This is a genomic window from Meiothermus sp., from assembly GCF_025060375.1.
GTDB lineage: Bacteria > Deinococcota > Deinococci > Deinococcales > Thermaceae > Meiothermus.
Window position 1 is genome coordinate 1 of record NZ_JANXCG010000042.1, and the last position, 54,575, is coordinate 54,575.

55 protein-coding genes and 2 tRNA genes (1 of these 57 running past the window's edge) are annotated in these 54,575 nt (G+C 65.8%); 18 read left to right on the forward strand and 39 right to left on the reverse strand.

Features of this window, described 5'->3' with window-relative positions; genetic code table 11:
• Positions 1-373: 373 nt before the first annotated feature.
• Genes NZ849_RS05375 through NZ849_RS05385 form a run of 3 tightly spaced genes read left to right on the forward strand, consistent with a single transcriptional unit; the run spans position 374 to position 3,829 of the window.
• A complete protein-coding gene (locus NZ849_RS05375; protein WP_295405073.1) occupies positions 374-1,474 on the forward strand; it encodes a citrate/2-methylcitrate synthase in 1,101 nt (366 codons plus the stop codon).
• A gap of 10 nt (positions 1,475-1,484) precedes the next feature.
• Positions 1,485-2,924: a bifunctional 2-methylcitrate dehydratase/aconitate hydratase gene (locus NZ849_RS05380; protein WP_295405076.1), complete on the forward strand. Its 1,440-nt coding sequence runs from the start codon at positions 1,485-1,487 to the stop codon at positions 2,922-2,924.
• On the forward strand, positions 2,924-3,829 hold the full coding sequence (locus NZ849_RS05385) for an isocitrate lyase/phosphoenolpyruvate mutase family protein (protein WP_295405079.1): 906 nt from the start codon (positions 2,924-2,926) through the stop codon (positions 3,827-3,829). The genes NZ849_RS05380 and NZ849_RS05385 overlap by 1 nt, the downstream gene beginning before the upstream one ends.
• Positions 3,830-3,903: 74 nt before the next feature.
• Here the strand turns inward: NZ849_RS05385 and NZ849_RS05390 are convergent, their stop codons facing one another.
• Positions 3,904-4,029: a hypothetical protein gene (locus tag NZ849_RS05390; RefSeq protein WP_295405084.1), complete on the reverse strand. Its 126-nt coding sequence runs from the start codon at positions 4,027-4,029 to the stop codon at positions 3,904-3,906.
• Between the two features lie 21 nt (positions 4,030-4,050).
• Here NZ849_RS05390 and NZ849_RS05395 point away from each other — a divergent pair, with 21 nt between their 5' ends.
• The 4 genes from NZ849_RS05395 to hemC all read left to right on the forward strand — a co-directional run bounded on the left by NZ849_RS05395 (position 4,051) and on the right by hemC (position 8,515).
• Positions 4,051-4,767, forward strand: coding sequence for a helix-turn-helix transcriptional regulator (locus NZ849_RS05395; protein WP_295405087.1), 717 nt, complete (start codon positions 4,051-4,053; stop codon positions 4,765-4,767).
• 37 nt (positions 4,768-4,804) lie between these two features.
• The gene (locus NZ849_RS05400; RefSeq protein ID WP_295405090.1) at positions 4,805-5,188 is read left to right on the forward strand and encodes a hypothetical protein; all 384 of its coding nucleotides are present in this window, start codon (positions 4,805-4,807) and stop codon (positions 5,186-5,188) included.
• Positions 5,189-5,230: 42 nt separating this feature from the next.
• On the forward strand, positions 5,231-7,501 hold the full coding sequence (locus NZ849_RS05405; RefSeq protein WP_295405093.1) for a xanthine dehydrogenase family protein molybdopterin-binding subunit: 2,271 nt from the start codon (positions 5,231-5,233) through the stop codon (positions 7,499-7,501).
• Between the two features lie 120 nt (positions 7,502-7,621).
• Positions 7,622-8,515 carry a hydroxymethylbilane synthase gene (gene hemC, locus NZ849_RS05410; protein WP_295405095.1) on the forward strand — a complete coding sequence of 298 codons (894 nt, stop codon included), beginning with the start codon at positions 7,622-7,624 and terminating at the stop codon, positions 8,513-8,515.
• Between the two features lie 2 nt (positions 8,516-8,517).
• Here hemC and NZ849_RS05415 read toward each other — a convergent pair whose 3' ends face one another.
• From NZ849_RS05415 to NZ849_RS05455, 9 genes are all read right to left on the reverse strand, one after another.
• A complete protein-coding gene (locus NZ849_RS05415) occupies positions 8,518-10,206 on the reverse strand; it encodes a DUF294 nucleotidyltransferase-like domain-containing protein (RefSeq protein ID WP_295405285.1) in 1,689 nt (562 codons plus the stop codon).
• Between the two features lie 68 nt (positions 10,207-10,274).
• Positions 10,275-10,970 carry a gamma-glutamyl-gamma-aminobutyrate hydrolase gene (locus tag NZ849_RS05420; protein ID WP_295405097.1) on the reverse strand — a complete coding sequence of 232 codons (696 nt, stop codon included), beginning with the start codon at positions 10,968-10,970 and terminating at the stop codon, positions 10,275-10,277.
• 9 nt (positions 10,971-10,979) lie between these two features.
• Positions 10,980-12,368, reverse strand: coding sequence for an aldehyde dehydrogenase family protein (locus NZ849_RS05425; RefSeq protein ID WP_295405099.1), 1,389 nt, complete (start codon positions 12,366-12,368; stop codon positions 10,980-10,982).
• Positions 12,369-12,373: 5 nt separating this feature from the next.
• The gene (locus tag NZ849_RS05430; protein ID WP_295405101.1) at positions 12,374-13,144 is read right to left on the reverse strand and encodes a glucose 1-dehydrogenase; all 771 of its coding nucleotides are present in this window, start codon (positions 13,142-13,144) and stop codon (positions 12,374-12,376) included.
• Between the two features lie 68 nt (positions 13,145-13,212).
• The gene (locus NZ849_RS05435) at positions 13,213-14,589 is read right to left on the reverse strand and encodes a glutamine synthetase family protein (RefSeq protein ID WP_295405102.1); all 1,377 of its coding nucleotides are present in this window, start codon (positions 14,587-14,589) and stop codon (positions 13,213-13,215) included.
• A gap of 75 nt (positions 14,590-14,664) precedes the next feature.
• Positions 14,665-16,122 carry an ethanolamine permease gene (eat, locus tag NZ849_RS05440; protein WP_295405105.1) on the reverse strand — a complete coding sequence of 486 codons (1,458 nt, stop codon included), beginning with the start codon at positions 16,120-16,122 and terminating at the stop codon, positions 14,665-14,667.
• A 26-nt stretch (positions 16,123-16,148) separates the two neighbouring features.
• Positions 16,149-17,561 (reverse strand): PLP-dependent aminotransferase family protein, encoded by a 1,413-nt coding sequence (locus NZ849_RS05445; protein WP_295405109.1) that lies wholly within the window; start codon positions 17,559-17,561, stop codon positions 16,149-16,151.
• A gap of 192 nt (positions 17,562-17,753) precedes the next feature.
• Positions 17,754-19,640, reverse strand: coding sequence for a ribosomal protection-like ABC-F family protein (abc-f, locus tag NZ849_RS05450; protein WP_295405112.1), 1,887 nt, complete (start codon positions 19,638-19,640; stop codon positions 17,754-17,756).
• Between the two features lie 25 nt (positions 19,641-19,665).
• A complete protein-coding gene (locus tag NZ849_RS05455; protein WP_295405115.1) occupies positions 19,666-20,232 on the reverse strand; it encodes a glycerol-3-phosphate acyltransferase in 567 nt (188 codons plus the stop codon).
• Positions 20,233-20,299: 67 nt separating this feature from the next.
• On the opposite strand from NZ849_RS05455, the gene NZ849_RS05460 reads away from it, so the two are divergent.
• Positions 20,300-22,153 carry a S9 family peptidase gene (locus tag NZ849_RS05460; RefSeq protein ID WP_295405116.1) on the forward strand — a complete coding sequence of 618 codons (1,854 nt, stop codon included), beginning with the start codon at positions 20,300-20,302 and terminating at the stop codon, positions 22,151-22,153.
• On the opposite strand, the gene galE is transcribed toward NZ849_RS05460, so the two are convergent.
• Positions 22,150-23,154, reverse strand: a complete 1,005-nt coding sequence (gene galE / locus NZ849_RS05465) for a UDP-glucose 4-epimerase GalE (RefSeq protein WP_295405118.1) — start codon at positions 23,152-23,154, stop codon at positions 22,150-22,152. The two genes, NZ849_RS05460 and galE, sit on opposite strands and share 4 nt — an antisense overlap.
• 29 nt (positions 23,155-23,183) lie before the next feature.
• On the opposite strand from galE, the gene NZ849_RS05470 reads away from it, so the two are divergent.
• Positions 23,184-24,419: a CoA transferase gene (locus NZ849_RS05470; protein ID WP_295405121.1), complete on the forward strand. Its 1,236-nt coding sequence runs from the start codon at positions 23,184-23,186 to the stop codon at positions 24,417-24,419.
• Between the two features lie 8 nt (positions 24,420-24,427).
• The gene (locus tag NZ849_RS05475; RefSeq protein ID WP_295405124.1) at positions 24,428-25,261 is read left to right on the forward strand and encodes an amidohydrolase; all 834 of its coding nucleotides are present in this window, start codon (positions 24,428-24,430) and stop codon (positions 25,259-25,261) included.
• A 1-nt stretch (position 25,262) separates the two neighbouring features.
• On the opposite strand, the gene NZ849_RS05480 is transcribed toward NZ849_RS05475, so the two are convergent.
• From NZ849_RS05480 to NZ849_RS05510, 7 genes are all read right to left on the reverse strand, one after another.
• Positions 25,263-26,027, reverse strand: coding sequence for a sulfite exporter TauE/SafE family protein (locus tag NZ849_RS05480; RefSeq protein ID WP_295405127.1), 765 nt, complete (start codon positions 26,025-26,027; stop codon positions 25,263-25,265).
• Positions 26,018-26,344 carry a rhodanese-like domain-containing protein gene (locus tag NZ849_RS05485; protein WP_295405130.1) on the reverse strand — a complete coding sequence of 109 codons (327 nt, stop codon included), beginning with the start codon at positions 26,342-26,344 and terminating at the stop codon, positions 26,018-26,020. The genes NZ849_RS05480 and NZ849_RS05485 overlap by 10 nt, the downstream gene beginning before the upstream one ends.
• Positions 26,341-26,679, reverse strand: coding sequence for a rhodanese-like domain-containing protein (locus NZ849_RS05490; RefSeq protein WP_295405133.1), 339 nt, complete (start codon positions 26,677-26,679; stop codon positions 26,341-26,343). Before NZ849_RS05490 ends, NZ849_RS05485 begins: the two co-directional genes overlap by 4 nt.
• Positions 26,676-27,338 carry a rhodanese-like domain-containing protein gene (locus NZ849_RS05495; RefSeq protein WP_295405135.1) on the reverse strand — a complete coding sequence of 221 codons (663 nt, stop codon included), beginning with the start codon at positions 27,336-27,338 and terminating at the stop codon, positions 26,676-26,678. Before NZ849_RS05495 ends, NZ849_RS05490 begins: the two co-directional genes overlap by 4 nt.
• A gap of 11 nt (positions 27,339-27,349) precedes the next feature.
• Positions 27,350-27,658, reverse strand: coding sequence for a rhodanese-like domain-containing protein (locus NZ849_RS05500; RefSeq protein WP_295405138.1), 309 nt, complete (start codon positions 27,656-27,658; stop codon positions 27,350-27,352).
• A 102-nt stretch (positions 27,659-27,760) separates the two neighbouring features.
• Positions 27,761-29,203: an MBL fold metallo-hydrolase gene (locus NZ849_RS05505; RefSeq protein ID WP_295405141.1), complete on the reverse strand. Its 1,443-nt coding sequence runs from the start codon at positions 29,201-29,203 to the stop codon at positions 27,761-27,763.
• A 66-nt stretch (positions 29,204-29,269) separates the two neighbouring features.
• Entirely contained in the window at positions 29,270-30,586 is a 1,317-nt protein-coding gene (locus NZ849_RS05510; protein WP_295405144.1) for an FAD/NAD(P)-binding oxidoreductase, read from the reverse strand.
• Positions 30,587-30,659: 73 nt separating this feature from the next.
• Here NZ849_RS05510 and NZ849_RS05515 point away from each other — a divergent pair, with 73 nt between their 5' ends.
• Positions 30,660-31,586, forward strand: a complete 927-nt coding sequence (locus NZ849_RS05515) for a LysR family transcriptional regulator (RefSeq protein ID WP_295405147.1) — start codon at positions 30,660-30,662, stop codon at positions 31,584-31,586.
• On the opposite strand, the gene NZ849_RS05520 is transcribed toward NZ849_RS05515, so the two are convergent.
• Genes NZ849_RS05520 through crcB form a run of 3 tightly spaced genes read right to left on the reverse strand, consistent with a single transcriptional unit; the run spans position 31,544 to position 32,738 of the window.
• Positions 31,544-32,026, reverse strand: coding sequence for a tRNA (cytidine(34)-2'-O)-methyltransferase (locus NZ849_RS05520; protein WP_295405150.1), 483 nt, complete (start codon positions 32,024-32,026; stop codon positions 31,544-31,546). The two genes, NZ849_RS05515 and NZ849_RS05520, sit on opposite strands and share 43 nt — an antisense overlap.
• A gap of 5 nt (positions 32,027-32,031) precedes the next feature.
• The gene (locus tag NZ849_RS05525; protein WP_295405152.1) at positions 32,032-32,367 is read right to left on the reverse strand and encodes a DUF190 domain-containing protein; all 336 of its coding nucleotides are present in this window, start codon (positions 32,365-32,367) and stop codon (positions 32,032-32,034) included.
• The gene (gene crcB / locus NZ849_RS05530) at positions 32,364-32,738 is read right to left on the reverse strand and encodes a fluoride efflux transporter CrcB (RefSeq protein ID WP_295405155.1); all 375 of its coding nucleotides are present in this window, start codon (positions 32,736-32,738) and stop codon (positions 32,364-32,366) included. The genes NZ849_RS05525 and crcB overlap by 4 nt, the downstream gene beginning before the upstream one ends.
• A 75-nt stretch (positions 32,739-32,813) precedes the next feature.
• Here crcB and NZ849_RS05535 point away from each other — a divergent pair, with 75 nt between their 5' ends.
• Genes NZ849_RS05535 through tgt form a run of 3 tightly spaced genes read left to right on the forward strand, consistent with a single transcriptional unit; the run spans position 32,814 to position 35,679 of the window.
• Positions 32,814-33,314 carry a DUF4384 domain-containing protein gene (locus NZ849_RS05535; protein ID WP_295405157.1) on the forward strand — a complete coding sequence of 167 codons (501 nt, stop codon included), beginning with the start codon at positions 32,814-32,816 and terminating at the stop codon, positions 33,312-33,314.
• Entirely contained in the window at positions 33,314-34,477 is a 1,164-nt protein-coding gene (locus NZ849_RS05540) for a hypothetical protein (protein ID WP_295405160.1), read from the forward strand. The genes NZ849_RS05535 and NZ849_RS05540 overlap by 1 nt, the downstream gene beginning before the upstream one ends.
• A 47-nt stretch (positions 34,478-34,524) precedes the next feature.
• Positions 34,525-35,679, forward strand: a complete 1,155-nt coding sequence (gene tgt / locus NZ849_RS05545) for a tRNA guanosine(34) transglycosylase Tgt (protein WP_295405162.1) — start codon at positions 34,525-34,527, stop codon at positions 35,677-35,679.
• 123 nt (positions 35,680-35,802) lie between these two features.
• On the opposite strand, the gene NZ849_RS05550 is transcribed toward tgt, so the two are convergent.
• The 3 genes from NZ849_RS05550 to NZ849_RS05560 all read right to left on the reverse strand — a co-directional run bounded on the left by NZ849_RS05550 (position 35,803) and on the right by NZ849_RS05560 (position 36,513).
• Complete coding sequence (locus NZ849_RS05550) at positions 35,803-36,174, reverse strand: hypothetical protein (RefSeq protein WP_295405165.1); 372 nt, start codon at positions 36,172-36,174, stop codon at positions 35,803-35,805.
• A gap of 184 nt (positions 36,175-36,358) precedes the next feature.
• Positions 36,359-36,434 (reverse strand) — tRNA-Val (locus tag NZ849_RS05555).
• 3 nt (positions 36,435-36,437) lie between these two features.
• Positions 36,438-36,513: transfer RNA gene (locus tag NZ849_RS05560), tRNA-Glu, on the reverse strand.
• A 255-nt stretch (positions 36,514-36,768) separates the two neighbouring features.
• Between NZ849_RS05560 and NZ849_RS05565 the strand changes: the two genes are divergently transcribed.
• Together NZ849_RS05565 and pth are read left to right on the forward strand one after the other, a co-directional pair.
• Positions 36,769-37,389, forward strand: coding sequence for a 50S ribosomal protein L25 (locus NZ849_RS05565; protein WP_295405168.1), 621 nt, complete (start codon positions 36,769-36,771; stop codon positions 37,387-37,389).
• Between the two features lie 62 nt (positions 37,390-37,451).
• On the forward strand, positions 37,452-38,024 hold the full coding sequence (gene pth / locus NZ849_RS05570) for an aminoacyl-tRNA hydrolase (protein ID WP_295405171.1): 573 nt from the start codon (positions 37,452-37,454) through the stop codon (positions 38,022-38,024).
• Here pth and NZ849_RS05575 read toward each other — a convergent pair.
• Together NZ849_RS05575 and NZ849_RS05580 are read right to left on the reverse strand one after the other, a co-directional pair.
• On the reverse strand, positions 38,021-40,354 hold the full coding sequence (locus NZ849_RS05575; protein ID WP_295405174.1) for a penicillin acylase family protein: 2,334 nt from the start codon (positions 40,352-40,354) through the stop codon (positions 38,021-38,023). The two genes, pth and NZ849_RS05575, sit on opposite strands and share 4 nt — an antisense overlap.
• Before the next feature lie 14 nt (positions 40,355-40,368).
• The gene (locus NZ849_RS05580; protein WP_295405177.1) at positions 40,369-40,773 is read right to left on the reverse strand and encodes a VOC family protein; all 405 of its coding nucleotides are present in this window, start codon (positions 40,771-40,773) and stop codon (positions 40,369-40,371) included.
• 69 nt (positions 40,774-40,842) lie between these two features.
• Here NZ849_RS05580 and NZ849_RS05585 point away from each other — a divergent pair, with 69 nt between their 5' ends.
• Together NZ849_RS05585 and NZ849_RS05590 are read left to right on the forward strand one after the other, a co-directional pair.
• A complete protein-coding gene (locus NZ849_RS05585) occupies positions 40,843-41,055 on the forward strand; it encodes a CDGSH iron-sulfur domain-containing protein (RefSeq protein WP_295405180.1) in 213 nt (70 codons plus the stop codon).
• Between the two features lie 64 nt (positions 41,056-41,119).
• Positions 41,120-42,079, forward strand: coding sequence for an aldo/keto reductase family protein (locus NZ849_RS05590; RefSeq protein WP_295405183.1), 960 nt, complete (start codon positions 41,120-41,122; stop codon positions 42,077-42,079).
• Here the strand turns inward: NZ849_RS05590 and NZ849_RS05595 are convergent.
• The 13 genes from NZ849_RS05595 to NZ849_RS05655 all read right to left on the reverse strand — a co-directional run.
• Complete coding sequence (locus tag NZ849_RS05595; protein WP_295405186.1) at positions 42,069-43,166, reverse strand: glycosyltransferase; 1,098 nt, start codon at positions 43,164-43,166, stop codon at positions 42,069-42,071. The genes NZ849_RS05590 and NZ849_RS05595 overlap by 11 nt on opposite strands.
• Before the next feature lie 102 nt (positions 43,167-43,268).
• The gene (locus tag NZ849_RS05600; RefSeq protein ID WP_295405188.1) at positions 43,269-43,670 is read right to left on the reverse strand and encodes a hypothetical protein; all 402 of its coding nucleotides are present in this window, start codon (positions 43,668-43,670) and stop codon (positions 43,269-43,271) included.
• Positions 43,671-43,771: 101 nt separating this feature from the next.
• Entirely contained in the window at positions 43,772-44,575 is an 804-nt protein-coding gene (locus NZ849_RS05605) for a DUF72 domain-containing protein (RefSeq protein WP_295405192.1), read from the reverse strand.
• Positions 44,576-45,514, reverse strand: coding sequence for a glycosyltransferase family 4 protein (locus NZ849_RS05610; RefSeq protein ID WP_295405195.1), 939 nt, complete (start codon positions 45,512-45,514; stop codon positions 44,576-44,578).
• An 11-nt stretch (positions 45,515-45,525) separates the two neighbouring features.
• Positions 45,526-46,677 carry a glycosyltransferase family 4 protein gene (locus NZ849_RS05615; protein WP_295405197.1) on the reverse strand — a complete coding sequence of 384 codons (1,152 nt, stop codon included), beginning with the start codon at positions 46,675-46,677 and terminating at the stop codon, positions 45,526-45,528.
• On the reverse strand, positions 46,677-47,816 hold the full coding sequence (locus NZ849_RS05620) for a glycosyltransferase (protein ID WP_295405199.1): 1,140 nt from the start codon (positions 47,814-47,816) through the stop codon (positions 46,677-46,679). The genes NZ849_RS05615 and NZ849_RS05620 overlap by 1 nt, the downstream gene beginning before the upstream one ends.
• Positions 47,813-48,988: an O-antigen ligase family protein gene (locus tag NZ849_RS05625; protein ID WP_295405203.1), complete on the reverse strand. Its 1,176-nt coding sequence runs from the start codon at positions 48,986-48,988 to the stop codon at positions 47,813-47,815. The genes NZ849_RS05620 and NZ849_RS05625 overlap by 4 nt, the downstream gene beginning before the upstream one ends.
• Position 48,989: 1 nt before the next feature.
• Entirely contained in the window at positions 48,990-50,087 is a 1,098-nt protein-coding gene (locus NZ849_RS05630; protein WP_295405206.1) for a glycosyltransferase, read from the reverse strand.
• 8 nt (positions 50,088-50,095) lie between these two features.
• Positions 50,096-51,244 (reverse strand): glycosyltransferase, encoded by a 1,149-nt coding sequence (locus NZ849_RS05635; protein WP_295405210.1) that lies wholly within the window; start codon positions 51,242-51,244, stop codon positions 50,096-50,098.
• Entirely contained in the window at positions 51,241-52,494 is a 1,254-nt protein-coding gene (locus NZ849_RS05640; protein WP_295405213.1) for an oligosaccharide flippase family protein, read from the reverse strand. Before NZ849_RS05640 ends, NZ849_RS05635 begins: the two co-directional genes overlap by 4 nt.
• Before the next feature lie 121 nt (positions 52,495-52,615).
• Complete coding sequence (locus NZ849_RS05645) at positions 52,616-53,722, reverse strand: type IV pilus twitching motility protein PilT (RefSeq protein WP_295405216.1); 1,107 nt, start codon at positions 53,720-53,722, stop codon at positions 52,616-52,618.
• Positions 53,723-53,790: 68 nt separating this feature from the next.
• A complete protein-coding gene (locus NZ849_RS05650) occupies positions 53,791-54,330 on the reverse strand; it encodes a hypothetical protein (protein ID WP_295405219.1) in 540 nt (179 codons plus the stop codon).
• Between the two features lie 6 nt (positions 54,331-54,336).
• On the reverse strand, positions 54,337-54,575 hold the final stretch of the coding sequence (locus tag NZ849_RS05655) for an NTP transferase domain-containing protein (protein WP_295405222.1). Its footprint extends 475 nt past the window's final position; the window shows 239 of its 714 coding nt (coding positions 476-714); its start codon lies beyond the right edge, outside the window; it ends in the stop codon at positions 54,337-54,339.

The window sequence follows — 54,575 nt, forward strand, 5'->3', positions numbered from 1 at the left end:
CGGGTAGGGCCTCGAGGCCAAAAAGACTGTTAGGTGCGAATCTGGGCGAGCACAGGGCCTAACTTACCCTCCAGACGGTATCCTGAGAAAGGATGGACGGGCCCGGCCCCAACCCACCCCGGCGGGTCGGCAAGGTGGACCGCCTGCTCCTCCTTTCCGCCCCGCGGGTGGCGGCCGAGGGGATGAGGGCCCGGCTTCGGCGCGGATCCCATCAGAGATTTTCTGGGCCTGCTCGAGAGCTACCTGGGCGCCTGTACCGTACCAAGGTAGCTGTATCGCCATCCGCCCGGCCTGGGGCGGCGAGGCCGGGCTCCTGGGGGCCACCCCCGGCGCACCTTGACGGGCCTAGGGAGGCGCAGGTAGGCTTCGGGGGATGAAAAGCGTAGAATACCAGCCCGGCCTCGAGGGCGTCGTGGCGGCGGAGACGGAGATCTCCTATCTGGACGTGGAAGCGGAGGAGATCGTCGTCCGAGGCTACGACCTCCTGGACCTAGCCCAGAAGCGCACCTATCCCGAGGTGGCCTTCCTCCTCCTTCACGGCCGCCTGCCTGGCCCTGAGGAAGCGGAGGCCTTTGCCCAGGGCCTCCTCCAGGCGCCGGTGCCCGAGGCGGTCTTCGCCATCCTGGGCCTCCTTCCCCCAGAGATGCACCCCATGGACCGGCTCCGCACCCTCCTTTCGGCCCTGGGTGGCTTTGAGGAGGCCGGCCAGAAGGCCGACGCCGAGGCGGACCTCCGGGCCGGCCCCAGGCTCATCGGTCAGGCCGCCATCCTGGTGGCCAACCTCCTCAGAACCCAGCCCCGCCGGCCTAAGCCAGAGCTGGGCTTCGCGGGGGCCTTCCTGGAGATGATCACGGAAAAGGTGCCAGGGGAAGCCGAGGCGCGGGCCTTTGACCAGCTCCTCATCGCCTACAGCGAACACGAGCTGCCCAACTCCACCTTCGCCGCCCGGGTAATCGCCTCCACCCTGGCTGACCTGTACGGGGCGGTGACGGGGGCGGTGGCCTCGCTCAAGGGTCCCCTCCACGGGGGGGCCAACGAGGCAGTGATGGAGATGTTTCTGGAAGCGGAGACCCCGGAGGGCTTGGAGCGCCTAGTGCGCGAGCGCCTGGCGCGGAAGGAGCGGATCATGGGCTTCGGCCACCGGGTCTACATGCGCCGGATGGACCCCCGGGCCGCCCTGATGAAGGAGGTGCTGCGGGAGATGGCCCCAGGGAACCCCAGGGCCGCCCGCTACCTGGAGGTGGCCGAGCGGGGGGAGCGGGTGATGCGGGAGGAGAAGGGGCTTTACCCCAACCTGGACTACTACGCCGCCCCGGTGCTCTATGCCCTGGGGGTGCCCGTGCCCCTCTACACCCCCATCTTCCTTGCCGCCCGCACCGCTGGTCTGGTGGCCCATGTGGTCGAGCAGCACGCCCACAACCGCCTCTTCCGCCCTCGGGTCCTCTACAAGGGGCCGCGGGGCCTAAAGGCCTAGGGGGTGCCCTATGGAGCGGGATAGGGTATTGCAAGAGCTCACGCGGTACCTGGTGGCGGGGGAGGTGGGCGGGGAGAAGGCCCTCTTCACCGCCCGGCTGGCCCTGGCGGACGCCCTGGGCTGCCTCTATGAGGCCCTTACCTACCCGGAGGCGGTCAAGCTCGTCGGGCCCCTGGTCCCCGGGACCCACACCCCCTTTGGCGCCCGGGTTCCCGGGACCCCCCACGCCCTGGACCCCATGCGGGCCGCCTTCAGCCTCACTGCCCTCATCCGCTGGCTGGACTACAACGACACCTGGCTGGCCAAGGAGTGGGGCCACCCTTCGGACAACCTGGGGGCCATCCTGGCCCTGGGGGACCACCTGAGCCGCCTGCGCCGGGCCCGGGGGGAGGCCCCTTACCGGGTGGGGGACCTCTTGGCCTTGGCCATCAAGGCCTACGAGATCCAGGGCGTGCTGGCCCTGGAGAACGCCCTGAACCGGGTAGGCCTGGACCACGTGCACTGGGTCAAGGTGGCCTCGGCGGGGGTAGCTGCCCTCCTCTACGGGGGAGGGGAGGAGGCGGTGTTCAGTGCCCTCTCCCACGCCTTCCTGGACGGGGCGGCCCTCCGGACCTACCGCCACTACCCCAACACCGGTCCCCGCAAGTCCTGGGCCGCGGCGGACGCCACTGCTCGAGGGGTGTTCCTGGCCTGGGCGGCCATGAAGGGGGAGCCGGGCTACGCCACGGCCCTCAGCGCCCCCACCTGGGGGTTCGAGGCGGTGGTCCTCAAGGCCCCCGTGGTGCTGGCCCGTCCCCTGGGCAGCTACGTGATGGAGAACGTCCTCTTCAAGGTGGCCTACCCTGCGGAGTTCCACGGCCAGACCGCGGTGGAGGCAGCCTTGGCCCTGCATGGGGAGGCCAGGGCCCTCTTGGGAAGCCCCGAGCGGCTCTTGGAGGAGGCCGAGGAAATTCTCATTGAGACCCAGGAGGCGGGCAAGCGCATCATCGACAAGCCCGGGCCCTTCCAGAACCCGGCTGACCGCGACCACTCCCTGCAGTACATGACCGCGGTGGCCCTGCTCCTGGGAGAGCTGCGCTACGAGCACTACCTCGAGCCCACCGCCTCCGACCCCCGGATTCCCGCCCTCATCGCCAAGATGCGGGTGGTGGAGAACCCCGAGTTCAGCCGGGCTTATCTGGACCCTGAACGCCGGGCCATCCCCAACCGGGTGCGGGTGCGGCTTCGGGATGGGCGGGTGCTGGAGCGGCTGGTGGAGTACCCCCTGGGCCACCCCAGGCGGCGGGAGGAGAGCCTGCCCTTCCTCCGGGCCAAGCTGGAGCGGGCCCTCCACCTGGCCCTGCCCAGGGCGCGCGCCCAGGAGCTGCTCTACCTCCTGCTGGACGACCCCGCCCTGCCGGAGATGCCCGTGGACCGCTTCCTGGCCGCCCTGGCCCCGGAGGCCCCCTGATGGCCTGGTTGCGCACGCCCCCGAGGTCCTCCCAGGAGCTGGCCGCGCTCCTCAGGGAGCGGCTCAGGGAGCCCCTGGTCCTCCCCGGGGTGTACGACCCCCTTTCGGCCCTCCTGGCCAAAGGGGCGGGGTTCACTGCCCTCTACCTTTCCGGAGCCGCCCTCACGGCGAGCCGGGGCCTGCCCGACTTGGGCCTCCTCGAGGCAGGGGAGGTGGCGGAGCGCGCCCGGGAGATCGTCTGGGCTACCGGCCTGCCCCTCATCGTGGACGCGGACACGGGCTACGGCGGCCCCCTGAACGCGGCCCAGGCGGCGCGGCGCTTCCTGGCGGCGGGGGTGGCGGGGGTGCAGCTCGAGGACCAGCTCCACCCCAAGAAGTGCGGCCACCTGAGCCGCAAGCTCTTAGCACCCCCGGAGGACCTGGAGGCCAAGCTCCGCGCGGTGAAGGAGGCCGCCCCGGAACTTTTCCTCATCGCCCGCACGGACGCCTACGAGGCCGAGGGGCTGGAGGGCGTGGTGGCCCGGGCTAGGCGCTACCTGGAGGCTGGGGCCGAGGCCATCTTCCCCGAGGCCCTGCCCTCGCGGGAAGCCTTCCAGGCGGTGGCCGAGGCCCTGGAAGGGGCGGTTCTCCTGGCCAACCTGACGGAGTTCGGCCGCAGCCCCTCCCTGAGCGCAGCCGAGGTCTTCGCCCTGGGCTACCGCATCGCCCTCTTCCCGGTTTCCGCCCTCCGCGTGGCCGCCAAGGCTATGGAGGGCCTGTACCAGACCCTCATGGCCCAGGGCACCTCCAGGGGCTTCCTCCCCCAGATGCAGACCCGGGCTGAGCTCTACAGGCTGTTGGACTACTTCGCCTACGAGGAGTTTGATGCCCGGCTCATGCCCTCCGAGCTGCCGGGGGAGGCCTGATCTGCTGTCCGCGGCCTTCTCCTGAGCTGGTGGGTCCTGGGTGCGTTGGGGGCGCCGAGCGGTCCTGGCCCCATCTACATCACCTCCAGCCCCTGCGGGAGGTCGGCCAGTATGTGGCTGCCCGGGTCATCCGCCAGGCCCTCCAGGAGGCCGGCTTTTCCCAAAATCGGCTGCAGGTTTTCGTATACTCTTAGTATCAAGGGCGTTTAGCCCCTGGGTGTATGGACAAGGACCGCCCTGTCTACATCATCTCGGTGGCCGCCGAACTGGTGGACATGCATCCCCAGACCCTGAGGCTCTACGAGCGCAAGGGCCTCATCAAGCCCAAGCGCTCCGGCGGCAAGACCCGGCTCTACTCTGAACGGGACGTGGAGAAGCTGCGGGAGATCCGCCGGCTTACGCAGGAGCTGGGGGTCAACCTGGCCGGGGTGGAGGAGATCATGCGGCTGCGGGATGAGCTTTGGGCCTTGGAGAAGCGCTTTCACGAGGAGGTGGAGCGGCTCAAGGCCGAGCTGGGGGAGAGGCTCGCTGCCCTCAAGACTCCCCCGGCCCTGCCTGCCCCGGGTGAGCGCCCCCGCCGGAACGAGACCGATAAGGACCGCCCCGTCTACATCATCTCGGTGGCCGCCGAGTTGGTGGGGATGCACCCCCAAACCCTAAGGCTCTACGAGCGCGAGGGTCTGGTGACCCCCCGCCGCACCGCTGGCAAGACCCGGCTCTACTCTGAACGGGACGTGGAGAAGCTGCGGGAGATCCGCCGGCTTACGCAGGAGCTGGGGGTCAACCTGGCCGGGGTGGAGGAGATCATGCGGCTGCGGGATGAGCTTGACGCCCAGCAAAGCCGGCTCGAGGCGGAGATTGCCCGGCTGCGCTTGGCCCTGCTGCAAAGGCTGGGGTCTAAAAAGGACCAGGAGCAGATGGAGCCCCAGGCCGGTTGAGCCTGTTGGGTCCTGGGGTGAGGGGTATACTGGAAAGGTGCGCACCCTTATCGTGCTGGCCCTGGTTGCGGCGGGGGTCTACCTCTATGCAGAGCGGTTTGGCCTGGCGGTGGGCTACGCGCCCTTCACGCCGGTTTTCTACTGGAACTACAGCGGAGAGGCGGTCTACCCTTTGCGGGCCACGGGGATTCGCCCGTTTATCAAGGTGATGGTGGCCGGAGAACTGCGCAAAGGGAGCCTGGAGGTGGAGATCCGCCGCAGCGGCCAGGCTACCGCTGGGCTGGTCAAGCGCTACCAGGGGCGCTTTTCCGATGAGGTTCGCTACCCGGTGGAATCGAGCCTGTACGAGGTGGTCTTCCGCCTGAAGGGGGCTCGAGGCCAGGTGCGGATGGACTGGGTGGCGGCCCGAAACGAGTTCTGAGAGGGATGTCGGGCGCCTCGTTTGCGGTAGGATGGGCGCCGTATGGGCAACCGCTACATTGGCCAACCCCTCAAGCGTCGGGAAGATGGGAAGCTTGTGCGGGGTCGGGGGCAGTACCTGGCTGACCTCCCTTCTGGGGCTGCGCTTCACCTGGTCTTGGTGCGCAGCCCTTACGCCCATGCCCGCCTGGTTTCCATAAGCCTGGAGGAGGCGCTGCAGACCCCCGGGGTGGTGGCGGTCTACACCGCGGCCGACCTCCCAGAGCTGTACGCTCCGGCCTCTGGACCCCGGGAGGGCCGCCTGGCCCTGCACCCCTTGCTGGCCCGTGAACAGGTGCGCTACGTGGGAGAACCGGTGGTGGCGGTGCTGGCGGAATCGAGGGCCGCCGCGGAGGATGCGGCTGGGCGGGTGCAGGTGGTCTATGATCCGCTGCCGGTCTGCGCCGACCCCCTGGAGGCCCTCACTGCTCCGCCCTTGCACCCCAGCCTTGGCACCAACCTGGCCCTGGAACGCACCGTGGTCTCGGGGGAGGTGGGAAGGGCCTTTGCGGAGGCGTACCGGGTGGTTGGGGCCCGGTTGGTGGAGCAGCGGGTAGCCCCCGCGCCGATGGAACCCCGAGGGGTTCTGGCAACCTGGGATGGGGTGCGCGAGGCCCTTACGGTCTGGTCGAGCACCCAGATGCCTCACGACCTGAGGGGCGCGTTGGCCGAGCGGCTTTCGCTGGCGGAGAACCAGGTGCGGGTGGTGGCCCCGGATGTGGGGGGGGCCTTTGGGGCCAAGATCAACGTCTACCCTGAGGAGCTGCTGGTGGCCTACCTAGCGCGGCGGCTGGGGCGGCCTGTTCGTTGGGAGGAGGGGCGCAACGAGAGCTTCACCTCCACCATCCACGGGCGGGCCCAGGTGGCCGACCTGGAGATGGCTTTTGACGCAGAGGGTAGGGTTCTGGGCCTTCGAGGCCGGGTGGTGGCCGACCTGGGGGCCTACGCGCTCGAGACCACCTTGGGAAGTGCTCCTGGGACCCTTTTGATGCTGCAGGGGCCCTACGAAATCCCGGCCCTTGAGCTCAGGCTCCAGGCCGTCTATACCCATGCTACCCCCACTGGGGCCTACCGGGGGGCCGGCCGGCCCGAGGCCACCTACTACCTGGAGCGCCTGATGGACATGGGGGCCCGCGCCTTGGGCTTGGACCCGGCGGAGCTTCGCCGGCGGAACTTTATCCGGGGGCCTTTTCCCTACAGGACCCGCACCGGGGCCAAGTACGACTCGGGGGCCTATGAGCAGGCTTTGGACAGGCTCCTCGAGGTAAGCCGCTACGCCGAGTTGCGGGCCTGGCAGGCTGAGGCCCGCAAACAGGGGCGCCGGGTGGGCGTTGGGCTTTGCACCTACGTGGAAATCACCGGGTATGGCTGGGAGACGGGAGGGGTTCAGGTCAACCCCGATGGCAGCGTGCTGGTGTTCACGGGAACCTCGCCCCATGGCCAGGGCACTCAGAATGCTTTTGTCCAGATAGTGGCCGAACGGATTGGGATTCCCCCCGAGCGCATCCAGGTGGTGCAGGGGGATACCCTAGCGGTTCCCTACGGCATGGGCACCGCCGGGAGCCGCACCCTTTCGGTGGGAGGCTCGGCGGTTCTGCAGGCTGCGGAGCAGGTACGGGCGAAGATGACCCGGATTGCGGCCCACCTGTTGGAGGCCGCTCCGGAGGACCTGGAGCTGGGGGAGGAGGGGTTTAGGGTGCGGGGAACCGACCGAGGGGTGGCCCTGGAGGAGGTCATCGCTGCAGCCTTTAGCCCCCGCAAGCTCCCGCCAGGGCTGGAGCCGGGCCTCGAAGGGCGAGCGAGCTTTACCTTGAAGGAGGCCAACTACCCCTTTGGGGCCCACCTGGCGGTGGTGGAGGTTGATCCCGAAACAGGCCAGGTGCAGGTGCTTCGCTACATCGCGGTGGACGATTGTGGAACGGTGATCAACCCCTTGCTCTTTGAGGGGCAGCAGCACGGGGGGGTGGCCCAGGGCATCGGCCAGGCCCTTTACGAGGGGATTTTTTACGATGCGGAAGGGCAGAATCTGCAGGCCAGCCTGCTCGAGTACGCCCTGCCCAGGGCCGACCAGGTCCCTCATGTGGAAGCCCACCGCATGGAGACCCCCTCGCCCACCAACCCTCTGGGCGTGAAAGGGGTAGGGGAGGCTGGGGCCATCGCCGCAACCCCTGCGGTGGTCAACGCGGTGCTTGACGCTTTAGAGGTAGACCATCTGGACATGCCGCTTTCTCCTGAGAAGGTCTGGCGCTGCCTCAGGGAGAAAGCGGTCACCTGAACAGCCCGATGAGCCTGCTTTGGCTTTTGGTTTGAGCTGTGCGCTCCGCACCGGAGGGTGGAGGAGGCCCTCTCCGGTTGGCCTATTCCAGCTTGGTCCATCCGCTAATATATTGGCCTTATGCGCGTTATCGTGATTGGCGCCAGGGCAAGCCTGCTTGCGCAAGCCCAGACCCGCTGGGTGATGGAGCGCCTCAAGGAGAACTGGCCCGAGACCGAGTTCAAAATACGCATGGTGCAGTCCAAAAACGCCTCTGAGGCGGCGGCCACAGAAGCCCTTAGGCAGGCCTTGCTGCGGCGCGAGGTGGACATTGCGGTCTACTCGCTCAAGCACCTGCCCACCCAGGAGCTGCCCGGGGTGCGGTTGGCGGCTGTGCCCAAGCGGGTTGAGCCCAGGGAGGCCCTGGTGGGGCGCAGCGCCAAACGGCTGGAGGACCTACCAGAAGGGGCGGTGGTGGGGGTCAACAGCCTAAGGCGCAGGGCCCAGCTCCTGGCCTATCGGCCTGACCTAACCCTGCGGGACTTGGAGGGCGATGTGGACGAGCGGCTGACCGCCTTAGGGGCTGGGGAATACGATGCCCTAATCATTGGGGCAGCCAGCTTGCTCAGGCTCGAGCTGCCCAACCGTATAGACCAGCTCATTGACCCAGAGGTGATGTTGCCTGCGGCCGGCCAGGGAGCGCTGGGCCTGGAGGTGCGCCAGGGCGACGACTGGGCCGAGGAGCTGGCCTACAGCCTGAACCACCGCCCCTCCTTTGCCCGGGTCACGGCGGAGCGGGCCTTTGTGCGGGCGCTGGGGGCTGGCGACCACTGCGCCGCTGCGGCGCTGGCTATGTTGGAGGACGACGGGGTCCTTGTGCTGGAGGGGTTGGTGGCCTCGCCCGATGGCCGCGAGCTGATTCGGGCTGAGATTGAGGGTGAGGCTGAGGAGGCCGCTGAGCTGGGCGAAGAGCTAGCCCACGACTTGCTGGCCGAGGGGGCTCGGGAGCTTCTGGAGGCGATCCGCGCTCACTAACCTCAAAGAGGGAGCCGAAACCGCGCTGCCAGCGCCTGCTGGGCCTGGCGGATGCGCAGGAAGACATGCCGCAACATCTGCTGCTCGCGGGGGCTGAGGGCTTCCCGGGCCACCCGGTTGGAGGGGGGCTGGTCCCGCTCCAGGGCACCCAGCTGGTGCTTCAGGCGCAGGTGGGAGAGGAACAAAAAAGCCTCGCTCAGGTCTTCGGCTTCTTCCTTGGGGATGAGCCGGGCCAGGGCAGCGGCCCGCAGGCGCTCCAGGGTGGGGCGGGCCAGGCTGCCGGCCTCGAGGCCATACACCCGCGCCAGGGCCACGATGGCGGCAATCCCCCCTTTTTTCAGGTTGACCTGCCCCTCCTCCCAGTGAATGCGCCCCAAAAACCCCAGCGGCGGGGTGAAGGCCAGGGCCGAGCGGGCCAGGGCGGTCAGGAAGGGCCGGTTGTTCGCAGCCCGGCGCAGGAAGCCGTGCAGGGGTTCCAAAGCCAGCCCCCCGGCCACCGCGCGGAAGTCCAGGAAAATCTGGGCCTCCAGCAGGGCCTCGCCCTCGGGGGCCTCCAGCCAGGCCCGGAACCGGGCCGCCCACTCCGGAAGCGCATAGCTCCAGCGGTCGGCCATGTGGCCCCCCGGGCAGGGGGGAAACCCGGCCTGGGATAGCCCCTCCAGCACCCGCCGGGCCAGCGCCTGGAAATAGGGGCGGGCCTGGGGCTCCTGGTAGGCCAGGGCGTTGTCCTGGTCGGTGAGGAGGGCCTGCTCGGTGCGGCCCTCGGAGCCCAGCACCAGCCAGGCGTAGGGGCAGGGGGGCGGGCCCAGGCGGGCCTCGGCCCGGCGCAGGAGGCTACGGGTCAGGGCGTCGTTCAGCAGGCTCACCTGGCGGGTGATGGCCGGCACACTGAAGCCCGCGGCCACCATCTGCCGCACGATGGCGTAAAGCTGCTCGCGGTACTCGCTAGGGTCGCCCTGGCCCTGCTCCAGGCGGCGCAGCAGGGCCAGCGGGGTCTGCAACCAGCGCCGCAGAAAGAGCCGGTCGGTGAGGAGGCCCACCACCTTGTCCCCCTCCAGCAGGGGCAGGTGGTGGATGCCCTGCGCCTCCATGAAGGCCAGGGCCTCGTAGAGGGGGGTGCGGGCGGGCAGGGTGCGGGCCGGGGCGCTGGCCACCGCAAGGGCCGGGGTGTCTGGGGGAAGTTCCTCGGCCAGCACCCGGTTGCGCAGGTCGCGGTCGGTGAGGATGGCCAGGCCCAAAGGGGTTTGCAAGAGGAGGGCGCTCACCCCTGCGTCGCGCATGCGCCGGGCGGCCTGGGCCACGGTAGCGCCGGCCTCGAGCCAGACCACCCCCAAGGCCACCTCCCCCGCGGCCTGGCCCAGGTCGGGCAGGCTCAGGGCGGCAGGCTGCAAGAGCCTTAGCCGCTCGGCCAGCCGGGCGCTGAAAAAGAGGGCCAGGGCGGGCTTTTCCAGCAGGCGGCGGAAGGCCTCCTTGCTCAAAAGCAAGCACTCGGCCTCGCCCTCGGCCCGCGCGGTCAGGCTGGGGGGCTGCTGGCCCAGAAGGGAAGGGTAGCCGAAGCTCTCGCCGGGCTCGAGCCAGGCCACCCCCTGCCCGTCCTGCTCGAGGCGCACCGTTCCCCGGTAGACCACAAAAAGCCCCTCGGCCTCGGGCTGAACCGGGGAAAGGATGACCTCGCCCGGCGCAAAGCGCACCCGGCGCAAAGCCCCCTCGAGGCCCGCCCAGTCGGCCTCCGCGAGCGCGTCAAAGGGCGGGTACTGGCTCAGGAAGGCCCGGTAGCGAGGAAATTCCGGATCCAGCCCCCCACCTCCTTCGCGCTGGGCTCCAGGGCAAAGCTGGCCCTGGCCTCGGCGTAGCGGGCCTCGCCCACCCGCTCGCGCCGCTGCTCCAGCAGGGCCTCGGCGAAGGCTCTGGGAAACTCCGGGTGGGGCTGCATCCCGAGCACGTTGGCCCCCACCTGGATAAAGGCATAGGGGCTGAACTCGCTCCCCCCCAGCACCTCCGCCCCTGGGGGGAGCCGGGTAATCTGGTCCTGGCAGGAGAGGATGAGCCGGACTTCCTCCAGGGGCGGCGCCATCCAGGGCCTCTGCTGGGCGAGCGAAAACCGGTGCACCCCTACCCCCCAGCCCAGGGGCCAGCGCTCCACCTTTCCTCCCAAAGCCTGCCCGATTATCTGGTGCCCGAAGCAGACCCCCACCAGCCGGCTCTGCGAGGCCGCCACCGCCCGCACGAAGTCTTCCAGCGGGGGTATCCAGGGCAGGGGGTCGTAGACCGAGGCGCGGGAGCCCGTAATCAGGTAGCCCGAGAAGTCTTCCACCCGTGCCGGGTAGGCTCCCTTGCGCACGTCGAAGGGGGTGAGGGGGAGGCCCAGAAGCCGCTCGAACATGGCGGGGTAGTCGCCCGCAATGCTCTCCAGCCCCGGCGGGGGTTCGTCGCAGACCAAAACCGCCAGCCTCATAAGGCTTCCTCAAACCTTACGCAGATGATACGACTTGGGCCGGGTAAGCTGCTCGTAGCCCAGAACGGAGAGCGAGCAGCCCCGTCCGGACTCCTTGACCCCCGTCCAGGCCAGGGCGGGGTCTAGGTAGTCGCAGCGGTTGAGGAAGACCGTGCCGGTCTCCAGGCCCGCCCCCAGCTCCAGCGCGGCCCCTTCGTCTTTGCTCCAGATGGAGGCGGTGAGGCCGTAGGGGGAGTCGTTCATGAGGGCCAGGGCCTCCGCGTCGCTTTTGACCTTCATGATGCCCACCACCGGGCCAAAGCTCTCCTCCACCATCACCCGCATCCCGTGGTGCACGTCCACCAGCACCTGGGGGGCCAGGTAGGGGGTGCCGGGGGCGTCGGCGGGGAAGTGGCGGGGGTCGATGAGGGCCCGGGCTCCCTGGGAGAGGGCCTCGGCAATCTGACCCCGCACGAACTCGGCGGCCTCGGTGCGCACCATGGGGCCCAGGGTGGTCTCGGGGTCCAGGGGGTTGCCCAGCTTGAGCTTGAGGGTTTCGGCCACAAAGGCCTCCACGAAGGGCTCGTAGATGGCCTCGTGGACGTAGATGCGCTCCACCCCGCAGCAGGACTGGCCCGAGTTGAACATGGCCCCGTCCACCAGGTTCACCGCGCTGAACTCGAGGTCGGCGTCAGGGCGCACGTAGGCCGGGTCCTTGCCGCCAAGCTCCAGGGCCACCCCCTTGAAGTGCCCCGCCGCGGCCCGCTCCACCGCCCGCCCCCCGGCCACCGAGCCGGTAAAGGCCACGAAGGCAACCCGTGGGTCGGCGATGGCCCGGGCCACCAGTTCATGGTCCATGTGCAGGTACTGAAAAACCCCCTCGGGCAGCCCGGCCTCCTGGAAGGCCCAGGCGTAGCGCTCGGCCACCAAGGGGGTCTGGGCGGAGTGCTTCAGGAGCACCGCGTTCCCGGCCAGCAGGGCCGGCACAATGGTGTTGACCGAGGTCAGGTAGGGGTAGTTCCAGGGGGCCAGCACCAGCACCACGCCCAAAGGCTCCCGCCGGATGAAGCGGGTGAAGCCCGGAAGCTCCTCTGCCGGGATGTCCCGCAGGGCGGCTGGGGCAATGCGGGCCATGTAGCGGGCCCGCTCGGCAAAGCCCCCCGTAATCTCCTTGGGGCTGTAGCGGATGGGCCGGCCCATCTGCCAGGTGAGCTCCAGGGCTACCGGCTCCACCGCCCCCAGCATCACCTCCACCATGCGCTCCACGATGGCGAGCCGCTCCTCTAGGGGGGTTCGGGCCCAGGCCCGCTGGGCCTGCACAGCACGGGTGAGGGCCTGCTCGAGCGCCTCGGGTCCGGCCAGCTCGCGCTCCACGTACACACGCCCATCCACCGGGCTGATGGTTCTTTGTATCTGCATAGCCTTCACTCCGGGGTGACGTAGGCCGCGGTGATGCCCCCATCCACCAGCATGGCCGCCCCGGTCATGAAGGAGGAGGCCGGGCTGGCCAGGAACAAAGCGGCCTGGGCTATTTCGCTGGCCTGGCCGAAGCGGCCCATGGGGATGTGCACCAGGCGGCGCTGGCGCTTTTCCGGGGTGTCCAGGTACTTCATCAGGAGTTCGGTCTGCAAGGGCCCGGGGCAGAGGGCGTTGACCCGGATGTTCTCGCGGGCGTGGATCACCGCCAGCTCGCGGGTCATGGAGAGCACCGCCCCCTTGCTCGCGGTGTAGGCCAGCTGCGGCGTGGCCGCCCCCAGGAAGGCCACAAAGGAGGCGGTGTTGATGACCACCCCACCCCCGGCCCGGCGCAGGGCCGGGATGCCGTACTTGCAGCCCAGAAAGACCCCCTTCACGTTCACCGCAAAGGTGAGGTCCCACACCGCCTCGCTGGTGTGGATGGCGTCATCGTCCTCGGCGTGGGAGATGCCGGCGTTGTTGAAGAGGATGTCGAGCCGGCCAAAGGCCCGCTCGGCCTCCTGCACCATCCGCTCGGCGTCGGCGGCCTTGGAAACATCGGCCCGCACGAAGTGGGCCTGGCCCCCTGCGGCCCGGATGCGCTCGGCGGTCTCCTGGCCTTTTTCCGAGATATCCACGGCCACCACCCTGGCCCCCTCGCGGGCAAAGAGCAGGGCCGCCTCGAGGCCAATCCCGCTCGCGGCGCCGGTGATGAGGGCCACCTTATCAGCTAGTTGCATGCACACCTCCAAAAGTTGTCACAGGACGCAGGTCGGCCAACAATCGCTCGCCTGGTGCAACCCGTGGCTCATATCCGCTCGAAGTACCGTTTGCGCTCCCAGTCGGTTACGGCCCGGCAAAAGGCCTGCCACTCGGTGCGGTAGAAGTGGGTGTAGTGCTCGTGGGCGGCCTCGCCCAGGGCTTTCTTGGCAAAGGCGCTATGTGCGAAGCCCTCCACCGCCTCGCCCAGGGTGTAGGGCACCCGGGGCAGGTGGCGGGCCTGGTAGATGTCGCCCTGGAAGATGGGGGGCGGGGTGAGGTCTTGCTCGAGGCCATCGAGCCCCGAGGCCAGGGCTGCGGCCAGGGCCAGGTAGGGGTTCAGGTCGGCCCCGCCGATGCGGCACTCAATGCGCAGCGAAGGGCCGTGCCCCACCACGCGGAACCCGGCGGTGCGGTTGTCGTAGCTCCAGGCCAGCCGGGTGGGGGCCCAGGAGCCGTCCTCGTAGCGCTTGTAGGCGTTCACCGTGGGGGCGTACAGGGGCATCAGGTCGGGTGTGTGGGCGATCCAGCCCGCCAGAAACTGCCCGAAGACCTTAGAGCCCTTCACCGGCCCATAGCTTTCCTCGCCGGCAAAGGCATTCTGCCCATCCTTCCAGAGCGAGAGGTGGATGTGGCAGGAGGAGCCGGCCTGGCCGTGGTGGGGCTTGGCCATGAAGGTTACCGAAAGGCCCATGCTGTCGGCAATTTCCTTGAGGCACTGCTTGAAGACCGCATGCCGGTCGGCCATCTCTAGGGCCTCGGCGTAGCGCAGGTTGACCTCGTGCTGGCCCAGGCCCCACTCGCCCTTGGAGTTTTCCACCGGAATCCCCGAGGCCTTGAGGTGCCGCCGCACCGCCGCGGTAAAGGGCTCCTCGCGGGTGCCCTGGAGCAGGTGGTAGTCCTCCAGGTAGTAGCCAGCAGGCTCGAGCCCGGCGTAGCCCTGCCGGTGGGCTTCCCGGTAGGCTACCCGGTAGAGGTAGTACTCCAGCTCCGAGGCCGCCATCACCGTGTAGCCCAAGGCCCGGGCCCGCTCGAGCTGCCGCTTCAAAAGCGTGCGGGGGGCCACCTCCACCAGGGTGTGGGTGCGCTCGTCTTCCAGGTCGCAGAGCACCAGGGCGCTTTTCTCGAGCCAGCTTGCAGGCCGCAGGGTGGAAAGGTCGGGCACCAGGTGGAAGTCGCCGTAGCCCAGCTCCCAGTTGGCAAAGCGGTAGCCCTGCACCGGCTCCATCTCCATATCGGTGGTGAGCAGGTAGTTGCAGCCGTGGGTGCCGTGCTCGGCCACGTGCTCCACAAAAAACTCGGCCTCGAAGCGCTTGCCCATAAGCCGCCCGTAGTGGTCGGGAAAGGCCACCAGCACGGTCTCAATCCTGCCCGCATTGACCTCCTGGGATAGCCAGCTTAGCTTTCTCGCAGCGTCCTCGTTCATTCAAACCCCTTGTCTCATTCCCAAGCCATGCTCAGAACCCCGCCTCGTTACTTCACCGCCATCGGGCTGGTTACCTCAGCGAATCTCCCGCTGGGCCTCGGCGATGAGGGCGGCCTCCTCCTCGGGGGCCTGGGCCACCAGGCGGAAGCGGCTGTAGAACCAGTAGTAGGCCATCATCAGCACCACAAAGACCGCTGTGCCCACCACCCCAGGCCGGTAGCTCTCCACCGCGAAGGTGGCGGCCAGGCAGACCAGGGCCAGAATTGCGCCCACCCAGGCCCCCGGCACGCCCAGCGGGCTCTTGTAGGGGCGGGGCAGGTCGGGGCGGGTGCGGGCCAAGCGGATGTAGGCAAACATCACCATGGCGTAGGAGATCACCGCGCCAAAAACCGCCATGTTGAGCAGGGCCGCCCCCACGCTATCCGAGAAGGTGCTGATCAGCACGCACATCAAGAAGCCCACCACCGCGCCCAGGATGAGGGCGTAGTGCGGGGTGTGGTAGCGGCTCACGATGGAAAGTCCGGTGGGCAGGTAGCCGGCCCGCGAAAGGGCGAAGATGAGCCGCCCGTAGGCGTAGATGATGGCGTGGAAGCTGGCCACCAGGCCGGTGATGGCAATCAGGGTCAGGATGGTGCTGGTGGCCGCGTCGCCAAAGACTGCCTTGAAGCCCAGCTCCAGGGGGGCATTGGACTCGCCCACCTCCTTGGCCCCGGCCACCCCGGTATTCAGGATGAGGGTCAGCACCGAGAGCACCAGCAGGGTGATAATGCCCAGGATGAGCGCTTTGGGCATGTCCCGCACCACGTCGTGCGACTCCTCGGCGGCCAGGGGGAGCTGCTCGATGGCCAGATAAAACCAAATGGCAAAGGGCAGGGCAGCGAAAACCCCGTACCAGCCGAAGGGTAGGAAGCTCGAGCCCCCCTCCGTGGGCGGGATGTTGAAGACCTTCTCCCAGCTAAAGGCCCCAGAAAACACCGCCGCTACGTAGAAAACCACCAGCACCGCCAGCGCCAACAGGGTCACGATGAGCGAAACCCTGAGCGTCAGGGCCGTGCCGCGGATATTGATGCCCACGAAGATGGCGTAGAAGGCCGCCCACCAGACCCAGGCCGGCACCCCCGGAATCAGGGCGTTCATGTAGCCCGCAATCCCCACCACAATCACCGCCGGGGTGATTACGTACTCAATCAGGTCGGTGACCCCGTTGAGGAAAGCCCAGTTGGGGCCAAAGGCGTTGCGGGTGAAGGAGTAGAAGCCTCCCGCATGGGGCAGGGCGGTGGAGAGCTCGGCGATGGAAAGCACCATGGTTACGTACAACACCGCCACCACCAAAGTGGCCAGCAAAAGCCCCCCAAAGCCCCCAGCGGAGAGCCCAAAGTTCCAGCCGAAGAAGTCGCCCGAGATGACCGCGCCGACCCCCAGGCCCCACAAGAGCACCCAGCCCGCGCTCTTGCGCAGGCGCCGTTTTTCCAGATAGGTGTTGTCTACATCTACGTAGTGCGCCCCGCGCACCTGCTTGGGTCTATTTTCCATTTCCTAAACCTCCAGGCTTTTTTGCCCTAAGCCGATGAAAACCGTGCTTTGATCAGTTGAGCCAGCCTTTTCACCCCCTCTTCCAGCCCCTCGCCTCGCTCGGTCCCAAAGCACAGCCGGAAGCGCATGGTTTCGTCGGCCTGCACCAGGAAAGCCTCCCCAGGGGTGAGGGCCACCCCCTGGGCCAGGGCCTGGTGGTACAGTTCCAGGGTGGAGAAGAGCCGGGGCAGGCTCACCCAGCAGGAGAACCCCCCTTCGGGATGGCTCCAGCGCACCCCTTCGGGCATGTGGCGCTTTAGGGCTCCTAGGAGCACGTCCCGGCGGTGCCGGTAAATCGGTAGTACCTGGCGGAGGTGCTGTTTGAGGCCACCCTGGCGGATGAACTGGGCTGTGGCCCGCTGCAACAGGGGCGGGGGACCGGTGATGTCGGAGACGTTGTGTAGGGCAGTAAGCCGATCGAGCAGGGCTTTGGGCGCCACCAGGTAGCCGATGCGCAGCCCCGGCATCAGCACCTTGGAGAGGCTGGCCAGGTGCACCACCTGAGCTTCTGCACCAAGCTGCTGGGCCAGGACGTAAAGCGGGGTGGGCGGTTTTTGCTCGTAGCTCAGGAAGCCCAGGGTGTCGTCCTCCACCAGGGCAAACCCGTAGGTCTGGGCCAGCACCAGAAGTCGCCACAGCCGTTCCTCCCGGAAGCGCAGCCCGGTGGGGTTGTGGTAGCTGGGGATGGTGTAGTAGAAGCGCGGGCGGTGGTGTTTCAGAAGGGCCTCGAGCACTTCCAGCCGGGGGCCTTCCTCGTCCAGCGGTACCGGCAGGGGCTTCAGGCGAAATTGCTTGAGGATGCCCAGCAGGCCCAGGTAGGTGGGCTCCTCCAACAGCACTTCCTCGCCCGGCTCGGCCAGGGCCCGGCAGACCAGGGCCAGCCCCTGCAGTCCCCCCACCGTGACCAGCACCTCGGCGGGGTCGGCGCGCACGCCGCGTTGTTCTAAAAGTTCGCTGAGGGCCACCCTGAGCTCGGGCTCACCCATCACCGAACCGTAGCCGAAGACCTCCCGGGCCTGGGGGCGCAGGCTCTCCAGGCAGGCCCAGAAGGCCTCGTAAGGGAAGAGCTCGGGGTCGCCGGTGGCCAGGGCCAGGTTGTGGGGTACCCGGGCGTTTTGCAGCCGGTGCAGGTCGGAGAGCACCAGGTCGGGCTCGAGCCGCTCCCCAAAGCTGGGCTGGGCGGTGGGCCGAGCCTGCTGGCTCACGAAGGTGCCCCGCCCCACCACCGACTCAATCAACCCGTCGGCCTGTAGCTCGCGGTAGGCGTTGTGGATGGTGAGCCGGGTGGTGCCCACCTCGCGGGCCAGAGCCCGCACCGTGGGCAAGCGGGTGCCGGGGGGCAGCTCGCCGGTGGCGATGCGGGTGCGGAACTCCTCGGCGATGTGGCGATACAAAGCCATATGTTTGCCCTGCCGCAGCCTGACCCGCACGCCCACAACGCCCTCCTTTGGATGGAGGGCATTATATGCGCGGAGTTAAGGCGGGCGGAAGGTACAATTTGGGGGATTGTGCTAGGACAATCAGGGCGCACCGTGGCGCCGGTCCCGCCGCGTCTTCCCCTGCCTGTTTTTGGGAGGGTTTTCACCACGTGTTTAGGCCAGGCCCTCGAGCCTCTCAGCCACCTCGGTCCACCGGTTGTAGGCTTGCTCGAGCGCTGCTTCGAGCCGGATTTGCTCCTGGGCGATCTGGGCGTACTCGCTGTGGTGCAGGCCCGGCTGATTGGCCTTTGCCAGGACCGCCTGGACTTGGGCCTCGAGCCGAGCAATCTCGGCCTCCAGCTGCTCTTTCTCGCGCTCCAAGTGCCAGCGCCCCTTGGCCCTGGGGGGCTTCGGGTTCTGGGTTTCGGCCCTGCTCCGTGGGTACTCTGGCTGTCTAGGCCCCACCTCGGCCTTGCGGCGCCCCAGGTACTCGCCAGGCGGGCCTGGGTAGTCGGCGAACTGCCCTCCGGAGAGATGCCAGGTGCGGGTGGCCAACCCATCGAGGAAAGCAAGGTCGTGCGAGACCAGCAGCAGGGTACCGGGGTAGCCCAGAAGGGCCCCCTCGAGGGCTTCCACCGTTTCCAGGTCCAGGTGGTTGGTGGGTTCGTCCAGCACCAGGAGACTGGCCTGCTGCAAGGAGAGCGAAAGCAGGGCCAGCCGGGCTCGCTCGCCCCCTGAGAGTTGCCGGACCTGCTTGAACTGCGCCTCGTAGGGAAACATCCAGGCCCCCAGCGCGGCGTGGGCCCCCTCGCCCAGCATTCGGTAGAGGGTCTCGTACAGGGTGAGTTCGGGGTTGAAGCCCGATAGCTTCTGGTCGTAGTAGCCTATCCGCACCCCTGGGCCCACCCTGACCCGCCCCGCCGGGTGGTCGGAGGGCAGGAGGCCCAGGAGCACCCGGAGCAGGGTGGTCTTGCCGGCCCCGTTGGGGCCAATCAGGGCGATGCGCTCGCCTCGCCGTACCAGAAGGTGGGGGATGTGAAAGAGTCTGCGCCCACCGAGATTCTTCTGTAGCTCCCAGCCCTCCAGTACCCGCTCGGCTGTAGCTGGTTTCTCCAGTGGAAAGCGCATCTGTACGGCTTCGTCCAGCTCGGGAGCCTCCACCGCTTCCTGCATGAGCCGATCCATACGGGCTTCCAGGCTGTGGAGCCGCCTGGCGTGCTTGGCGCTGCTGTGGGCCCAGCGCTGGGCCTGCTCTAGGATGCCCTCCAGCCGCTCCTTCTCCTTCAGCCAGCTTCCGTGCTCACGCGCCTCCTGCGCCTCCTGCAAGGCCCGTTGCTTGCGGAAGGCCGTGTAGTTGCCCTCGTAGAGCCTAAGCCGCCCTCTGCGCAGCCAGGCCACACGCTCGGTTACCCGGTCGAGAAAGCGCCGGTCGTGTGAGACCACCACCACCGCTCCCCCGTAGGACTGCAAAAAATCCACCAGCCACTCCACCATCTCGAGGTCCAGGTGGTTGGTGGGCTCGTCCATCAGCAAGGCGTCGGCCCCCGAGAGGAGCAGCGCCCCCAGGGCCAGCCGCCGGGCCTCCCCTCCGGAGAGCAGGCTGGCCTTTTCCCCTTCCCGCCCCTCAAAGCGAAGCCCCTTGAGCACCGCCTCGTAGCGGGCGCGCTGCTGATAGCCGCCAACAGCCTGGTAGCGCTCCTGCAGCGCCTCCCAGCGCTGGTAGGCCACGGGGTCGGCTAGGTGGGCCTCCAGCCGGGCCAGCTCGGCTTCCATGGCCTGGATTCGGGCAAAGCCACGCTCGAGCACGCGCTTTACGGTATCGTCGGGGCCGTACTGAGGGTCTTGGGGTAGTAGTTCGAGGTGCACCCCCTCCGTGCGGTGGATGCGGCCTCCGGTGGGTTCCAGCTCCCCGGCCAGGAGCCGCAGTAGGCTGGTCTTGCCCGAACCATTGGCGCCCACCAAGGCCAGCCGGTCCTGACGGCGGAGCTCCAGCCTGACCCCGCGCAGGAGCTCGCGCCCGCCCAGGGTGAGCTCGAGGTTCTCTGCCAGGACTATTCGCATGAGGGCCAGTCTAACCCAAGGAACTTCAGAGCTTTCGAGCAATGCGCAGCCCCCGGACGGCCACCAGCAAGGTGACCAGCAGAAGGGCCCAGAAGCCCGCTCCAGTGGGCCAAAGAGCCCACAGGGCGTACAGGTAGCCCGCCATTGCCCCCACCGGGATGGGGTACCAGCTCTGGGGGTGGTTCCGCCAGTACAGGAGCCAGTACAGGCCTGCCACCCCCAGCCCCAGGCCCACCGCCGGCAGGACCAGGGCGGGGTACAAAAAGACGAAGAAGCCCAGCGTGGGGGCAATGCCACCTCCGCCGCGAAAGCCGAAGAAGACCGGCCAGTTGTGGCCTGCCACCACCGCTGCCCCCACCAGGGGTAGCCCCCAGGAGGCCTGGGTGAAGGTGCTCATGTAGGCCGCCAGGGCACCTTTCAGGATATCCCCTAGGGCCACCGCTAGCCCCCAGCCTGCCCCAAGCTGGCGGAAGGCTCCGCTGGCCCCGGGCGTGTCGCGCTCGGCCAGGTCGACCCCCCTGAGCCGTCCCACTACCTGCCCGAAGGAAAGCGCGCCCAACAGGTAGGCTCCTAACACCCAGAGCCCGTCCATACCTGCCATGGTATCCCAAGTAGCCGGTATGTGTTCGGCTGACCCGCCGGTCAGGTAAAGTGAAGGGGTGAAGACTGCTCTGCTCTACCAGCTTCGCTTTCTATCCGAGTTGACCGAAGGCCCTGCTGGGCAGCCCCTTTTTGTCTACACCGACATTGAGCGCCCTGAAAAGGAGCCGCCCCGCTACCGGGCCCGGCTGGCCGTCTGGGCAGAAGGGGTGCGCTTTCTCACCCAGGGCGAGGCCAAAAGCCCTTTCTGGAAGGGGGAATACATCTATTTCACCCGCAAGGTGGACCGGCTCCAGCAGCTTTTCCGCCTGCCCCTCTTTGGCGGTGAGCCAGAGCAGATCACCGCGCTCAAGGGGGGGGTAGAGGGCTACCGGGTGAGCCCCGATGGCCGGAGGATTGCCCTTCTTACCCGGGGTAGCTTTGAGCCCCCCAGGCCCGACGAGCCTCGAGTCTACGAGACCTGGCCGGTGAAGTTTGACGCTCGGGGGCTTTTGCCCAGCGTGCCGAGGGCGCTTTGGCTGTGGGAAGAGGGAGAGGTGCGGCCCTTGGTGGAGCTTCCTCAGGACATCGAGGAGGTGGTCTGGAACCTGGACGGCAATGGGCTCTACTTCACCTCCTACGCCTCGGCGGAGGAGCGGTGGACCTGGAAGCAGCGGCTTTACACCGCAGGGCTTTCGGGGGAGGTGAGGGAGGTTTTTGGGGGGGTAGGACCCATTCTGGGCTTGGAGCCCACCCCGGAAGGGGGTCTGCTCTACCTGGCCCACGCCTGGGAACACCGAGGGGGTACCGAGCACAAACTTTACTACCGCACGCCGGAGGGCGAGGTGCGCCTTCTGGCCGAGGGATCGTTCCTCAACACCCTCAACGCCGATGTGCGGATGGGGACAGGGGTGCAAACCCCCAGGCTGGGGCCGGACGGCCGGGTGTACGTGGTGGTAACCCAACAGGCCACGGCCCGGCTCCTGGCGGTAGGGCTGGACGGGAAGCAGGAGTACGTAACCCCGCCCGAGCAGAGTGTTTTGGGGTACGCGTTTTGTGGCGGTGCGCTTTACACCTTGGCCGAGGACTTCACCCATGGGGCCCGGCTCTTCCGCCAAGGGGAGATGGTCTACGACCCCAACGCCGGGGTACTGCCCGAGCTGCCCCCTCCGGTCCGGGTGACCTACCCTGCCCCAGAGGGGCATACGGTGGAGGGCTTTGTGCTGCTCCCTGAGGAGCCGGGCCCCCATCCGCTGGTCCTCTACATCCACGGCGGTCCCCACACTGCCTTTGGCAACGCCCTGATGCTGCAGCTTCAGTTTTTCCGGGCCCACGGCTTTGCGGTGGCCTACTGCAATCCCCGGGGTTCCACCGGGTATGGCCAGGCCTACGCGGCCCTGGAGGGGCGCTGGGGCGAGGTGGACGAGGCCGACCTGATGGGTTTTTTGGACCACGTGCTGGCCCAATTTCCCCTGGACGCCAGCCGGGTGGCGGTGGCAGGGGGGTCGTACGGGGGGTATATGACCAACTGGCTTACCGCGCGCCACCCTGAGCGGTTTAGGGCTGCGGTGACCGACCGCGGCATCTGCAACTGGCTGAGCTTTTATGGGGCCTCGGACATCGGGCCGCGCTTCACCCATCTGGAGCTGGGGGCCAGCCCCTGGGAGAACCCCCAGGTGTTGTGGCAGAAAAGCCCACTTTCCCTGGTGCACCAGGTGAGGACGCCAACCCTGGTGGTCCACTCCGAACAGGACCACCGCTGCCCTATAGATCAGGGGGAAACCTGGTACACCCTGCTCCTGCACAGAGGGGTGCGCACCCGGTTCTTCCGAGTTCCAGAGGAAGGGCACGAACTCAGCCGCTCGGGGCGTCCTGACCGCCGGGTGGCCCGGATAGAGGCCTACCTCGAGTGGTTCCGCGAGCACCTCGCCTAGGGGTAGCCCAGAACCTCCCTACGCTTCTGGCCCCAGGCGAGGGCGCTGGCGATGCCCTCCTCGATGGGGCGCTCGGCCCGCCAGCCCAGCAGCTCCCAGGCGCGTTCGGCGCTGGCGTAGGCCCCCGCCACGTCCCCTGGGCGGGGTGGGGCCTCGCGTTTGGGGATGGGCCGCCCGTAAACCCGCTCGAAGGCTGCGAGCAGTTCCTTGACCGTAACCCCACGGCCCGTGCCCAGGTTGATGGGCACGTAGGGCCGGCCGACCCTTGCCAGCACCTCGTCAAAACGCTCTACTGCCCGCAGATGGGCCAGCGCCAGGTCCCAGACGTGGATGTAGTCGCGAAGGCCTGAGCCGTCGCGGGTAGGCCAGTTCACACCCGTGATGACGAACTCCCTTTGCTTTCCCAGCGCCACGTCCACCATTCTCCCAAGGACATGGCTGGGTTCGCGCACGTGGATGCCAGTGCGCAGCATAGGGTCGGCCCCGATGGGGTTGAAGTAGCGCAGGGCAATGGCGCGGAGCTTCGTGGCTCGGCTCAGGTCTTCCAGGACTTGCTCCATCATGTGCTTGGTGCGGGCATAAGGGGAGCTGGGCGCCAGGGGGGAGTCCTCGGTAACCCTGAAGCCCGGGACCGCTGCGTAGATGGAGGCCGAAGAGCTGAAGACCACCCGGGGATAGCCCAGCTCCTCCAGGCTTTTGAACAGCTCGAGGCTTTTGCAGACGTTTTCTCGGTAGTAGAGGTAGGGCTTCTCCACCGACTCGGGCACCACCACCAGGGCCGCGCAGTGGATGGTGCTGTGGATGTCGGGATGCTCGTGGAAGATGCGCTCCAGCAAGCTTCGGTCGGCGATATCCCCCTCGTAGAAGACCTTTCCTTGGGTAAAGGCTCGAGGCCCGCTGACCAAAGAGTCCAGCAGGATGGGGGTGTGGCCGTGGTCAAGCAAGGCGTTGGCAATGGTGCTGCCGATGTAGCCAGCCCCACCCGTAATGAGCACCTTCATGGGCCTGATTCTAAGGTAGTATCGGGTGGATGGGCGCGTTGAAAGGGCTGAGGGTTCTCGACCTTTCCCGTGTGCTGGCCGGGCCTTTCTGTACCCAGACGCTGGCCGACCTGGGTGCCGAGGTCTGGAAGGTAGAGCCGCCCAGGGGGGACGATACCCGGGCCTGGGGGCCGCCCTTTTTGGGGGAGGGAGGGGTAGCTGCCCAGGGCGAGAGTGCCTATTACCTCTCCTGCAACCGCGGCAAGAAGAGCCTGGTGGTGAACCTCAAGGACCCAAGGGGTCAGGAAATCGTGCGGGAGCTGGCCCGGAGGGCCGATGTGCTGGTGGAGAACTTCAAGACCGGTGACCTGGCCCGCTACGGCCTGGACTACCCCCGCTTGGCCCAGCTCAACCCGGGGCTGGTCTACCTCTCCATTACCGGCTACGGGCATACCGGCCCTCGGGCGGCCGAGCCCGGCTACGATGTGGCGGTGCAGGGCCTTTGCGGCATCATGTCGGTAACGGGGGACCCGGAGGGGCCCCCCATGCGGGTACCGGTGGCCTGGGTGGACCTGATGACCGGGATGCAGGGGGCCATCGCGGTTTTGGCAGCGCTGCAGGAGCGTGCACGGAGCGGGCGGGGCCAGCACATTGATCTGGCCCTGTTTGACGTGGGCCTTGCGGCTATGGTTAACCTGGCGCAGAGCTACCTCGCGACGGGTGAGCTGCCGCCGCGCCTGGGCAACGCCCACCCGCAGATTGTGCCCTATGGGGCCTTTGAGGCTGCGGACGGCTGGTTCATGCTGACCATTGGCAACGACGAGCAGTACCGGCGAGCCTGCCAGGCGGTGGGGCAGGAGGAGCTTTGGGAGGACCCTCGCTTCCAGACCAATGCGGGTCGGGTGCAGCACCGGGCGGAGCTGTTGCCTAGGCTAGAGGCCCTCTTCCGCACCCGCCCCAGGCGGGTGTGGCTCGAGCGCTTCAAGGAGGCCGGAGTCCCGGCCACCCCGGTTAACAACCTGGCCGAAGCCCTGGCTGAACCCCAGGTGGCCGTTCGCGGGATGGTGCAGCGGGTGCGCCATCCCCGGCTGGGTTCCCTCTCCTTGCTGGGTTCGCCCCTGGCCCACTTTTCGCGCACCCCAGCCCGGGTGCGCGCGCATCCCCCTATGCTCGGGGAGCACACCGAGGAGGTGCTCTGCGGGGTGCTTGGGATGAGCAGAGGGGAGCTTGAGGCCCTCGAGGCCGCAGGGGTCGTTGCCACCCTGCGCTCGGCTGCTGAGCTGTGAGGAGGAGTATGGTTGTAGACGCCCATCAGCACTTTCTCTTTCCCAGCCGCGTCCACTACCCCTGGATGGCCGACCCCGCGCTGGCCCCTCTGCGCCGCGACTTTACCCCAGACGACCTGCGGCCCTGGCTCGAGGCCTGCGGGGTGGAGCGCACCATCCTGGTTCAGGCTCGCAGCAGCCTGGAGGAGACCCGTGAGCTGCTGCGCATTGCTGCCGAGGTGGGGTTTGTGGCAGGGGTGGTGGGCTGGGTGGACCTGCGCGACCCGGGGTTGGAACGGGTGCTGGATGAGCTTATGGCCCTGCCGGAGGGCCGTTACCTGGTGGGCCTCCGTCACCAGGTCCACGATGAGCCCGACCCAAACTGGCTGCTCCTCCCCGAAGTCCAGCGCGGCCTGGCGGTGGTGGCGGAGCGGGGGCTGGTCTATGACCTTTTGGTGCGAACCCGGGAGCTACCCGCCGCTTTGGCAGCGGTGCGGCGCTTTCCCGACCTTAGATTCGTGCTGGACCACCTGGCTAAGCCCAACATCGCCCAAAAGCAGTGGGACGGCTGGATTGATCGGCTGGAGCCCCTGGCCGATCAACCCAACCTCTGGGCTAAGCTCTCCGGTTTGGTTACCGAGGCTGACTGGGGGCGCTGGAGGCCCGAGGACCTGGCCCCCTACATCCACAAGGCGCTGGAACTGTTCGGTTCGGAGCGCTGCATGTTCGGCAGCGACTGGCCGGTCTGCACCCTGGCAGCGGACTACCGGCAGGTAAAGGAGGCGCTGGAGCTGGCCCTTTCCGAACCCAATCCGGCGGTTATGGGGGAGAACGCGGCCCGGGTTTATCGCCTTCCTACCTGAATCAGCCGTGCAGGGCTTTGGGCAGGTTTTGCCATAGTATGAAGACGCCCATCGCCACCAGGAATCCTGCGAACCCCCGCCGCAGGGTGAGCTGGGGAATGGAAGCGGCTAGGCGGCCACCAAAAAGGCTGCCCAGTATTCCCAACGCCGAGAAGAGCAGGACGATGTCCCAGTGGATGGTGTACCCCTGCTCGGGGAGCAGGTGCAGGTACTTGTAGAAGCCGCTGGCCGACTTCATCGCTACGATAAGGAGGCTGGTGCCCACCGCCAGGTGCATGGGCAGCCCACCCAGCAGGACCAGGGCCGGGACTATCAGAAACCCGCCGCCCACCCCCACCAGGCCGGTAAGGGCCCCTACCACTAGCCCGTCCAACAGTATCTTGAGAGGAGCGCGCTTCTGGGGGTTGGCCTCGAGCCGGGGCGGGCGGAACATCATGTAGGCTGCCAGCAGCATCACCAGGGCGAAGAGCCCAAGTTGCCAGACCCCCGGCACCCACTTGGACAGGTAGGCCCCCAGGTAGGTTCCCGCCATTCCCGGAAGGCCAAACCAGACCACATTCCGCCAGTCGACCAGTCCTTTGCGGGCGTAGGGAATCGCGCCTGCCAGCGCAATTAGGCCCACGATGGCCAGCGACTCGGCGATGGCCAGCTTGTCGGGTTCGCCCACCAAGTAGACCAGGATGGGCACGGTGAGGATGGAACCCCCTGAGCCCAGCATGCCCAGGGCCAGCCCGATCAGAACTGCGCCGGTGAGGGCTAGGAACACTGGGCCTCCTTGCCACAGGTTCGCTCGAGGGGGTACCCCTGAGCGGTGTAGCCCTGGACGCCCCCCATCAGCCGGCCTACCTCAAACCCTTCGTAGGCCAGCACCTCGGCAGCCAGGCTTGCCCGGCTTCCTGTGGCGCAGATGGTCACGATGGGGCTTTTTAGCTCACCTAGGTGCTCGAGAAGGCGCTCCAGGGGCAGGTTGCGCGAGCCTGGGATATGCCCCAGGGCGTACTCTTCGGGTGAGCGCACATCCAGGAGCAAGGCGCCCCGCTTCTGCCAGAGGGAGAGCTCGGTAGGGAAGATGTCCTGCATCATTTCACCGGTAGCTTTGCCCGTTTCCAAGCTTCCAGGCCGCCTGCCAGGTTGTACACGCGGTAGCCCTTCTCGGCCAAAAAGCGGGCGGCCTGGGCGCTGCGGGCCCCGCTGCGGCACTGGCAGATGATTTCCTTATCCTTGGGGAGCTGCGCCCACTCGGTGGGTAGCCGGTCCAGCGGAAGGCTCAAGGAGCCCGGAATCTTTTCCTCCTTGCGTTCCAGGGGGGTGCGCACGTCTAGGATGATGGCCCCCGCCTTGGCCTTCTGGTGAGCCTCCTCTGGACTTAGGCGGGCCACCCGGCTAGCCCCAAGCAGGTTTTTGAACCAGCCAATCAACGCTCCACCTCGAGCCCCGCGGCCATCCAGCCGTAGGTACCGCCTTCAAGGTTCCCCACCAGACTTCCCTCGAAACCCTGCCCCACCAGGTACTCCGCCGCCTGGGAAGAGCGGTTGCCCGAAGCGCAGACCAGCAGCAACTTGCGGTCTTTGGGTAGTCTGCCCACCTCGGCGGCAAGGCGGCCTAGGGGGATGTTCACCGCTCCGGGGACGTGCCCCATGGCGTACTCGTATGGCTCCCGCACATCCACCACGTAGGCCCCTTCCTGGATCCAGGCCTGAGCTTCCTGAGGGGTAAGCTCGGTGAAGGCGGTGCTGGAGCGAACGGCCTCCTGGGGCTCGGTGTCCAGCGGCAGCCCGGCCTGGTACCAGGCCAGGATGCCCCCATCCAGGTTTAGGATATTCGGGTAGCCTTTTGCGGAGAGCCAGGCCGCGGCCTGGGCGCTGCGGGCCCCGCTTCGGCAGTAGAGCACCACGGGCTCATCCTTGGGAATCTCCTGGTGCCGCGCGGCGAATTCCGAAAGGGGTATGAGGCGGGCGCCCTCGATTCGTGCCTGGGCAAACTCCTCGGGCTCGCGCACGTCTACGAAAAGGGTGTTCTGCTCCTGCAGCTTACGGGCTTCGGTGGGGCTGATGTCCTTGTATGGAACGGTGAGCATACGATTCCTCCCTAAATTGGGCTTGCACAGGGAATCCCGGCCTCGCGCCAGGCTTTTATCCCTCCCTCGAGCTGCCAGACCCTCCTGTAGCCCAACCGCTGTAGGGTCTTTAGCGCTTCTTGTGAGCGGTTGCCGCTGCGGCAGTAGAGCAGGGTGGGCGCCTCGCGCTCGAGGTAAAGGGGAGCCAGCTGCTCCAGCTTGGATAGGGGCAGCCGAAGGGCCCCAGGTAGGAGGCCTTCGGCCCACTCGTGGGGTTCACGGACATCCACCACCTGGTAGCGCTCTAGGGTTTGATAGGCAGTGCGAACGTCAAGGTTCACGCACACCTCCTCTGGTTGCTTGGACTGCCTGCATCTAGCACTTAGCTTACCTGGTCCGGTCAGGGATTGGGACAGCCGGTAGCTTCGTCGCGGCGCGACAGCCTAGACCGCTGCCGGTACGCGGCCTGGGCCCTTTTCCACAGGAAATCCCTCCTGCTGCCAAGCCCGGATGCCCCCGGTCAGGTTTATCAGGTTGGTGAAACCAGCTGCCATCAGGGCGCTTATGGCCGTAGAGGAGCGGTCGCCTCCCAGGCAGTGCACCACCACCGGACGGTCCTTGGGTATCTGGCTGAGCTGCCTCATTACCCGGCCCGCATGGATGTTCAAGGCTCCCGGGATGTGGCCAGCTTGGTACTCGTCGGCCCCACGCACGTCAAGCACAAAGAGTTCACCCTTCTCCCAGCGGGCTTTGGCTTCTGCGGCGGTAATCTGGGGTACGACCTCCAGCTCGCCTTGGGCGTAGTTCTCTAGCCCCGGAATGAAGCCAACCACCCGGTCCAGCCCGATGCGGATGAGCTGCTTGACCAGTTCTGGCACCCGCTCGGGAGCGGCGAGCAGGATCAGATCGCGCTCGTAGGGCAGAAGCCAACCTGCCCAGGTGGAGAAGTTTTTGTTTGCGGGGATGTTGATGGCACCCTTGATGTGGCCTCCGGCAAAGGCTAGCTTGTCGCGGGTATCCACCAGCAGGGCTCCTGCCGCCAGCTGTTGGCGGAAGGCTTCTGGGGTGAGCTGGGGAGGCTCAGGAAGCCTTCCTAGGATGGGCATTCCATCGCGGTTGAGCCGCTTCATCTGTGCGAAGTAGTAGGGGGCCTCCGGCTGGCCCGAGAGCAGGGCTCTGACGAAGCCTTCCTCGTCGTTCCTGCGGAGGTAGTCGGCCCACCAGGCGAAGCGCCGCTCATACCCCACAGTGGTGCTTGCCACCGCTCCTAAGCCCTTGCCGCAGGCGCTGCCGGCTCCATGTCCGGGCCAGACCTGCACGTAGTCAGGAAGGGAGAGGAACTTTTCCCTGAGGCTTCGGAACATCCGACGGGCTCCCGGTTCGGCTGTGCCCTGAATGCCTGCTGCCTCCTCCAGCAGGTCGGGACGGCCCACATCCCCTACGAAGACAAAGTCGCCGGTTAGGAAAAACCCGGGTTCGCTGGCCGTAGCCCCGTCCTGGACGAGGAAGCTTAGGTGCTCAGGTGTGTGCCCGGGGGTGTGCACTGCGGTAAGGGTGATGTTGCCAACTTTGATCTGGTCCCCGTCTTTGAGGAGTTGGTACTCAAATCCCTCCAGACCCCTGTACTTCCAGTTTTCGTCCCCTTCGTCGCTCAAATAAAGCTTAGCCCCGGTGGCCTTGGCTAGCTCGCGGGCCCCAGAGAGGTAGTCTGCGTGGATGTGGGTCTCGGTAACGGCCACGATCTTCATACCGTTCTTCTGGGCTTCTTCCAGGTAAACCTGGATGTCCCGCCGAGGGTCCACCACCACAGCCAGCCCGGCCGCCTGGCAACCGATGAAGTAGCTACCCTGGGCTAAGCCTTCCTCGTAAATGTGCTTGAAGAGCATCGGCGAACCTCCTCCCCCATACCATATATCCCTATGGGGTATCTTGTCAAATACCCCCAGGGGATATTAAGCCCGCCCTCTGAGCATCAGGTGCCAGTACATGAGGGGTAGGCCGTACTTTTTCAGGAGCCACATGTCGTAGCGCTCCTTTTGGGTGTTTATGGGCAGCGTGGGGTGCCAGCGGTTGTCGTAGAGAAACTCTGCCAGGAACATCTTCCCGTAGGCGGTGACCAAGGGGCAGGAGGTGTAGCCATCGTACCGCTTCTGGGGCTCTTTGCCCTTCATCACTGCAAGGAGGTTTTCCACCAACACCGGGGCCTGCTTGCGGATAGCAGCGCCTGTTTTTGAGGTGGGTAGGCTGCTGGCGTCTCCTAGGCTGAAGACATTGGGGTAGCGCACGTGCTGGAGCGTGTGCTTGTCCACCTGAACCCAGCCCAAGGGGTTGCTGGGGTCCGCTAAGGGGCTTTGCTTGAGGAAATCGGGAGCGCTTTGGGGTGGGACAACGTGCAAGAAGTCGAAGGGCAGGGTTACGCGGGGCCTCGGTGCCTGAGGGTTGGCCGCTACCTGTGGGTGGTTGGGGGTGAACTCAAAGGTGGCCTCCTTCTTCTCCCCGTCTACCGCCACCAGCTCGTGGTGGAATTCGGTCCTTATGCCATAGCGAGCTACCACCCGGTCCAGCACCGCCTTGACCTCAGGGACACCGAAAATGGTGGTGCCGGCTGAGCCGAAGATAATCTGGGTATCCTTAGCAAAGCCCTTTCGGCGCAGGTAGTCGGCGGCTAGGTACATGATTTTCTGAGGGGCACCACCGCACTTGATGGGGGTACCGGGTGCTGTGAAGAGGGCCACCCCGCCTTTCAAGCCTTGGAGGAACGTCCAGGTTTTGGGGGCGAGGTCGTAGCGGTAGTTGCTGGTCACCCCATTTCGGCCCAAGGTTGCCTCCAGACCTTCAACCTTGTGCCAATCAAGCTGGATGCCGGCGGCGACCACCAGGAAGTCGTAGCGGATTTCCCTTCCGCCTTGGGTACGCACGATCTGCCGGTCGGGGTCTACCTCTGCTGCGGCGTCGCGGAGCCAGCTGACCCCTGCAGGGATGTAGTTCTTCGTAGGCCGTACAGTGGCCTCCGCGGGGTAAACCCCTCCCCCGACCAGCGTCCAGGCGGGCTGGTAGTAGTGTTGTTCGGAGGGCTCGAGTACCCCTACGCCTTCCACCCCTCTGCGGCGAAGTTGGGCCGCAACTGTGAGCCCCGCAGTGCCTCCACCTACGATTAGAATCCGCTGGTGAACCCGCTCTTTGGGCGTTGCCTTTGTTTCCTGTGTGCCTTTTTCGCGCAGGACCATGCTGACCTCCTGTTCTGTCACCCGTACCCCAAGGTTAGGCATAACCTTTTTTCTGAGCAAATAGCGAAAGGTTATGCACTTGTTCACGTTTGGGGTATGATGGTGGTGCTCGAGTATGCGCCTTAACCCCCGCTACCTGGTGGTCTTCTGCGTGGTGGCCGAGCTGCGCAGCCTGAGTCGGGCTGCTGAGGTCTTGAACCTCAGCCAGCCCGCGGTGAGCAAGACCCTCAAGGCGCTGGAGAACGTGCTGCGGCAGTCCCTTTACGAGCGCACCCCCCAGGGCATCGTCCTTACCGAAGCGGGTAAAGCCCTTTTGCCTTACGCCTGTGCGGTCAACCGCAGTCTGGCCCATGCCACTCGGTTCATCCAGGAGCGGCGCTACCGGCGCATTCCTAGGTTGGAGGTGGGCCTGGCCTGGAGCCTTATCCCTCGCTATCAAAACACGGTTCTCCTTTGGGCTAGGGCGCACCTGGGCCAGTGCGAGCTTCACCTGACCAATGGCACAACGTTGGAGCTTGTGGAGAGGATCTACCAGCGCGACCTGGATGCGGGGCTGGTCTTGGGGGGTACGGATGACCTGCCCGAACCCCTGTTGGCCCGTCGCCTTACCTCTGATGAGGTGGTGCTGGTGGTGGCCCCAGGCCACCCCTGGGCGGATTTAGGGGGGGTTGCGCTGGGGCAGCTCGAGGGCGCGGTTCTCCTGGTGCCCCAGCGGAACTCCCGCCTGCGCTTGCGCCTGGAGCAGTTTTTGGAGCGGCACGGGATTGTACCGAAACAGGTGCTGGAGTGCGGCAGCCTTTACGGGGTCAAGGCCGCGGCCGCAGCTGGGTTGGGCATAGGGTTGGCCAGCCGTTCGTTTGTGGAGCCGGAGGTCGCAGCCGGTACACTACGGACCTTGCTCATCGAGGACGCGGGATTCTCCCTGGGGGTGCACTGGGTGGCTTACCCCGAGTCCTCGGTTGACCTGGCGGCTCGAGAGCTGCTCGAGGACCTGCGGGGTTACTTGGAGGCCCCTGCCCAACCTTTGGCCTCCCAGCCGTAGATCTGTCGCAGGGCCTCGTAGACCCCTACACCCACCGCCACCGCCAGGTTGAGCGAACGGGCCCCTCTACCCGGCATGGGGATGCTCACTGCGGGAAACCTCTCCAGCACCTCTTGGGGAAGCCCTCGGCTCTCTGGGCCGAACAGGAGGTAGTCGTTGGGGCGGTAGCGGGCGGCGGTGTAGGGAAGAGGGGCTTTGCTGCTGAAGGCCCAAAGCCGGGCGTCTGGAGGCAAGGAGTGCAGAAAAGCCTCCCAGGAGTCGTGCAGAACGGCGAGTACCTCCGGCCAGTAGTCTAGACCGGCCCGTTTGAGCCTGGAGCTTCCCCAGCGGAAGCCAAGGGGGCGGATTAGGTGCAGCTCTGCTCCGGTAACCGCGCAGGTGCGGGCGATGTTGCCGGTGTTTTGGGGGATTTCGGGTTGGTAGAGCACGACCTTTACCACGGCAACTAGTCGCGAGAGCGGTATTGAATGACCTCTACCTTCTCCATGGTAACGAGGCCTTCCCGTACCATCCGCTCGAGGGTGGGGAGGAAGGACTGAATTTTCTCCTCAGTGTCCACGATTTCAACGCAAACCGGTAGGTCTTCGGAGAGCTGCAGAATTTTGGCGGTGCGGATGCGGGAGTGGGCCCCAAACCCCATAAAGCCCCTCAGGACGGTGGCCCCTGCCAAGCCGGCCCTCCTGGCCTCTAGGACGATGGCCTCGTAGAGGGGCTGTCCCTGCCATTTGTCGGACTCCCCTAGAAAAATCCGCACCAGCTTGGCTTCCCCTTGGAGTTTCACAGCAACCTCCCAGCCAGGTGATAGGCGAGCAGGACCAGCAGGAGCCCCAGGACCACACTGCCCAGCACATACAAGGAGGCTTTGAGCCATTCCCCCTGTTGCGCTAGCGTGAGGGTTTCCCAGCTGAAGGTGGAGAAGGTGGTGTATCCCCCAAGCACCCCTACTGCCAGAAACAGCCTCCACTCGGGGCTGAGGGCGCCTTCAAGACTGAGCCGTAGCACAATACCAATCAGAAAGCTACCACTGACGTTGATTAAAAACGTGCTCCAGGGAAACCCAGGTCCGCCAAGGGCCTGCACCCAGGCTCCCAGTCCGTAGCGCAGAAGCGCCCCAATGGCCCCCCCCAGCGCTACCAACAAATATCGCTCCATGCGGATCAGTATTCCCCCTAAAGCCATCCTTAATCCAGGCCCCCTGTCCGTGAAGAGCTAGGCTAGACTTTGGGGATGAGATTTCTGGGCCTTTTCTTGCTCCTTCTGGTGGGCTGCGCACCCCAGCTTGGGTTCGGCGAGAAGGAGCGGCGCGAGTGGGGCTTGCACTCCGTCATCGGGGGTTTTGCACCTGACCGGGGTGAGGGGGCCAAGTATAGGTTGCGCGAGCGGGTATTTTTCAACTTTACCCTAAGCCAGCCGGGCTACGTCACCTTGGTTACCATGGACTCTGACGGAACCACGGTGGTGCTCGAGCGCAATGTGCAACTGCCCCCGGGGAAGCACACTTTTCCCTTGGCTACCGACCGCACCGCTCAGGGCCAGGCCACCTACCTGGTGGTGCCTCCCTTGGGGCCTTCCCGCTTTAGGCTTATCTACACCAGTACCCCGGCCTCCAACCGTGAGCTGTTCCGGGGTAGGCTGAGCTACGAGGAGTTCAACCGCCATACCCAGGCCTACCTGAGCGAGGCCATGGTGCGCGATGTGGCCGAGACCTGGATGGAGGCGGTGCCTTGATGAAGCTTGTTGTTCCCGCCTTTCTTCTGATAGGGCTGATGGCTTGTGGCCCTGCAGCGCCGCAGAACAACCTTAGCCTGCGGCCGGGAACGGTTGTGCTGGACGAGGCTGAGGTGGAGTCGGTGACTCCCTCCGGGATGAGCGTGCAGACCGATAAGGAACTCTCCTCGGGACAGATTGTGATCAGCGCCGAAGGTGAGGGGTTGGTGCGCCGGATCGCGGAGGCCACCTCGAGTGGGGCATGGCTGGTGGGGGGTCAGGCGGTGCGCAAGTTCTACCTGAAGACCGAGGACGCCTCCTTGGAGGAGGCCATTGCCTCAGGGCAGGTGACCTTGGAGAGTGACCTGCCCATTGGTGAGGCCAACATGACCCAGGCTCTGCCCGGGGTGAGCGTGCAGAACTTTACCGGGCGCATCAACCTGACCAACGTGAGGTTTGACATTCCGGGGGTGCCCGGAGCAGCCATCACCCTCAACGGGTTTCTCGAACAGACCCTCCGACCCAGCTTCAGCCTCAGATTTAGCAGTGGCAGCGTAGAGGTGTTCAGGGTTGGTATGAGCGGTGCCCTCAAGGCCCAGGTTACAGCCGCGATCCAGGCGGATGCCAGCTACGGATCCTTCAGCCACAGCAAAGAACTGGCCTCCTGGAACATAAAAAAGGCCTTCTTGGTGGGGGGCGTTCCGGTGGTGGTGGTCCTGCAGCCTAAGCTCGTAGCCGGGGTGAGCAGCCAGGCCGGCGGCAAGGTGACGGTCTCGGTGAGTATCGCCCCCACCTTTTCCACCAATGTCCAGCTTGACTACAACCGCAACCGCGCCGCCAATGGCGGTTGGAACAACACCTTTGCCGCTGATTTTTCCCTAAACCCCAGCCTCAACTACTCGGTGCCGGTCCAGGGGATGGGCCAGGCCTTTGTGGGGTTGGCGATGGGGGTCAAGTTCTACGGGATGGCCGGGCCGAGCCTCGAGGCCAAGCCCTTCATCAACCTGACCCTTTCAGGCAACAGCGGCGCGGCTACCCTCAAAAGCGGCATTAGCGGCAGTAGCAAGGTGGAGGCTGGCTTCAAGGTTTTGGGGAAGGGTTTGGAGACGGCCTACAACGGCCCCACCTTTGAGGAAGCCCGCACCTTTAGCTGCCAGGCTCCCAACACGTGCACCACCAACTGAGTCAGCCTGGGCTTGCACAGGGATGCGGCAGCCCGGAGAATACCCAGGTGTTTGAGTTCGCTGTTACCGCCCGGTCCGGCCGGGCCCGCACGGGGCTGCTCACCACCCCCCACGGGGTGGTGAGGACCCCCCTTTTCATGCCGGTGGGCACTCAGGGCAGCGTGAAGGGGATTTCCCCTGGAGAACTCGTGGAGATCGGCTCGCAGATTGTTCTGGCCAACACCTACCACCTGCTGTTGCGCCCCGGTCCCCGTCGGGTGCAGGCCCTGGGGGGGCTGCACCGATTTACCGCCTATGAGGGTCCTTGGCTCACCGACTCGGGCGGTTTTCAGGTGATGAGCCTGGGTGACCTGCGCAAAATCAGCGAACGGGGGGTGACCTTCCGCAGCCACCTGGACGGCGGCCTGATTGAGCTCACGCCGGAGTACAGCATTGAGGTACAGGAGGCTTTGGGGGCCGATATCATCATGGCCTTTGACGAGTGCCCACCCTACCCTTCCAGCCCCGAGTATCTGCGGGCTTCCGCTGAGCGCACCCTGCGCTGGCTCGAGCGCTCCCTCAGGGCCAAAACCCGCCCCGACCAGGCCCTTTTTGCCATTGCCCAAGGGGGGGTTGACCTGGGGTTGCGCCGCTTCAGCACGGAGGCCACAGTGGCTTTTGATACCCCGGGCTTTGCTATCGGGGGGCTGGCGGTGGGTGAGCCCAAGGAAGATATGTACCCTGCAGTGGAGCTTTCCACTCGGCTCTTGCCCGAGCGCAAGCCCCGCTACCTGATGGGGGTGGGCCATCCCGAGGACCTGGTGGCTGGGGTGGCCTTGGGGGTGGATATGTTCGACTGTGTCTACCCCACCCGCACCGGCCGCTTTGGCTATGCTTTGGTGCCCGAAGGACGGCTCAACCTCAAGCTCTCCCGCTACCTCGACGACCCCCGCCCCATCGACCCGGAGTGCGACTGCTCCGCCTGTCGGCACCACAGCCGGGCCTACCTTTGCCATTTGGTAAGGGCCGAGGAAATTCTAGGCTTGCGGTTGCTGTCGCTTCACAACCTGCGCTACCTACACCGTCTGATGGAGGCGGCTCGAGGGGCTATCCAAAGCCAGGATTATGGGGCCTTTGCGCGTGAGTTTGCCGAAAGGCGGTTTGGGGAGAGCATTCCCCCTTGGTTTGCCCTCGCTTTGAGGGAGGGAGGTCACTGGAGCTGAGGACCCCAAGGGCCCCATCAGGCTCAGACCTTCGCAGGAGGCACTTGGTGAGGGGTTTCGTCGGGCGGGTGGAAAGCCCAGGATGCGAGGTTCTCCGGGGGTGCTCGGAAGCTCCTGGGCCTGCTATGGGCTTCCTCCTCCGATGAGCAGCCGCAGGTAAGCCCCTCCTCCGGAGAAGCCCAGTGGAACTGCGTATCCTGCCCCAAGGCCCACCGCCCACCCGGCGCCAGAGGGGAAGAGGAAAGCCCTGAGGCCCACGTCCAGGAGGAAGCCCCTGTTGCCTCCCCGCTCTTCCCCGCCTAAACCCACCGCTGGGAGCAAGAAGATTTGCTGGAAGGGGATCAGGGGACCTGTGAGGAAAACTCCGCCGCTCTGGCCCGCTCCCCCGTAGCTCTCTCCACCGAAAGCCCAAGAAACCTCTCCGAAGGTGGCTGTGCCAAAACCGCCACCTCCCCCCTGGAATCCGCCCTGGTAGCCCAGGAAACCGTAGCCCAAACCCCCCGCTAGCGCAGAAGAGATCAGGAGACTTCCCAGGAAGCCGAGCCCGCGCATATTATGCGACCCCCGCAAATAGCTTGGGCTTCGATTGAGCGGTGGAGTGTAGCCAAACCAACAAAAATTTGCCCCCACGCCTAAGCTGAAAGCCCCGCCAGGGCGGTAATTCTGTTTGTTTCATGCGTGGTGGGCGACGAGGGACTCGAACCCCCGACTTCATCCTTGTAAGGGATGCACTCTACCAGCTGAGTTAGTCGCCCGTCTGGTGACCCCAAGGGGATTCGAACCCCTGTTACCGCCGTGAGAGGGCGGCGTCCTAGGCCGCTAGACGATGGGGCCTCGTCTGGCTGGGCAGGTCCACCTGCTCAAGCCGCCCATTAGCTTAGCATAGAGGCTTTGGTTCGTAAAGGCTCGTAAACCCCGTGGCCGGCACAGGTGCAACCGAATGGTGGGGTCGGCGGGTCCCAAGCAGGCCTAGGGGGCTCGCTTGGTGCTTTTGTTTTCGAGCTGTCCCGGGCCTTCGGGTTTGTGGTAGACTTGGAAGGCTTGTGTTTTAACCGCAGGCCGCGGTTGACCAAGGAGGCTAGGGAGACGATGGAATACCGTATTAAGGCTCAGACCCGTGGAAACGAGAGGCCAGAAGCCTTGCGCAACGCAGGTAAGCTGCCCGGCGTGGTCTACAACCGCCATGAGAACTACAAGGTGGCGGTGGACCTCAAGGAGTTCAATAAGGTTTTCCTCTCGGCCGGCATTCACCACGTGATTACCCTCGAGTTTGAGGGGGGCAAGAAGGTGGACACCCTGGTGCGCCAGGTCAACCTGGACAAGCGCCGCCGCCGCCCAGAGCACGTGGACTTTTACGCCCTTTCCGACGAGCCGGTGCAGATGTGGGTGCCGGTCAAGGTGGTGGGTACTGCCCAAGGGGTGCGGGAAGGGGGGGTGCTCCAGCTTGTCAACAGCGATATCCAGGTGCGCGTCTCCCCCAAGGCAATCCCCGAGTTCATCGAGGTGGATGTGAGCCACCTGCGTATTGGCGACAGCATCCATGCCGATGAGGTGAGCCTGCCCCCGGGGGTGAAGCTGGCCATGAATCCCCGCGACACCATTGTGGCCATCGTGCCACCTGAGGATGCCGAGAAGCTGGCCGCGGAGGCCGCGGAGGCCCCCACCGAGGTGGAGGTCATCAAGAAGGGCAAGGCAGAAGAGGAGAAATAGCAGCTTGCGCTGCTGGGGTCGGAGAGGGCGGTGCGCCAGCGCTCGGCCCTGGTCTTTTGGCCATGTTTCTGATTGTGGGGTTGGGCAACCCGGGTCCGCGGTATGCCCACACCAAACACAACGTGGGGTTTTGGGTGCTTGACCTGCTGGGCTTTAGCTTCCGCCTGCAGGACAGAGCCTGGGTTGCCGAGGCGGAGTTCGGGTCTGGGACGGGCTCACCGCTCCGGGGGCTCTTGGTCAAGCCTGCCACCTTTTACAACGCTAGCGGCGAAGCAGTGGCCCCTCTGGCCCGTTTGCACGGGGTTCCACCCGAGCGTATTTTGGTGGTTCACGACGAGCTGGACCTCCCCCCGGGTCGCCTCCGGTTCAAAGCTGGCGGGAGTGCTGCGGGAAACTACGGTGTGGCGTCCATCGCCCAGCACCTGGGTAGCCCCGAATTTCACCGCCTGCGCATCGGTATTGGGAAGCCTCCTAGCCCTGAGGAGGGAGCCGACTGGGTTCTTTCGGGCTTTCCCCTTGAGCTGCGCCCGCTTATGGAGCGGGTGGTGCGGGTAGCCGCTGAGGCCGCCCGGACCTGGGCCGCCGAGGGCCTCGAGGTCTGCCAGAAGCGCTACAACGGCCTTCGGGTGGTCTAGGGGGCGGGCTCCAAGGTTTGCCGGGTGGTGAATCGGGTTTCCCCCATCCGCATTGGTAGATAACCGCCTCGGGCCCACGGGGCCAGGAGGTTGTCGTAGTGGGCGGAGAGAGGGTGGCCCGACTGGCCCATGGGGTGGATGAAGAGGGAGCGCTCCAGCTCAGCGAAGTCCAGAACCTGCCGGTAGCTGCTGCCTGTGGTCATGCGGAAGGTGGCGGGGTCGTAGGCGCCGTAATTTAGGGTGTAGCGGTCCCCTCCATGGGGTACGCTGCGGTCGGCGAGGCGCTTGAGCAGGGGAACGTTGGTCAGAACGGCGTGGGCAAATGTGGCCCGGTGGACCTGGCCCCAGGGGGGTGGGTTGCCGCCCCAGCGGTCCAGGGCCCTGTCCAGGGCTAGCGCGGCGTACTCGGAGCAGGTTCGCGTATCGGCCGTACGGCAGGCGGGGTCATCCCCCTTCATGGCCGCAAGCAGGTAGCGGGGCTCCTCCCAGAAAGGCTGCCCCACCTCCTGGCTGGGGAGCCGGCTGAGCTCGGTGTACCAGGTTTGGAAAAGGGTGGGCTCGGCCTGCTCCGCACGCATAACCCCGTCCCAGGCCAAAAGCCGCGCCTTCCATCGGCTGGCGTTTTCCGAAAGGGGGTTGAGCGCCTCCAGCACTGGCCTGAAATCCCGATAGAGCAGGCTCTTTACATCCTGCTGCATAGCCACCATGTCCTCCAGGGTGAGCTTGTCCTTCCTCAGGATGAGCTCACGGATGCGCTCCGCCCGGTAAGGCTCCTCCCACTCCAGGGAGATGGTGTGGGGGTAGCCTGGGGCGGTGACCTTGTTGTTGGCGGTGACGATGAAGCCCTCCTTGGGGTTGTAGACCTGGGGCCATTCCTCCTGGGGTAGATAGCCCTGCCAGTCCCAGTTTCCGTCGCCAGGCACCGGCATCAGCCCGCTGTGGCCCGGCCTGCGGATGGGGAAGCGGGCTGGGGCCATATAGCCAATGTTGCCGTCCACATCTGCGTAGACGAAATTCTGGCTGGGGGCGTTGTAGAGGGAGAGGGCTGCTTTGAATTCCTCCCAGTTGCGGGCTCGAGCGATGCCCAGAAAGGCTTCCAGGGTACGGTCGGTAGGGTCCAGGCTGGTCCAGCGCAGGGCCAGGGGACGGGCCCCGGGGTTGTTCACCACGTCGTTAATGACCGGTCCGTAGCGGCTTTCCCGAACCCGTAGGGTCACCTCGGGTTCGCCCTTGACCCGTATGACCTCGGTGCGGATGCGCCAGGGTTCCACCCGGCCTCTATACCGGTAGCCGCCCGGGGCCTCTTCCAGGATGTAGAGGTCCTGCACGTCCGCTCCCACGGTGGTCACCCCCCAGCCAATGCGCTCGTTGCGGCCGATAACCACCGCCGGAAGCCCCGGGAGGCTGCTTCCGATGGCCTTGTAGCCAGGGGCCTCCATGTGCACCAGGTACCAGATGGAGGGGGCCCCAAGCCCCAGGTGGGGATCGTTGGCCAGCAGGGGTTTGCCGGTGGCGCTTCGGCTGGGGCCGATGACCCAGTTGTTGGAGGCCCCGGTCTGCCCCGGTGGGCGCAGGGCTTTGGGCAGGCTGTCCGCCAGGCTCAGCAGCCTGCGGGCCGACTCACCATCGGGCCTGGGGGGAGGGGGCCGGTACAGGTCCTCGGACTGCAGCACGGTGGGGGCGTCCTCGGGGTAGGGGGGCCTAAGCTGGCGCATCCGCTCCGGGCTCATGCCCTTGGCCGCCCACTGCAGCCGCTCGAGCTCACTGCGCCAGTTGTCCGAGAGGTCGTAGGCCATCATCTTGGCCCAGACCAACACGTCGGCGGGCTTCCAGGGTTCTGGTTGAAAGCCCAGCAGGTGGAACTCCGGAGGCAGGGGCGGCCGGGTAGAGAGGTAGGCGTTGATGCCCGCCACGTACGCATCCACCACCGCTTTTCCCTCGGGCGAGAGGCTGAGGTAGGCCTGCTCGGCGGCGCGGTAGAAGCCCCAGGTGCGCAGGAAGCGGTCTTGGTCCAGGGTGGCCCGGCCCAGCACCTCGGACAGCCGGCCGGCCCCGATGCGCCGCTGAAACTCCATCTGCCACAGCCGGTCCTGGGCGTGAGCTACCCCCAGGGCGAAAAAAACGTCGTGGTCGGTTTGAGCCTTGATGTAGAGCACCCCTGCGGAGGTTCGGTACATCTCCACCGGGGCCAGGAGTCCCCTTAGGGCCAGCCGTCCCCCATACTGGGGAAGGGTGGCACCCCTGAGCCAGAGGAAACCCACCACCCCAACCACCAGCCCAAGCCCCGCTAAGACCAGCACCAGCTTTGCTAGAAAGCCCAGAAGACGCATTTTCCCTCCTTGGACTACTTCTCTACCGCACGGCTCTCCCCCCGCCAGAAGTCCCGCCCTCCGGCCTGGCGCCGGTCCAAGAAGAGCTCGATGGCGTTGCCGTCGGGGTCCTTCAAGCAGAGCACCTGGGCAACGCCCCGGTCCTCCTTGCGGAAGGGTACCCCCTCGAGCAGGAGGAACTCCTGGGCGGCCTGGAAGTCCGCTTCGCTGGCCGCTGCGAAACCCAGGGCCACGGGCCCGGAGGGCTCCCCTTGGCTCAGGGCCAGCTCAAAGTGGGCCTGGTTCTCCGAGGAGACCAAAAGGGAGGTCTGGCCAAACCGCTCGACCACCTGTAGGTCGAGGAAGCGCGTGTAGAAGGTTACGGAGGCCTCGAGGTGCCGCACGTACAGGTGCACATAGGTAAGGCGGGTGGTGTACATCTAGGGGTATTCTCCGCTGGAGGGGGCCAAAGGTCAAAGCCCTGGGGGTTTTCGGGTAAACTCGGGGGTATGAGGATTGAGTTCAGGGAAAACGGTTCCATTGGCATCGAAACCGGGGGCAGGCTCGTCTTGCGCCAGGGTGATCAGGAACAGGTTATTGAAAAGCCGCGGGTTTCCCTCTGCCGCTGTGGCCACTCCAGCAACAAGCCCTTCTGCGATGGCACGCACAAAGCGGTGGGCTTCACCGCTCCGGCGGCGGTGATTGAGCTGGGAGAGCGCTAAGGGAGAAAAGCCACATTGTGCTGGCCCGGAGGCAATAAGATGGCGTGCGGAGGAAATTATGCCGATGCGCTATCGCAAGCTGGGCCAGTGGGGCCTCAAGGTCTCTGAGATATCCCTGGGTGCTTGGGTTACCTACGGCGATGCGGTCAAGGACCTGGAGCGGGTCAAGGAGATCACCCGGATTGCCTACGAGGGGGGCGTAAACTTCTTTGACAACGCGGATGTGTACGCCAAGGGGCTGGCTGAGGAACTGATGACCAAGGCCCTCCTGGAGCAGTTTCCCCGCCATGAGCTGGTCCTCTCGAGCAAGGTCTTCTGGCCCACCAGCGACGATGCCAACGGCCGGGGGCTTTCCCGGAAGCATGTGCGGGAGAGCCTCGAGCGTAGCCTCAAGCGGATGGGTACCGACTACCTGGACCTTTACTTCTGCCACCGATACGACCCCGAGGTGCCCATGGAGGAGATCGTGACCACCATGAGCAACCTGGTGGATCGCGGCCTGGTGCTCTACTGGGGCACCTCCGAGTGGCCGGCGGCCCGCATTGTGGAGGCGGTGCAGTTTGCCCGGGCCAATGGCCTGCACCCCCCGGCGGTAGAGCAGCCCCAGTACTCCATGCTCTACCGGGAGCGGGTGGAGAAGGAGATCCTGCCCGAAACGGAGCGGTTTGGCCTGGGGGTGGTGGTCTGGAGCCCCTTGGCCATGGGGATGCTCACCGGTCGCTACGATGAGGGTGTCCCTAAGGACAGCCGATTCGAACGCTACCCCCAGTTTGGCGAGCGCTTCCTCACCGAGGAGAATGTTAGGAAGGTCAGAGAGCTCAAAGAGGTGGCCGAGGAGGTGGGTTTGACCCGCGCTCAGCTGGCTTTGGCCTGGGTCCTGCGCCAGAAGGGGGTTACGAGCGCCATCACCGGGGCTACTCGGCCCGAACAGATTAGGGAGAGCCTGGGGGCGGCGGGCGTGGACCTGCCCCCGGAGGTCGTGGAGCGCATAGACCAGATACTGGGTGGGGGGTCTAGAGCTTGAGGATGTACTCGGCTAGCCGAACGATTTCGTTTTTGAGTTCCAGACCTCTTCGCTCCGGTGGGCGGGACTTCAGCTCCACGATCTTGGCGGCGATCCTCTTGGGGTGGCGGATGTAGTAGCCTAGCCTTTCGTGGCGGATTAGTTCCACATTGCCGTGTTCCTGCGGCCACACGTAATCGCAGACGATCAGGTCTTTGCGCAGCGAGAGCACCTCGGCGATGGTGGCTGGGCCGGCTTTGGAGACCACCACGTCGGCTAGGTTGATAAGCTCGTACATCTGGTGGGTAAAGCCGAAGAGCACCAGGTTTTTCAACCCCTGCCTCTCCTTGAGGCCCAAGAGCTGGCGGTAAAGCCGCTGGTTGTAGCCGCAGACCACCACCACATTGATGCCGGGGATTCGGATCAGTTCCTGCACCAGCCTGAAGCTGATCTTCAGCCCTGCGCCACCCCCGGTCACCAGTACCGTGTAGGCCTCCTCCAGGCCCCACTCCCTACGCAGCCGCTCGGCCTCGCTTTGCGGTAGGGGTTGGTTAAACCGGGGGTCTATGAGGGTTTGGAAGTAGTGGAGGTTTTCCGGGGGTACCCGGTGCCGCCGGGCGATGCTGTAGGCCTCAGGGCTGGCCACCACGTACTGGTCTTTGGGGTCTACGAACCAGTAGAGGTGTGGGCTGAAGATGTCGGTGACCACGGTGAGGGTTTTCGGGTTGCGCCTGCGCACGTAGGGCAGCCGGCGGAAGCCATGGTTTACCGGGTAGCAGTAGATGATTTTGTCGGGCTGAAAGGCCTCTAAGTACTCGTTGATGGCGGGAGCCAGGCGCATGCCCAGTACGCGAGCGAAGGTTTGGATGGCCGGGCGGGTTTGGTAAAAGGCCTGAAAAACGGTAAAGAGCCAGCGCTGCTTGTTCACGGCGAAGTTGTAGCCGTCCTGAATGGCTTGGGCAATCCAGCGGGGCCCCACATCGAAGAAGTTGAAGAGGCGTACCTCAGCCTCGGGCTCGAGCTCCTTGAGGAGCTTGTACAGGGTCTGTGCCATGGCGTAGTGGCCGCCTCCGGCTTTGGTGTAGACCAGAAGGATGCGTTGAGGCATAGGAGGCAGCCGCCTTGGGCTGCACCCTTAGCCTAAGCGGCTGCTCGTCAATCTTCCACATCCGGGGGATTGCCCCTGCCTCCCCCATTGGTCTGGGGCCCCTCAGCCCACAAGCGGCTGGTGGCAGAGCCAGACCTCACTGCGCGCCCGCCAGCCCTCCGGCAGCTCAACGGCTTTACTGGGTGGGGGGACGGCCAGCACCTTGTGCCCTACGATGCTAAACTCAATGGCGGTGAAGAGCCGGTCCAGCGCCCGGGCCAGGATGCGGGTTTCCAAGGGGCTGAAGCGCAGGCGGGGTAGCCTGGCCTCCAGGCTTTTGCAGCCCGCATAGGGCAACAGTTCAGCGGGGTCACGCCAACGGCGCGGCGGGCCGATAAGCAGCTCGGCCAGCACCAAAGAAAGCCCGGGGTGGCGCTTTGAGAACGCCTCTGGATCGAACTCCAGCGAGAGCTCCAGGTTGACCTCCACGTCCTGCCAGACTTCCTTCTTCATGGCGGTTGCCATACCTCAGGTTGCAATAAAGGGCCCTTTGGGTCAAGCGCAAACAACCCGTTTGGGACGGGAAAAACGGACGTTTTTGGGGTGACGCTCGAGGGCGGTGGCTGTCAGAACCCCGCCTCCTCCAGGAGTGCCCTGAGGGTTGTGAGGTTGACCAGGGCATGGCCTTTGGTGGTGTTGTTGAAGATGAACCAAACCTGAGCGATGGAGACCTGCTCAACGGCGGTTTGCAAGGCGCGCACCCAAAAGCGCAGCTCTTCCTCGCTGTAGCGGTAGTCGTGCCGCTCGGACTGGTCTTTTCCTTCGTACCACTTGGTCCTGTTGCGCCCCGAAAGGCGGATGTACGCGGTTTCGGAGGTGATGTGGAGGGCGCTTTTGGGCAGCCCGGGCAGAGCTGGGTAGTCTGGGCTTACCCAGATGAGTCCGCTTTGCCGGAAGGCCTGCCGTACCGCCTCGGTGTCCCATGAGGCGTGGCGGAACTCCACCGCCAGGCCGCCCGGGGCTAGCGCCGGGTCTGCGAAGCGCTGGGCCAGGCCGGCCAGGTACTTGCGGTTTTCGGGGGTGCGGTGGAAGCTTTGGGGGAACTGGGCTAAGAAGGGTCCCAGCACCCCAGCCTCCCGCAGGGGGGCTACCGACTCGAAAAGCCGCTGATAGTCAGCCTCGGTGGCGTTGCGCTGGTGGGTCATGCTCTGGTGGAGCTTGACAGCCCAGCGCACCCGTCCTTGGCTGCGACGGAGCATGCCGGCGAAGGCCTTGACCCCGGGAATGTGGTAGAACGAGGCGTTTAGCTCCACCGCGTTGTGGTGCTGGGCGTAGATGGAGAGCCAGTCCTCTTTTTTTGCATCTGGGGGGTAGAGAAGGCCCACCCAGTCCTCATGGGTGTAGCCCCCGGTGCCCAGGTAGAGTTCCATCTAGAGAGAGCCTAGCCGATGGGCCCCCCAGAACAGAAGCGCTAGGGACAGGCACAAGCCGGCCAGGCCCAAGGGGAGGGGGCTTTGGTTGATCCACAGGCCAAGCAGCACCAGCAGCCCGCTGAGCAGCCAGACCGCCAGGACAGTCTTGGGGGGGTTTTGGATGTAAAGCTGGTCCAAGCGGTCGTAGGTATGGTCCCGGTCCCCGTCAAAAATAGGCCTGCCCCGCCGCCAGCGGCGGATGATGCCAGCCAGGGTGTCGTAGAGGGGAAAGGCCATCATAGCCCCTGCTGCCAGAAAGCTCTGCCCACCATAGGCGGCGGCCGCTATCCAGAGCATTGCCAGTACGTATCCGGTGGAGAGGCTGCCGACATCCCCCATGAAGGTTTTGGCCCTGGGGTAGTTCCAGACTAGAAAGCCCAGAAGGCTGGCCGCGGCCAGCAGGGCCAGCGCGGCCTGCGGGGTTCCCCAGAGGAGGGTGGCAACCCCCAGAGCGGAGATTGCAGCGTTGCCCGAGGCCAAGCCGTTCATGCCGTCTATCAGGTTGACCGCGTTGGTCATGGTAGGCACCAGCACGACCCCCAGCAGCAGCCCCATCCCACCCAGCTCCGGCCAGAAGTGGAGCCCCAGGGCTGTGCCGGCCACCAGCTCGGCGGCCAAGCGTACCCTGGGGGTTAGTCCATAGCGGTCGTCCAGGGCGCCCGTGAGGGCAATGATGAGCAGACCCAGCAGGGCCCCTCCGCCCACCAGGCCGGTCTGCCAGCCCCAAAGCCCGAAGGCCGCTACGATGCCTATCCCGCCAAAACGGGGGGTGGGTAGGGTGTGGATTTTGATGGCACCGGGCCGGTCCACGATACCCAGGGCTCTGGCCAGCGGGATGGACAAGCCCACCGCGACGGTGGCGGTCAGAAAGGTGAGGGTCAACAGCAGTCCGTCCATCGTGGTCTCCCTCAGGTTCTTTGGGGAATGGGCCTGGAGCGCAAAGCGCTTTGGTAGAGTTCCTCGTGCAGGCGCAGGATGTTGCGCAGGTCGTAGGCCCTGACCCGTTCCCGGCCCACCTGGCCCATCCGTTGGGTTTCCTCGGGGTGTTCTAGCACGAACTGCATGGCCCGGGCCAGGGCCCGCACGTCCCCTACCGGATGCAGCAGTCCGGCCCCATCCCGAAGCAGCTCGTGAATGCCCCGCACATCGGCCCCAATGGCCGGAACCCCCAGGCAGAAGGACTCCATGATGGCCCTGGGCAGGCCCTCCTGTTCGGAGGGGAGCAGGGTAGCCACTGCCCCTTGGATGAGGGTGGGAATGTCTCGGCGGAAGCCCAGGAAGTGCACCCGCTTGGAGAGGCCCAGCCGAGCCGCCAAGGCCTTCATCTCCTCCAACAAGGGGCCTTGACCCGCAAAAACCAGGTGGGCCTTGGGGCTGGGCAGCAGGCTGAAGGCCGCAAGGGCGTCGCGGTGCCGTTTGCGCGGGATGAACTCGGCGATCATCAGGAAATAGGGCTGCTCAGGCCCCAGCCCCAAGGAAGCCCTGAGTTGGGCCACTGCCTCAGCGGGCGCGGGGCGGCCGTAGAAGTCCAGGTCCACTCCGATGCCGGGCATGTAGACAGTACGGGATGGTCCTACCAGCCTTTCCGCCGCCCGGCGGTCGGTCTCGTTCATCACCACCAGGTAGTCGGTGAAGGGGCTTGCCAGCCGCTCGAGCGTGTAGAACAGAGCGTTCTTGACTGGGTGGCCTCGAGGGTGAAAGTGGAAGCCGTGGGCTGTGTAGATAATGCGGCCTTGCCCCTTGGTCTGCCAGGTGCTCAGGGCCATCCGGGTCACGAAGGCCGCGATGGGGGTATGTACGTGGACGATGTCGTAGCCCTCCCGCTCTACCAAGGTCCTGAGCGCGCGCATACCCATGGGCAGGTTGCGGGGGTCTAGGGGGTTGCGGGACATGGGCACGTGGAAGAGCTGGTCGAAGACCGCCCGGGCCTCCTCGCAGTCGGGGGCTCCTGCAGCGGCCCCATCCACCCTCCAGCCCAGCCGCCGGAAGTGGGCGGCGTAGGGCAGCAGGAACTCAACAAAGAACAAGGCGGTGGTGGCTACGATGAGCAGCTTGGGCATCAGCGTTCTCCTACGGGTTTTAGGGTTTTTCGCCTGAGCAGCTCTTGGTACAGGGCGTCCCAGCGCTGGACGATGCGCTGAAGGTCATAGCGCTGCAGGACCAAAGCCCGGCCGGCCTGGCCCATTTGGGTCCGTTCCGCGGCTGGCCTCTCCATGAGCGCGCGCATGGCCATAGCCAGCCCTTGGCTGTCCTTTGGGGGTACCAGGAGGCCGTTTTTCCCTTGCTCAACCACCTCTCGGTTGCCCCCCACGTCGGTGGCCACGATGGGCAGCCCCACCGCCGCGGCTTCCAGCAGCACCATGGGCATTCCCTCCCAGGCGGAAGACATCACGTAGGCATCGGCGGCGTTCATGAGGCTGGGCACGTCCCCGCGGGCCCCCAGGAAGCGGACCTTTTCCTCTAGTCCAAAGGAGCCGACCAGCTCCTTCATAGGCTCGAGCAGCGGCCCCTGGCCCACCAGCCAGAGCCGAGCCTCGGGGTGGGCCTGCACCACCCCAGCAAAGGCCCGCAGGAGGTTGGGATAGTCCTTGGCCTCGACAAAACGGCCCACTGCCAGCCAGACGAACTCCCCATCCTGAGCCCCTAGCCTTTGGCGTAGGGGTTGACGGACCGCTGGGTCGGGCGCAAAGCGCTTGGGATCCACCCCGTTGGGTATATACAGGCCTCGCCTTGGAGGGATGGCTCCTACCCTTAGATAGCGTTCCAGACCCGCCTCGCTTACCTGTGTGGTGAGGTCGCACAGAGAGTCCGTCAGGCGATAGGCCAGCTCGCGCCAGCGGCCCCCCTCGATGATGTTGTGGGCGGTGCAGAGCACGACCGGCACCCGAACGAACGGGCGCACCAACCGGGCCAGCAGGTTGGCGTGAACCATGTGGGCGTGCAGCACCTGGGGCTGGAATTTGCGCACCAGCCGCACCATACGGGCAAAGCCCTTCAGGCTGGGGCGCCCCGGTTGCATCTCCAGGGAGTCCACCGGAATTCCTGCCTGGGCCAGGTCTTGGGCCTTGGGGCCCGGGGGGACCATGCAGACCACCCGCACTGCCCAGCCTAGCTGGGCCAGCCCACGGCCCAGCTCCACCACCTGGGTCTCTGCCCCGCCGTGACCAAGAGAGGTGACCAGGAGGAGAACTCGCTTCATATCGGCCTCCTTAGCGGGCTGCTCGAGGGGCAGGGCCTTAGCGCGCTGTAGTGGGCCAGGACCATGCCCAACACGAACCAGGTTTGCTTGCGCCACTCCCAGTTTTGGGCCATGCAAGCCAGCATCAGAATGAGAAAAGCCGAGCCCCACAGGAGCCGCTCGAGGGGAGGCATAGAGAGGAAGCAGGCCACCACCCCTCCCAGGAGCAGGAGCAGTCCAGCCAGCCCCACCACCCCCATTTCGGCGGCAATGGCCACGAAGAGGTTGTGTGGGGCCACCCATTGACGGAACCAGGGATGGGATTCCAGGGTAGCCCCAAAGGTGCCGGCCCCAGTGCCTAGGACGGGGCGTTCCCCAAAGACTTGCCAGCCAGCTGCCCAGATGTTGGTGCGGTCGTTGAGGGTTCCACTGCTGACCTCGTCGAAGAGGGTGGCCAGCCGGGAGAAGCTCTCGGGGGGGATAAGGGTGGGGATTAGGCTCAGGGCCAGCGCAGCCAGCACCCCCACCAGCGCCTTGAGTTTCCAGGAGGCTCGGGGAAAGGTCAGCACCACGAAAAGCAGCCCCACGGCTACCCCCAGAAGCCCGGCTCGAGCCGCGGTGAGGAAGACGGTTCCCAGGGCCAGCAGGGGGTAGAGGCGGTAAAGCCAGACCAGAGGGTCTTTTTCGTCCCGCAGGGCCAGGTACCAGGCCAAGGGGATGCCTATGGACAGCACGAAGGAGAGGTCGCCGGGGTCAAAGTTGGCCGCGGCATAGCGTTGGTAGACCACCTCGCTTCCAGTGAGGAAGTTGTAGATGGTGTTGCCAGCGGCCACATAGGCCCCGAGCACGTAAGCGCCCAGGATTCGCCGCACCGCCGTGTCGTCTTCCAGCACCACAAAAAGAGCCCAGAAGAACATCCACAGGAGGCCGTACTGGAGGATGCGTTCCAGGGTGTCCTGGGGCGCGATGCTCCAGAAGTAGCTCATCGCTGCTAGCAGCACGAACCCCAGTCCGCTCAGGTGCACCCAGTGCAGCCGGAGGCGACCGGAGGTTAGCACGTAGGCTACGGTTGCCAGGGCCGCCAGAATGCCCACATAGCGGCTCAGGGTGCCCAACCCAGGGATGAGCAGTACGTTTTCCCAAGGGAGGGTGAAAACGTACAGCCAGAGCAGGCCGTAGGCCAGCTGCGCCATGTCACACCCCCTCCAGGAGTTCCAGGTACCTCCGGACCACCTCGGCCTGGGTGTAGGGTCGGTAGGCCTCCTCCGGGATGGCTGGCCGAGCCTCGGCCAGGGTGGCCTCGAGGGCCTGGGCCAGGGCCGCGGGGTTGTTCACTGGGACCAGGCGTCCCCAACGTCCGCCCTGGAGGATTTCTCGCGGGCCGCTGGGGCAGTCGGTGGCCACCACCGGTGTGCCCAGGGCCAGGGCCTCGATGAGCACCGTGGGTAGCCCCTCCCAGTCCGAGGACAAGACGAATACCCCTGCCCTTTTCATGTAGGCGTAGGGGTTTTGCACGAACCCCGGCAGCTCCACCTCGCCCTCCAGGCCGAGGGAGCGCACCAGGCCTTCCAGGGAGGCGCGCTCCTCTCCTTCCCCCAGGATGACCAGACGCGCTGGTCGGCGTTTGCGCACCTCGGCAAAGGCCCGGATCAGGTTGGGGAAGTTTTTCTGCCGGGTCAGGCGGCCTACCCCCAGTAGCACCGGGGGCTCTTGGGGCTGGAACCAGGGGTGCTCGAGGGGTTCCTCGGCCCGCTGGAGGAGTTCGGGGGTAACCACCGGGTTGTGGATGACCCGCACCCTTTGGCGGATGCCGGTGAGGCGGACAAAATCGTCCACCACCCCCTGCGAAACGCCCACGATGCCGTCTGCCCAGGGGTAGAAAAGCCGCATGGCCAGCGGCAGTAGCCGACCCCTCAGGGAAGAGGCGTGCCGGGCATCTTGGCTGGGGGTGTTTTGCATGCAGACTGCAACCCGGGTAGGCACCTTGGCCAGGCGGCGGGCCCACAGGGCCACCACGTTGGCGTGGTCAAGCGCTGAGACCAGCCCCAAGGGTCTTGTCTGGCGCAGGTAGCTCGTTAGGGCTGGGAGGCTCCGGAGCACGCGGCGGGCCTTGAGGTCTACCAACCGCACCTCGGGTGGAACCATCGATAGGTAGGGGCCTGTGGCTTCGGCCAGCACCAGATCCACGGGGAGGCCTTGACGGGCCATGCCAACGGCCAGGTTGAGCATGGAACGCTCGGCCCCGCCCCCCAGCAGGGAGGGTAGGTAGATGGCGATTCGTCCCTCGGGCATGCTTCCCCCTAAGCACCTTCCAGCAGCTCTTCAAACAGCAAAGCATAGTTTCGTACCGCTTGCTCAACGGAGAAGCGGGCCTGCGCCTTGGCGCGGGCCTGGATGCCCAGGCGCCTTTGCAACGCCGGGTCTTGCAGCACCCGCACCAGGCTTTGGGCTAGGGCCTCAGGGTTGCCGACCTCCACCAACAGCCCGTTCTGCTCTGGGTCCACGAACTCTGAGGCGGTGGCGAAGCGGGTCAGGACCACCGGTTTGCCCAGGTACATGGCCTCGCTCAACACCATGGGCGAGGCCTCTCCGTAGGCTGAGGACAGGGCGAAGACCGTGGCCCGGGCCATGTACCGGTAGGGGTTGGGATCGAAACCGGGCATCCAAATTTTGTCCTGCAGGCCCAGCTTATCCGCCAGGACCTCGAGCTCCCTTCTCAACACGCCGTCCCCCAGGATGACCAGCCGGGCCTCGGGCACCTGCGAGAGCACCAGTCGGAAAGCCTGCAGCAGGGTAGGAAAGTCCTTCATGGCCTCCAGCCGACCCACCGAGAGCACCACCGGTGTCTGACCTTGGAACCATGGGTGGGTTATAGGCTCCTGGGCCTTCCGCTCGAGCTCCGGGGTAATGGCGGGGTTGTAGATGACCCGGAAGCGGGCCTTGGGGTAGATGGCCCCGGAGAGCTGGGCCACCTTCTGCGAGACCGCCACGTGGGCGTCGGCCTGGTGGGTCCAGCGCTGGAGCAGCCGAGCCTTGAGCGCCGCCCGCCACCCCTTTCCCAGGTAGCCTTGGATCTCGTTGTGCTCGGTGAGCACCCAGCGGGGCCGTTGGGGGCTGGGCAGGAGCCGGTAGGCCAGGCCCACGGTGAGGTGGACCCGCGGCCAGGCCGAGACCAGGAGGTGGGGCCGGTGGCGCCGGATAATCCCAATCAGCCGCAAGGCCTGGGCGGGGATGGCCCGGTGTTGCATCGCCGAGCGCCGAGCGGGCGCAGGCAGAAGGGTTACATTTGGGGGTAGGGGGGTTTGGGCCAGGAGGTGGTCGGACTCGGCGCCCTGGCCGGTGATGATGATGTCGTACTGGCTGGCCAAGCCTTGGGCCAGGTGCTGGGTGACTCGCTCCACCCCGCCGTAGCCCAGAACGGGAAGGTAGAAGAGGATCCGCCGCTTCATAGAACCCCCCTCAGCTTGAGCACGGAGAAGCGGAACAGGGCCGCCCAGGCCTCCGCCGAGACCACCGCGATGGCCATGCCCAAAGCCCCCATACGGGGGGCCAGCAGCACAGCCAGCAACAGGTTGAGCAGGCCTGCGCTTGCCACCGAGTACATCACCTCCCGGTCCATCTGCCGGGGGAACATGTACTGCATGGAGAGGGAGTAGCCAAAGGCCACTACGGGCAGAAGCAACGCCAGCACCTGGAGAACCCGCACAGAGGCCTCATAGGCTTCGCCGAAGAGGAGCCCGACCAGAAAAGGCGCTGCCAGGGCCAGAAGCGTTCCCCCCACCAGACCGATGCCCAGTGTGGCCCAAAGGGCGAGCCGGCCCAGCCGCATGGCGGCCTCGGCATCCCGTCGCATCAGGTGGTTGATGCGGGGGTAGATGGCCTGGGCCAGGGGCCAGAGGATGGAGAGCCCAGGCCGGACCAGGCGGTTGCCCGTTTCGAAGATGCCCACCTGCAAGGGTGTGCTGAGGAGGCCCAGGATTAGCCCATTCGCCGAGGTGTAAAGACTGTCCGAGGCGCGGGAGAGGAAGAGGCTCCAGCTTACCCGCAGGGCTACCCAGCTCAGGGGCAGGCTGGGGAGCCTCAGGGGAACCTCGCGGTACATCAGGTAAAGCTCGAGCCCCGCCACTACCCCTGTGGCGATGGCCTGGGCGGCCAGGGCTACCCACGCGTCCTGGGGGCCGCGCACGAAGGCGAAGATGCCCACCAGGTGCCCCACCCGAATCAGGCCCTCCATTAGCGCTACCACCCAGGCCCGCTCCACCGCCTGGAAGTACCAGGTGGGCCTCAAGGCGATGGAAACAGCCACCAGTAAGGCCCAAAGGGCTAGGTCGGCGTGGTTGCGAAAGGTTTCGATGAGGAGTACCGTTCCGAGGGTGATGGCCGCCATGCCCAAGACCAGCAGCAGCTTGGCCCCCATGACCGAGGCCACGATGCCGCCTACCGCGTCGGTGCGCTCGCGCTGGCGGGCCAAGGAGCGGGTGGCCGAGTAGTTGAAGCCGTACTCCCCCACCACCGCCAGCCAGTTGGCGAAGCTCTGGGCAAAGGCCACCAGGCCGAAGTGGTGCGGCTCGAGCGTCCGCGCCAGGTAGGGTAGGGAGATGAGGGGCAGCAGGTAGGCCAGGAACTGCACCGCGTACAGCGCAGCCGCGTTTTGGGCGACCCGACTTTTGAGCACCTGGAAGACCCTCGCTTGCGCCATAGAACCTGGTAGCTGCCGTGCTCCGGCACCTGTCGCTCGATTCCAAGGGTAAGGGTTATTTGGGAGCCGGTCGCGCCTTTAACGCCCCGAACGTTCAGATAACGTTTGGGATGTCGGCCCGCTAGGGGCGGCGAGGGGACGCTGGGGTCTGGGGCACACCGCCTGCCCCGGCCAGTCGGGCGAATTCCTTCGGGTCTATTGCTCGCGAGAGGCCCGTTTCGTAGTTGATCAGCTTGCGCCTGTAGAGGTCAGCCAGGCAGGCATCCATGGTGATCATCTCGTGCTGACCGCCGGTTTGGATTGCGCTCATGAGCTGATGGCTTTTGCCCTCCCGGATGAGGGCCCGCACCGCGGGGGTTGCTATCATCAGCTCGTAGGCCAGCACCCGCCCTCCGCCGAAGGCCTTAGGCAGGAGCTGTTGGGTGAGCACCGCAACCAGGTTGTTGGAGAGCTGCACCCGCACCTGTTCCTGCTGGGCTTCCGGGAAGACGTCAATGATGCGGTCTATCGTCTCGGGGGCGCTGTTGGTGTGCAGGGTGCCCATCACCAGGTGGCCGGTTTCAGCAGCGGTGATGGCCGCTGCGATGGTTTCGTAGTCGCGCATCTCGCCCACAAGGATTACGTCGGGGGCCTGGCGCAGCACCGCCCGCAGGGCTTTAGCAAAGCTGTGGGTGTCGGAGCCGATCTCCCGCTGGTTGATGATGGCCCGCTTGTGGCGGTGGAAGAACTCGATGGGGTCCTCGATGGTCACGATGTGGACGGGCCTGCGCTCGTTGATGTAGTCAATCATGGAGGCCAAGGTGGTGGACTTGCCCGATCCGGTGGGGCCCGTCACCAGCACCAGCCCGCGGGGGCTCAGCGCGATTTCAGCGACCTTTCTGGGTAGCCCCAGCTCCTCGAAGCCCTTGACGTGGGAGGGCACCACCCGCAAGACCGCCCCCACGCTGCCCCGCTGGAGAAAGACGTTGACCCGGAAGCGCCCTTTGCCCGGAAGGCTGAAGGAGAAGTCGAGTTCCTTCTCCTCCTCAAACACCCGCTGTTGCTTCTCGTCCATGAGCGCGTAGGTCAGACGGCGGGTTTCCTGGGGGGTGAGCGGCTCGTACTCGGTGCGGTGAAACTCCCCGTCCAGCTTGATCATGGGGGGAAGGCCGACCGTGATGACCAGGTCGCTGGCGCCCCTTTCTACGGCCAGGTTGAGCAGGTCTACGATGTCCAGAGCTTTGCTCATGATCTCTCCAAGCCCTACACCCAAAGCATAAGCCAGAGGAAAGGCCTGCTTGGGTTATTTGGACAGATCTAGGGGGCCCCCAGGTACCTGAAGTAGCGTTCGCGGGTGATCATGCCGTGGATTTCGTTGCCATCGGCCACAAAGACGATCTGGTGCTGGCGGAACAAGGAGCCCAGTTCGCCGGCCGCGATGTCGCCGGCTACCACCGGGGCCTCGTCCCAGGGCACCAATGAGTCGGCGATGCCAATGACCCCCACCGGCTGGCCCCCTTCTAGGAGCACGGCGATGTTCCCCTCAAAGGACTGCAGCGCGCTGATAACCGGCACAGGGCGCGCCAGTTTGCGGGCCGAGGTTGGGGCGAAAAGCCCGGCGGAGAGCAGGGTGGTGGTGCTCACCCGCACGGCCCGCTTGGCCAGCCATAGGGTGAGGGTGAAGACCAACAGGAAGGCCAGCCCCTCCAGGATGCCCAGGAAGTTGAAGCCCTCCCAGCCAAACTGCCCCCGCCCACCGAAGGCCAGGTGCAGCAGCCCCGATGCCATAAGCCCCGAGACCAAAGCGGCCAGGTAGGCGATCAGACCGGCCAAGCGCAACTCACGAACCGTTCGCATCCTGGTTTAGTCTACACCCAGCCAGCGCAGGTCCTCCTCCCTGTCGAGGTCCACCCCCACCTCGGCGTAGGGGGTGGGGAGGGCTCGAGCCGGCAGGCCCAGAATCTGGGAGACCCGCCGCTCGAGCTCTGGGATGCCGGCTTGGCCCAGGAGGACCCGCACCAGGGTCCCCAGGCCGACCATCCGGGCTAGGGCCAGAGGCCGCTTGCGCAGCGCTAAGGCCCGCTGGATAAGGGGTAGAGCCC

Excerpts from the sequence above, each read along its gene's own strand:
- NZ849_RS05375 (WP_295405073.1), top strand. The coding sequence starts at position 374 with ATGAAAAGCGTAGAATACCAGCCCGGCCTCGAGGGCGTCGTGGCGGCG.
- NZ849_RS05380 (WP_295405076.1), top strand. The coding sequence starts at position 1,485 with ATGGAGCGGGATAGGGTATTGCAAGAGCTCACGCGGTACCTGGTGGCG.
- NZ849_RS05385 (WP_295405079.1), top strand. The coding sequence starts at position 2,924 with ATGGCCTGGTTGCGCACGCCCCCGAGGTCCTCCCAGGAGCTGGCCGCG.
- NZ849_RS05395 (WP_295405087.1), top strand. The coding sequence starts at position 4,051 with ATGGACAAGGACCGCCCTGTCTACATCATCTCGGTGGCCGCCGAACTG.
- NZ849_RS05405 (WP_295405093.1), top strand. The coding sequence starts at position 5,231 with ATGGGCAACCGCTACATTGGCCAACCCCTCAAGCGTCGGGAAGATGGG.
- hemC (WP_295405095.1), top strand. The coding sequence starts at position 7,622 with ATGCGCGTTATCGTGATTGGCGCCAGGGCAAGCCTGCTTGCGCAAGCC.
- NZ849_RS05420 (WP_295405097.1), bottom strand. The coding sequence starts at position 10,970 with ATGAGGCTGGCGGTTTTGGTCTGCGACGAACCCCCGCCGGGGCTGGAG.
- NZ849_RS05425 (WP_295405099.1), bottom strand. The coding sequence starts at position 12,368 with ATGCAGATACAAAGAACCATCAGCCCGGTGGATGGGCGTGTGTACGTG.
- NZ849_RS05430 (WP_295405101.1), bottom strand. The coding sequence starts at position 13,144 with ATGCAACTAGCTGATAAGGTGGCCCTCATCACCGGCGCCGCGAGCGGG.
- NZ849_RS05435 (WP_295405102.1), bottom strand. The coding sequence starts at position 14,589 with ATGAACGAGGACGCTGCGAGAAAGCTAAGCTGGCTATCCCAGGAGGTC.
- eat (WP_295405105.1), bottom strand. The coding sequence starts at position 16,122 with ATGGAAAATAGACCCAAGCAGGTGCGCGGGGCGCACTACGTAGATGTA.
- NZ849_RS05445 (WP_295405109.1), bottom strand. The coding sequence starts at position 17,561 with ATGGCTTTGTATCGCCACATCGCCGAGGAGTTCCGCACCCGCATCGCC.
- abc-f (WP_295405112.1), bottom strand. The coding sequence starts at position 19,640 with ATGCGAATAGTCCTGGCAGAGAACCTCGAGCTCACCCTGGGCGGGCGC.
- NZ849_RS05455 (WP_295405115.1), bottom strand. The coding sequence starts at position 20,232 with ATGGACGGGCTCTGGGTGTTAGGAGCCTACCTGTTGGGCGCGCTTTCC.
- galE (WP_295405118.1), bottom strand. The coding sequence starts at position 23,154 with ATGAAGGTGCTCATTACGGGTGGGGCTGGCTACATCGGCAGCACCATT.
- NZ849_RS05470 (WP_295405121.1), top strand. The coding sequence starts at position 23,184 with ATGGGCGCGTTGAAAGGGCTGAGGGTTCTCGACCTTTCCCGTGTGCTG.
- NZ849_RS05475 (WP_295405124.1), top strand. The coding sequence starts at position 24,428 with ATGGTTGTAGACGCCCATCAGCACTTTCTCTTTCCCAGCCGCGTCCAC.
- NZ849_RS05485 (WP_295405130.1), bottom strand. The coding sequence starts at position 26,344 with ATGATGCAGGACATCTTCCCTACCGAGCTCTCCCTCTGGCAGAAGCGG.
- NZ849_RS05495 (WP_295405135.1), bottom strand. The coding sequence starts at position 27,338 with ATGCTCACCGTTCCATACAAGGACATCAGCCCCACCGAAGCCCGTAAG.
- NZ849_RS05505 (WP_295405141.1), bottom strand. The coding sequence starts at position 29,203 with ATGCTCTTCAAGCACATTTACGAGGAAGGCTTAGCCCAGGGTAGCTAC.
- NZ849_RS05510 (WP_295405144.1), bottom strand. The coding sequence starts at position 30,586 with ATGCCTAACCTTGGGGTACGGGTGACAGAACAGGAGGTCAGCATGGTC.
- NZ849_RS05515 (WP_295405147.1), top strand. The coding sequence starts at position 30,660 with ATGCGCCTTAACCCCCGCTACCTGGTGGTCTTCTGCGTGGTGGCCGAG.
- crcB (WP_295405155.1), bottom strand. The coding sequence starts at position 32,738 with ATGGAGCGATATTTGTTGGTAGCGCTGGGGGGGGCCATTGGGGCGCTT.
- NZ849_RS05535 (WP_295405157.1), top strand. The coding sequence starts at position 32,814 with ATGAGATTTCTGGGCCTTTTCTTGCTCCTTCTGGTGGGCTGCGCACCC.
- NZ849_RS05540 (WP_295405160.1), top strand. The coding sequence starts at position 33,314 with ATGAAGCTTGTTGTTCCCGCCTTTCTTCTGATAGGGCTGATGGCTTGT.
- NZ849_RS05565 (WP_295405168.1), top strand. The coding sequence starts at position 36,769 with ATGGAATACCGTATTAAGGCTCAGACCCGTGGAAACGAGAGGCCAGAA.
- pth (WP_295405171.1), top strand. The coding sequence starts at position 37,452 with ATGTTTCTGATTGTGGGGTTGGGCAACCCGGGTCCGCGGTATGCCCAC.
- NZ849_RS05575 (WP_295405174.1), bottom strand. The coding sequence starts at position 40,354 with ATGCGTCTTCTGGGCTTTCTAGCAAAGCTGGTGCTGGTCTTAGCGGGG.
- NZ849_RS05580 (WP_295405177.1), bottom strand. The coding sequence starts at position 40,773 with ATGTACACCACCCGCCTTACCTATGTGCACCTGTACGTGCGGCACCTC.
- NZ849_RS05585 (WP_295405180.1), top strand. The coding sequence starts at position 40,843 with ATGAGGATTGAGTTCAGGGAAAACGGTTCCATTGGCATCGAAACCGGG.
- NZ849_RS05590 (WP_295405183.1), top strand. The coding sequence starts at position 41,120 with ATGCGCTATCGCAAGCTGGGCCAGTGGGGCCTCAAGGTCTCTGAGATA.
- NZ849_RS05595 (WP_295405186.1), bottom strand. The coding sequence starts at position 43,166 with ATGCCTCAACGCATCCTTCTGGTCTACACCAAAGCCGGAGGCGGCCAC.
- NZ849_RS05600 (WP_295405188.1), bottom strand. The coding sequence starts at position 43,670 with ATGGCAACCGCCATGAAGAAGGAAGTCTGGCAGGACGTGGAGGTCAAC.
- NZ849_RS05605 (WP_295405192.1), bottom strand. The coding sequence starts at position 44,575 with ATGGAACTCTACCTGGGCACCGGGGGCTACACCCATGAGGACTGGGTG.
- NZ849_RS05610 (WP_295405195.1), bottom strand. The coding sequence starts at position 45,514 with ATGGACGGACTGCTGTTGACCCTCACCTTTCTGACCGCCACCGTCGCG.
- NZ849_RS05615 (WP_295405197.1), bottom strand. The coding sequence starts at position 46,677 with ATGCCCAAGCTGCTCATCGTAGCCACCACCGCCTTGTTCTTTGTTGAG.
- NZ849_RS05620 (WP_295405199.1), bottom strand. The coding sequence starts at position 47,816 with ATGAAGCGAGTTCTCCTCCTGGTCACCTCTCTTGGTCACGGCGGGGCA.
- NZ849_RS05625 (WP_295405203.1), bottom strand. The coding sequence starts at position 48,988 with ATGGCGCAGCTGGCCTACGGCCTGCTCTGGCTGTACGTTTTCACCCTC.
- NZ849_RS05630 (WP_295405206.1), bottom strand. The coding sequence starts at position 50,087 with ATGCCCGAGGGACGAATCGCCATCTACCTACCCTCCCTGCTGGGGGGC.
- NZ849_RS05635 (WP_295405210.1), bottom strand. The coding sequence starts at position 51,244 with ATGAAGCGGCGGATCCTCTTCTACCTTCCCGTTCTGGGCTACGGCGGG.
- NZ849_RS05640 (WP_295405213.1), bottom strand. The coding sequence starts at position 52,494 with ATGGCGCAAGCGAGGGTCTTCCAGGTGCTCAAAAGTCGGGTCGCCCAA.
- NZ849_RS05645 (WP_295405216.1), bottom strand. The coding sequence starts at position 53,722 with ATGAGCAAAGCTCTGGACATCGTAGACCTGCTCAACCTGGCCGTAGAA.
- NZ849_RS05650 (WP_295405219.1), bottom strand. The coding sequence starts at position 54,330 with ATGCGAACGGTTCGTGAGTTGCGCTTGGCCGGTCTGATCGCCTACCTG.